Consider the following 57,671-nt stretch of genomic DNA (forward strand, 5'->3'; position numbering starts at 1 on the left):
GACACTCGGTGAAATGGGACGGAATATGGGCAATCCTCCTTTTGCGAACAGGGAAACATTGCCGAAGATTCGCAGAAAAGAACTGGAAGCTGCAGCGAAAGTGCTGGGCATCCAGGATTTAAGAATGCTTGGTTACCGTGATAAAACGGTTGAATTTGAAGATGAAGAACTGCTGGCCAACAGGCTGGGGACCACTATAGGCGAAGTGAACCCGTCGCTGATCATCACATTTTATCCGGGATATGCCGTTCACCCCGACCATGATGCAACTGGCGCAGCAGTTACCAGAGCTGTCAAAGAGCTTCCTGCAGACAAAAGACCTAAGGTACATTGCGTGGCATTCTCGAATAACTGCGAAGAGGAAATTGGCCAGGCCGATATAGTCAATGATGTCAGTACGGTCGCTGACCGGAAAATAGCTGCTATTAAGGCACATACTTCCCAGACCCAGCTAATGGCTGCCAATATGGAAGAAAGCCTTAAAAATCAAGAACCTGAGGTGATGGCAAGGATTTACAATGAACGTTTTTGGACATATAAATTCTAGCAAATATCGTTATATAAGATTGCAAAAAACAAATAGAAAAGGGGGCCTTTCAACTGAAAGTCTCCCTTTTCTATTATTTCTCCATCATTTCCTTCAAATACTGAAGCTGGCCTCCATCTTCCTGCTTCACAATATTTACGATAAAGCGCTTCGTTAATCTTGCGACTAGACCGCTTGTTTGGACATTTGCTTGCATCTCCACCTGCGTTCCCTCTTCTATTTGGTGAAAATCATATTTATATTCCGTTATCAGTCCATTGGCATTGCTGCGGGTTGTATACGTTCTATCTTTTTCAAAATCAATGATTTCAATATCAGCGTTAATTTTTTTGCCCCTAATCATCCGGGTTTCCAAAAATCTGGTCCCTTTCCCGATTTCACCTTTAGTCTGCTTCTCTACTTTTAGGACATAGGGCATGAGTTCAGGAACATTTTCCATCTTAACCATATAGTCAAATACTTCATGTACAGGTTTATTGATGATCTCACTGGAACGAAAATCAGCCATGCTTTACACCTCAGAATAATAGAGTCTATAAATTCATTATATAACAAAGACTCTGAACTGACTAACGCCCGAGTGGTCAATGTCCTGATAAATCCCCTGCTATAATCTCTGATGGAAATGAGAACAAAATCTGCACCAATCCACGATCACAATTTTTCTATTGGTGATTTCAATGATTCCTTCTTTCTTTAGCCTCGAAAAAACACGGCTTACACTTTCTCGGGATGTTCCTACTAAAGTGGAAAACTCCTGTACGGTGATTGGAAGCTCGATATGCATTCGATTACAATGATTCGCTCCGAATTTTTCAGCAAGCCGCTCCAAAGTTTTAATCGTTTTGGTATAAACATCTAAAAGAGCAATGTCTCTTAAAATCGAAGTCATATCCCTCAGGGATTCACTCATATAGCGGATAATCTGAACGGCCATCTCTGGGGAATACATTAACTCCTTTTCCAGGTCATCGGTGTTTAAGAAATAAATTTGCCCATTTTGGACCATTGTGCCTGTTGCCGGATAGGTGTGGCCCGTTTGATTAAAAAGGTTGGCTTCTGCGAAAATTTCTCCCTTTTTCTTAATGCAGACAATAATTTCATTGCCTTGTTCATCTTGCTTGGTCAGCTTTACAATGCCCGAGTGTACAAAATAAACGCCTTTGGCTACCTCATATTCAGACATGATTCGATCGCCTTTATCGTACGTCTTTTTAATGATGCGCTGATCGATTAGCTGTATCGATTCACTGGGAAGGTCCTTAAAGATTTCAATTTTGCTTAAAAACTCATCAATAAGCGGCTGCTTGGAAGGCATCCCCAGATTGTCCCTCATTTCAAAATCCATCCTCATCCCCCGCTTCCATATTGCCATACTTAAAGATTATTTTAGCGAAGCAGCCTTTGACGGAAAGTGATATATCTCACAAAAAAAGGAAAGGACACCCTCTAATTTTCCATTTTCTTCTCATAATACGTCGAGAATGTAAGTGATTACTCACTTTATAAGTGAAAGTGTATATTTCACGATTACTTGTGAGTGAATTAAGTTCAGCTAATATAGAAGATGCATCTGAGGCACTGAGGAATTTAAATGGGATATATTTTATAAAGACCTGCTGATATTACTGGGCTTTTGCATGGTCTTTCACCTAAAGACTAAAGCCTGGCATGCAGCCAGGCTTTTTAACTATCAGTTAATGAAATTTTATAAAGCTTGTCATCCTTATCCAGCGGATTTCCGCGGCCATCTGTATTATTGCTGATAAAATAAAGGTTTTCTCCTTCAATAAAGATATCCCGGATTCTGCCTAAATTCGAAACAAGCTTCCTCATTTTTTTCGCTTCCAAGTCAAACTCCAACACAGCATTTCCTCTTAAGGCAGCGGTGTATAGCTTGCCGTCATGGTAAGCCATTCCAGAAGGTGCCCAAGTTTCGTTTTCTCCTGAAATAAACAAGGGGGATTGCATGTTATCTTCCGTTTCGGTGCCCTTTATAACAGGCCAGCCATAATTCTTTCCCGCCATAATCTTATTGATTTCGTCATTTGCCGAAGGACCATGTTCACTTTCATATAAAATCCCATCATCTGACCAGGCAAGCCCCTGAGGATTGCGGTGGCCATAACTATAGACCAATGAATCAGGGAAAGGATTATCTGAAGGTATGGTCCCATCGAGATTCATTCTTAGTATTTTTCCTCCCAGGGAATGGAGGTCCTGGGCAATTTCAGGGTTCGCGGCAGCATCGCCTGTGGTGGCATAAAGCTTGCCATCCGGGCCAATTTCCAGCCTGCCACCATGATGGTATTGGCCGCTCGGAATATTATCCAGCAAGACGCTCTCTTCTCTCCATACTCGATCCTGAAGCTGGAGGATGACAATGCGGTTAAACTGGCCTGTACTGTTTTCATAGGTGTAATAAGCATATGCCTTATTTGATTTGGAAAAATCAGGTGTGAGCACAAATCCAAGCAAACCGGCTTCAGCGGCGGTTGAAAGCTTTTTTTCCAGCTTAGCCTTTTGGCGTTCCTTCTGTCCATCTTGAACCTTTACAATGCTTCCCTGTCTTTCCGCCATATAAAAGGTATCTCCCGTTTTGGCAATAGACCAGGGAATATCCAGCTCATCAGCAAGGATTTCCGGTTCTGTACCGGAAGGAAGACTTGCCTCCAGTTCCTCACCTTGCTCCTCACTACTCTTTTCCCCGGCATTTGAGCATCCGGAAATCAAAATAAAAGCAAGCAGCCATACACCCAACAGCTTTTTCATCCAGCTCTCATCCTCCTCTAGGATCTACTTCAATACTTCCCAAATCGCCTTGCCTACACCGCTTTCTTCATTTGCGGACGTTACGGCATCACATTGTGCCTTGATGATTTCATCGGCATTTCCCATGGCGACTGATCTTCCAGCCCTTTTAAACATGGACAAATCATTATAATTGTCGCCAATTGCCATTGTTTCTAGAAGTGATATTCCTTTTTCTTTTACAAAAGCCTCAAGAGCAATTCCCTTTTGGGCATTTATACTAGTCAGCTCCAGGTTCTCATCGCCTGATGAACTCACCGCCATGCCTTCGAGCTTTAGCAAGTCGTCTTTTGCGGCAGCAAGAAAGTCAGGTTCAAACGAGAAAGCCAGCAGCTTATAAATTTGGTGCTCTTCGCTGTTAAATAGCTCATCATAGCTGTTCACTTTATGGACCAGCCCTTTCTTAAAACGTTCTTCTGCGGCTTTTGTAACCTCATCAATATCTGCTTCAGGATTTCCGCTTAAAAAGATATCAACAATGATGGAGACGCCACGGTCTTCATCGACTGTATAGGTGCCCTGGTTTGTGTATACTTCAAAATAAACATTATTATCCACAAGGATTAAGGCGGCTTTTATAGCCAACTCCTTTTCGAGCGGATTCGAAGATACGACTTTGCCATCCTCAGCCCTTATCTCCGCACCATTCGCACATATGATAGGGCATGAAATGCCGGCTTCCTCCAGGACAAAACTTGCTTCAAAGTAGGAGCGTCCGGTTGCAATCACAACTTCTACCCCTTTTTCCTGCGCTGCTTTGATCGCTTTAATATTCTCAGCCGTAATTTTCTGCGTCGCTGTTAAAAGTGTTCCATCCATATCGCTGGCAATGCATCTAATCATGTTCTCTCACCTTCCGGCCCAGTATTTTTTCTGAATAATTTATTTTGCCATTTTAACATGTTCTTTGTGTTAATTTAAATATTTGCTCCCTTCCCTGATGCTTAATTTGGCGAGCGGATTAGAATTAATGAACTCCTTAACCGAATCAGGGTTCGTTTTTGGAATATTCTCTGAGAGCCCAGCCAATGGCTTTTTGAATGAAAAACTCTTTGCTTTCGTTATTTTCGAGAATGTATCGGTACAGTAAGTCTTCATCTGTTCGATCCTTATACTTTAACTGAAACAAGATTGAGGTCCGGCGGAGCCACATATCGTCACTCGTAACCCATTCATCGATTTTTTCTCCGATTATCTCTGGATGTTTTGCAGCAATCGCACCCACAGCATGGGAAGCAAGCATATCAACTGTATCCCACCATGACTTTGTAACGATCAGCTTCTTCACTAAAGGCAAATGCCCCTTGTCCAATTTCTTAACGAACTTTCCAATATAATCGAGGGCCGCATTTTGATATTCCCGCTCGTCCTTTTCCCATAATACTTCAACAAACTCTGAATTAAATTCATACTTTAACAGACCTGACCGATTAAACAATTCTTTTCATAAACTTCTCCTCTCAGGTGTCTTAATTCCAAGAAATTGGAACTTATTTTTCATGTAGTTTTGCATGGGAATAGCATTCTCTTCACTTCGATTTTCCTCAAAAAGCTTTATTAATAAACAAATATCCATATAAGCACTCCTTTTTACACTAAAACAGATTTATGTCATCCTGATAAGGGTAAGGGATTCTAGGGGTTTGTCACTTTCTCCGTTTTTGGACAGCTTTACTCTTCCAATCAAATTCCATTTTACAGAGTCAAACCCAAATACTCCAATTCCCATGAATGAATTGTCTCCTTTTCGATAGCACCACTATTTTACTCGTAAATCCCTCAAGATAAATATCATTTCAAAAAAGAAGGAATATATCGAATTTTATAGAAAATATAATAAGTTTAGGGGAGTTATTTTTTTAAGGGGGTTACACCATGAAAGTACTTGTTTCTTTCTTTAACCGCATTATGCAGCGGTATCTGCCTGATCCATTTTTATTTGTTATTATCTTAACCTTCACCGTTTTTGGATTGGGTTTAATTTTCACTGATAATGGTCCATATCAGATGGTTCAGCATTGGGGCAATGGCTTTTGGGGCCTGCTAGTCTTCTCCATGCAAATGGTGCTTGTCCTTGTAACCGGACATGTGCTGGCCAGCAGCCAAATTTTTAAGAAGGGGCTGGGAGCTCTTGCCTCAACAGCCAAGTCACCCGGGCAGGCAATCATGATTGTGACGGTTGTTTCCATGATTGCCAGCTTAATTAACTGGGGCTTTGGGCTTGTCATTGGTGCTTTGTTTGCCAAAGAGCTTGCTAAAAAGGTGAAAAATGTTGATTACCGGCTGTTAATTGCAAGCGCTTACTCAGGATTTATCGTATGGCATGGCGGAATATCCGGTTCCATTCCGCTGACAATTGCTACTCCGGGCCATTTTTCAGAAGGAATAATCGGTGTGATACCGACGGATCAAACTATTTTTGCTGGGTTCAATCTCATTATTGTTCTGGCTATCTTCTTGATTTTACCTTTTGTTAATCGCTTTATGATGCCTTCAAAAAAAGAGACAGTCGTTGTGGATCCTGCTCTTCTTCAGGATAACGTCCAGGCTGCTACTCTTGAAAGAGCAGCCATGACACCTGCAGAGCGGTTGGAAAACAGCCGCATTGTTTCCCTGCTGATTGGAATCTTCGGTCTTGTTTTCCTGTTTTACTATTTTGCCGCGAATGGCTTTAAGCTAAATCTTGATATCGTTAACTTTTTATTCCTTTTCCTCGGTATCCTTTTCCATGGAACGCCAAGACACTTCCTGGAAGCTGTCGTGAATGCCGTTAAAGGAGCTAGCGGCATTATTGTTCAATTTCCTTTTTATGCAGGAATTATGGGTATGATGACAGCCTCGGGATTAGCAGCTGTTATGTCTGAAGGGTTTGTCTCCATTTCGAATGAATTCACCTTCCACTTCTTTGCCTTCCTAAGTGCAGGGCTTGTGAACTTCTTTGTTCCTTCAGGAGGGGGACAGTGGGCAGTACAGGCACCGGTTATGCTTGAAGCTGCCAAGGCATTGGACGTTTCCATTCCTAAAACTGCAATGGCTGTTGCCTGGGGAGACGCCTGGACGAACCTAATCCAGCCGTTCTGGGCACTGCCAGCACTAGCGATTGCCGGTTTAAAAGCAAAAGACATCATGGGATACTGTGTGCTTACTCTGCTTGTGAGCGGAGCCGTTATCTCCCTTGGTTTGCTATTTTTCTAGAGGTGCATGAGGATGGCGCAATGCCATCCTTTTTAATGGATCAGTTAATTGATATTTTTATTTTTTCCTTGGTATACAGTCCTTTTTGATTCGGAAATCCCGTTGATGAAATCAGAGGCAGACCGGAAACATGAAAAAAAGAGCATGACAGCCATTGATGGCCATCATGCTTCTTTATTATGAGTTCATATAATCATTCTGAAGTTAGATAACTGTCTAGTGCAAGCTGCCTGCCGCCTCGAGGTCAAAAGCTTGTCTTGTTGCGGTTCCTAGGGACGAAAGACGTCGCCACAGGACGTGGCGCTTTTAATCTGCGTTCCTTTTGTGAGCAAGGCGCTTCCGCTTTCCTATGACATTCCATTATGATGATCATTCTTCATGTTATGCATATAGGACTCAATGTAAGCCCTCTCTGACTCAGACACATGCTTCTCATTTTCCCCAGGATCAAAATCGTCCAATCCATGCTTCTTATGCCACCAGTCTACAAACATTCCTGCTCCCAGCAATACTGCGCAAAAGCCAAGAAGATAAAGAATCAATTTGACCACCTCTATATATTATATTACTTTTCAGAAAATAACGACAAATTGAGCGAGCCTATTTTTCACGGAGGGTTTAATTTTGCTTTTAATAATTATTAAATATTTTAACATGATATGGGAGGCGGAAATATGCCCGTTAAAATAATCTCTTTTACGTTTAAAAGTAAGGAAAACGGTGGAATTTAAGAGAAAGGAGTTGGCTTTTTAGAGATTATGAATTAAAATAACTTTTGTCTTATAAATATAAAGAAAAGGTGAATTGTATTGATTGATGCATCCAGAAAGAAATACACATCTTCTGAAATCTTAAAATTTGTTATACCATCACTAATCGGAATCGGCTTCTTTATGGTTCCGCTGAAATATAACGGTGAAATTACCATTCCCATCGCCATTTTCTCAGGCTGGGTACAGGAGTGGCTTTCTGCTTATCTTCCTGAAATCATGACGATTATCATTGTGTTGACTCTTCTCGGTACGATTATTGCTAAGTTTTTCAAACCCCCTTTCATCGAAAAGAGTCCTTTCTTGAGAAACCTATTCGATGTTCCTGCTATTTGGTTTGCGTCGAGAATACTGGGAAGCATTTTTGCAGTCATAACTCTTTTCCAAATTGGGCCTGAACCAGTCTGGTCTGAAACTACAGGCGGATTGCTGCTGAATGATTTGCTGCCGATCCTGTTCTCTGTTTTTTTATTTGCTGGTCTGTTTTTGCCGTTGTTATTGAACTTTGGCCTGCTTGAGTTTTTCGGTTCTTTGTTAACAAAGATTATGCGCCCTGTTTTCAGACTTCCAGGACGGTCCTCCATTGACTGTGTCGCTTCCTGGCTCGGTGATGGAACGATTGGTGTCCTTTTAACAAGCAAGCAATACGAGGAAGGCTATTACACAAAAAGAGAAGCAGCCATCATCGGAACAACTTTCTCAGTCGTTTCCATTACCTTCAGCCTGGTTGTCATTTCTCAGGTTAATCTTGGCCATTTATTTGTGCCATTTTACTTAACAATAACTGCAGCAGGCTTTGTTGCTGCGATTATCAGCCCAAGAATCCCGCCGTTATCCAGGAAGCCTGATACGTATTATAATGGCCGGGATGGAGGCTTGGATGAAACGATTCCAAAAGGCCATACCCCGCTCAGCTGGGGAATTTTCCAAGCTGTTGAAAAAGCAAAAGGCAATCAAAGTGTGAAGACTTTCTTTGAGCAAGGCGCCAAAAATATTCTAGATATGTGGATGGGCGTTGCACCCATTGTTATGGCACTTGGTACACTCGCACTGATTCTTGCAGAATATACACCAGTATTCAAATATCTGGGCATGCCTTTTATTCCGCTGCTTGAGTTCATGCAGGTTCCTGAAGCAGCGGTTGCTTCTGAAACAATGATTGTCGGCTTTGCAGACATGTTCCTGCCGTCTGTTATTGGAGCAGGAATTGAGAGCGAGATGACCCGCTTTGTCGTAGCCGCTGTATCCGTTACGCAGCTGATTTACATGTCTGAAGTGGGCGGGCTGCTGCTCGGCTCTAAAATACCTGTATCATTAGGGGATCTGATTCTTATCTTTTTGCAAAGAACGCTTATTACCCTGCCAGTGATTGTATTGGCAGCACATATTATTTTTTAATGGAATGGATATCAACTTTTCATTACGTCAATGCTGATAAGCTGATATGACGCGAAGTGACCGATATATTGAACATCTGACCGATAAACATGTGTTACTGACCGATATATTAAAAATATGGAAAATACCATACTGCAGCATCTACTAAATCGTTGCAATTTTGATAAAAACAGCGCTGTCCCCATGTAAAAGAGGTATCCTGAAGCGGGATACCTCTTTTATTAGCTCTTTATTTTAAAAACATTGGAAAGAACGAATTCTTCTTAAGTCAGTTCCATAATAAGTCCAGCGCCAATTTCTCCAGCGCCAGCCTGCTACAGATGTCCTGCCGACAAAGGTCGGGTAGAACCAGAAGCTGTTTCCGTTTTCCAGCCATACAAACGTGTAGCGGAACAAACAGCCCCGGATGGCACCAGGATCAACCGCAAATGCTGTGGCTTGCTGCATTTGCGGAGTAAAGCTTGGAGGAGGACTTGATGGCGGTCCACCTTGCTGCTGTCCTCCGCCGCCTGGCGGTCCCGGTGGCGGCCCTGGAGGTCCAAATCCCCCACCCGGCCCTCCTGGTGGCGGTCCCGGTGGTCCGAATCCGCCGCCTGGCCCTCCCGGAGGAAATCCCGGAATGCCAAATCCGCCGCCTGATCCTCCTCCTGGAAAGATCCGATCGTCATAATAATAGTCTGCCATATAAGGGTAAAACGGATAGTTTGGATAATCCATCAATTTAAATCTCCTTTCCGATTCCTTTCGGTCTAATGTATGCCCAGAGCCCTGATATGTGATGATGGGCTAGGCCTTTTCGGAAATCAACAGTAATTCAGAGCGGATTTTATCCTTGATGCGGTTGACCACTTCAAAATTCATGGCCTCAATATAAATTTTTTCAAGAGCATCTCTTTGCGCTTTTGCTTGAGCCAGGTAAGAAATTGCTTCACTCATTTTATTTTTATAACGGGTACTGATATCTTTTATCTGTTCGGCATAAATTTCGTCTGTGCCTGAATTGATGGTGATATCATACATATCAACAATTTCATCGCCGTCTCTGTCTGGAAAGTATTCATGGGGCGCCGTGCTATCAAAAATGGCCAGTCCAAGTTCCCGTACAATAATCATATCGAGGCTATGCGGGTCAAAGCCGCAATGATAAATTTCAATATCAAACCCGCGTTTTTCAGCCTCTGCAGCCAGCTTTTTCAGCATGGTTGATTTGCCGGAACCCGGACGCCCTTTGATAAAGTAGCGCTTTTGGATATCTTCTGTTAGGTTTGGCACGAAGTCCACCGCACCTGTTGGAGTAGCTGCCCCTAAATAGCGATGCTTTACAGAAGGTGTTTTATTTAATTGCATATTTCCATAAAAAGTTTGAATCAGCTTCTTGGTTAATTCATCTGCTTTTTGGAAATTCATATTTTCGATGTAGATGTTTTCCCACTCATCATGGATTTTCAGCGCAATAGCGAAGGTTTCGTAAGCGGTTGTGAATGAGCTGCTAATCTGGTTTGCCAATGTAGTAATTTCTTCTTTTTTCCCTGCCAATTTTCTCGAATCCCAAGCTTCTCCTAGATTGATATATTCATCAACCGCACCCGGGGCCTTCGGTTCAATCACGTGGGGTGCCGTGCCATCGACTATGCCTGCTTTTAATGCCGGAATGATGACTCCGTCAATTGAATTGTTATCAGAAGAGCAGTGAATGTATTCAAGATCATAGCCTTTTTCGGATAGTTCCGCTCCAATTGCTTTCATCAGAGAAGATTTCCCCGTCCCCGGCCCGCCTTTTAAAATAAATAGGCGATCAAGCCCTTGCAGATTGGAATCAAATAAACTGTGGAAGCCGCGGGCTGTATTTCCGCCGGCAAAGTAATTTAATGTCTTCCCAGCCACTCTTACACTTCCTTTCGAAATGCATTTTCATCTTAACGTATGCAAAGGAGGGGCGATGGGTGAGTGCCCATGAAAAAAAGTGATGCGAGAGCCGAGTTTGTAAGTAGATGATATGTTGGGCGAAGCTGCAGATAAAGTTCAACTATCATGAGAAAGGGTGCTCAATCATAGCGATTCAGCACCCTTACAGTCTTTTCTTATTCATATTTCACTAAATCCTCCAGTTTTGCCCCAATAACTTGCTGCAAACCGCCAACTTTCAGTTCTATTTGCATGCCAATCTTCCCGCCGCTAACAATGATCTTCTCGAGTTCCGAAGCCTGGGCATCCACAAAGGAAGGATACTGCTTTTTCATTCCAACTGGAGAACAGCCGCCGCGTATATAGCCGGTAAGCTTCTGTATATCTTTAACCGGAATCATCTCTACCTTTTTTTCGCCAGCAGCTCTTGCAGCCTTTTTCAAATCAAGTTCACCTTCAACCGGAATGATAAACACAAATAGCTGCTTGCTGTGCCCCTGCGCAACAAGTGTTTTATAGACCTCATTAGGATCTTTTCCAATCTTCCCAGCAACTGAAACGCCATCAATCTTTCCATCCTGGCTCTCATAGGTGATCAATTCATAGTCTACCTTCTGTGCATCTAAAAGGCGCATCGCATTCGTTTTCCCTTTTGCCATAGCCAAAGCCCCCATTACCTATTTTCCCCATTTTAGCACTTCCCGCCATTTTCAAAAAGCATCGGGTGGAATAGAAGTGGTATAGGTGCCTGTTACCTTAATAAATTAAAAACAGGATTCTCATAGGAGGCTCCTGTTATCATATTACTATTTTATACGATATACGCGCGCTTCATATGGCATAAGAGTGAATGAATCAACATCTGCATGCTGTTCAACAGCGTAATTATTCAATAAAAGCTTGTCATATGATAGCTTGAATTCTGATTTGAAGTCAGCGTCCCTGGATGACAAGTTTGCAATGACCACGACCTGATCATCATCTGACATGCGGGTGTAGGCGTAAATCTGCTTATCTTCTTCAAGCATTAAATCATATTGCCCGTATGTGAAGACTTCGTTTTCTTTTTTTAGACGAATCATTTTCTTGTAGAAAGAAAGAATGGAGCTTTCATCCTGTGACTGAATTTCAACATTAATGTCCGTGTAATTTGGATTTACTTTCATCCACGGATGTGCAGTTGTAAAGCCAGCGTTTTCTTTTGTTGACCACTGCATTGGCGTTCGGCTGTTGTCACGGGAAGAAGCCCAAATGATTTCCATGATTTTCTTATGGGACATGCCTTCCTCATTTTTGATGCGGTACAGGTTTTTAACTGCCACATCATCATAATCTTCAATGGAAGGAAAATGAACATTTGTCATGCCAATTTCCTGGCCCTGATAAATAAATGGAGTTCCCTGCATCAGAAAATACATTGCACCCATTGAAGTTGCACTTTGGTGCCAATAATCCTCATCATTTCCCCATGTTGAAACAACACGCGGCTTATCATGATTCTCGATGAACAATGCATTCCATCCATCAGCTTCAAGCCCTTTTTGCCAGCGGGTCAAAACCTTTTTCAGCTCAACGATATCCAGCTCCGGGTTTGTTTCTGCATCCCATAAACCAAGGTGTTCAAATTGGAAAATCATATCCATTTTCCCTTTTTCCTCGCCAACCCAGAGATCGGCTTCATCCACTGTAACACCGTTAGCTTCACCGACTGTCATTACATCATAGTTTGCATATGTGCGTTCTTTAAATTCTTTTAAGAATTCATGAATGCCCTCCTGGTTCATATGCATGTCGAAGGAAGAAACATACTTTTTCTTCTTCGGATTTGGCATATCAGGGAAGCCTGGTCGCTTTTTGATATGGCTGATGGCATCAATTCTGAAACCATCGATTCCCTTGTCAAGCCACCAGTTAACCGTCTCATAAAGAGTATCGCGTACCTCTTTTTTCTCCCAGTTCAAATCAGGCTGTCTCCTTGAGAATACATGAAGGAAATATTGATCCGTTTTCTTATGATATTCCCATGCGGATCCGCCAAAAATACTTTCCCAGTTGTTTGGCTCCTTGCCATTCTTTCCGTCTCTCCAAATATACCAATCCCTTTTCGGGTGTTGTTTGGATGAACGGGATTCTATGAACCACGGATGCTCGTCACTTGTATGGTTTAATACCAGATCCAGTATCAGCTTCATATCACGCTTGTGGACCTCATCAAGCAGCTGGCTGAAATCCTCCATTGTACCGAAGTCTTCCATGATATCCTGATAATCTGAGATATCGTAGCCATTATCATCGTTAGGTGATTTGTACATCGGGCAAATCCAAATAACATCTATACCTAAACCTTTAATATAATCAAGTCTTTGAATAATTCCTTGTAGATCGCCAATTCCATCGCCATTTGAATCCTGGAAACTGCGCGGGTAAATTTGATATCCAACAGCTTCCTTCCACCAAATCTTTATCATCATAACACCTTCAATTTATTTAAAATTTCTATCAGCGCGCAAACGTTTGCATTCAACAGTATAAAAAAAGCTGCTTGCTTTGGGCATTTGCATACTTTTACAGTAAGTGTAGCGCTTACAATTGGTTTTTTCAATACCCTTTCCGAAACAAAATCAGGTTGAATTCCGGGGGAATTGTGCCTTTAAACAAAAAAAGCCGCTGCCGCTTCTGCACAGCGGCTTCCTCATTAGTTCTTAGGCTAGCTCCAATTGAAGCTGGTCCCAATAGGGCTTTAATGAGTGGTAAATAATCTTTTGCATAAAGTCATGATCCATTTGCGGAAGAAGCTTTTCAGCAAATGACCAAGCATTTTCTTCAATTCTGAGTGCAATTTGATACCGTTCTTGCTCTGTCTTACAGAGGTCAAGTTTTTCGGCCAAATCTACGAGTTCTCTGTCTTCAGCATGACCTAATTCATGGGCAAACACCACTGTAAAATAGTCCAAAAATCGTTCAGTCGAAGAAAATAATTGATAACATTGGTTTTTAATCTCTTCCATGTATAGTGTGATGGAATGCGATCCCATGCTGTACTTGCCGCCAGCTAAACGATTTCCCGGAAAATGACCTTCCAGTATAATATCCACAAGACTCCCTGATCTTTTTATCAGCTCCTGAACAACTAGATCCAACTTCTCTTTTTCCAACGGGTAACACCTTTCTCTATTTTGAGTATTCAAATACTTGAACAGCCCCCTAGTAGTTTATAGGCTATTATATGAGAAAAGTGATAAAAAATAAACCAAGTTAATTACCCAATGAATAAGAAAATAAAACCTTTTTGACTAGTTTTTTTCTTGCAAAAGCGACTTATGAATCCATATGGCTGCCTGTGAGCCTTCTCCCATTGCAATTGTCACTTGTTCAGAGTGGGCAGCAACATCGCCTGCTGCCCAAACGTTTTTTACATTGGTCATTTTTGTACGGGCATCCGTCACCACATGTTTATTTTCAAGACGTTCGACTCCCAGCTGTTTGGCTAGATCCGATTTTACCTCGTTGCCTCCAAAGGCAATAAAGCCTCTATCTCCAGTAATTTCTTTTCCACTTTCCAGCCTCACACCGTTAAATGCATCACCATCAGCAAGTACCTTTTGAATGGCTTCTTCGATATATTCAATATCCTTATTTTTCATTTCCTCCATTAATTTCTCATCTAATGGTGCCTTTTCATGGCTAATGAAAACTAGATCATTCGTCCAATAGGATAAAGTTAAGGCCATATTGGCACCAGCGTTTCCTGAGCCCAGCACAATCGTGCGTTTGTCCTTAATTTCATATCCGTCACAATCCGGGCAAACATAAACGGATATGCCCAGGCATGGCATTAATTCAGGGAAAGGAGGGAGGCGGTCCATTACCCCTGTCGCAAGCAATATTCGCTTGCCTTTGTACTTATTGCCTGTATCAGCTGTGACCTCAAATCCCACACTTGTTTTTTGAGCCTGCTTAACTTTCTCCACAGCAAACTTTACCCCAAGGCTCTCCGCATGCTTCTTCCCAATTTCCCGCAGTTCCTGACCGCTCACTCCATCAGGATAGCCTAAAATATTATGATAGCTTCTGCAAATGGCGGAACGGCCATCATTTGCATCAAGCACCAAAACTTTATGTTTATATCGGCCCAGCTGAATAGCAGCCTGCAGGCCAGCAATTCCGCCGCCAACAATCAAGCAGTCATATGCCAACTTGCATTCCTCCTTTTTGTGCCAAAAATAGCTTTACATGTAATCTACCCGAAAAAATTTGATCTAAATACAAAAAAGGAGAGTTTCAGCTGCTTCCGAAAAACTCTCCCTTTTCCTTTACTTATTCATCTTTGAAAGAAATCCGCCAAGAAGTGTATCCAAATCTTCTTCACTTTCCTTTTTAGGCTCATCTTCCGTCTGTTCCTGCTGTTCTTTTTTTGCCTTTTCCCAATCAAAATCAAGCAAATCATCATCTATATCCGCAAGACCTGTTTCTGAAAAAGATTCCGAATCAGAATCCGATTCTTCCAGGGCTGCAGCTGCAGAATCATACGGATCAAGAGCTGGGATGGGCTCCTCCTGCAAATACAATGCCTCATCTATATCTGAGGACCTGCTATTCAATGAAGCAAGCAAAGAGGTTGACCGGACAGGGTCCGTGATCAGCTGATAAAGGATGCTTCCCAGCAATGCCTCTGAATGCTCGTGTTTCAGCCAGTCCCTCTGAACTTTGCTCAACCCTTTGGGCAGGGGAATGGTGATGGTTTCCCGACCCTTTGATTGGGAACTGCTGACTCCCTGCATCACAAACTCTGCAATCTTGCTTGAAAAATTCCGTTTTTCGGTTTCCTTCAGCTTTTGCAGATGTTTCAATATATGGTCAGGTGTATCAGACGGCACCCGAAAGGAAATCGATTGCCCTCTCTTTATTTCAGAAGAGGAAGCTTTTTTCATGAAGTATCACCCTAGTTGGCTTTAACAGGTTTCTTTTCCTGGTCTGCCTTTTCTTTATTCGTTCTTCTTGAAAAATCAGAGATCAGCTTATAATAAGCGTTTGCCATCATCCAGATGCTTTCTTTTTCATCCTCGAAGAAGTCAATATTATAGCCATCCAGATTATTATTTAATGTCTTCAAATAATCTTTTAAAACGATTGAACCGCCACCGACAAAATAGCAGATTTCCGTTTGTGAATTCTTTTGCCACACATTGCGGAGCAGGCGATACTGCTTCTTTGCAAGGTCAAGAAGGATACGGTCCGTAATATCATGAACACTTGTCCGGCTTCCTTTAACCATGATGTGGTTGCGGTCATTCTTTTTCGTAATGATTTCAACTACATCTCTGCGGCTGTCCAATTCAACGCCATGCTTTGATCGGATTTCTTCGCGGATTGATTCAAGCGCTTCTGAAACCCCAAGGTTAAATCCTTGAGCTTTATCATCATCCACATTTCGATTTTTAATGACTGCAATATCAGTTGATAAACCGCCAATATCCTGGATTAAAATCCGTTTGTCAATTAGATCTTTATTAATGATGTTTAAGTTGTTATCCATAACCAGATTAATGTATGCAGCAAACCCTTCAGGATACACCTTTACTTCATCAAATTTGATATTGACCTTTATCCCTTGATATTTAGGTGTGACAAGGAACTCAACCTGATGGACGGATCCAAGTAATTTTGAGCGGTATCCAGCATCTTTTCCTTCCTTTACTTCACGAAGGGGCAGGCCTGTCCCAAGGGTATAGTTTGCATCAATTACATTCCCGGACTTTTTAAATCCAGTGAAACCTTCCTTTTGAACTGTATCCAACGCCAAAGCAGAGAAAAGCATAACCAATGTCTGATCTTCTTCTGATTTGCTGCTGCCTGGATCAAGTTCAGTAGCATTGTTGCTTTTTGTAGCTAAATGGCCAACACGATAAATCGAATTATTTTCCTTCAGGGCAGGGGAGTGGACTCTAATATGTATACCTTCAAGCGGATTCTTGCTATCAAGATCTTCAATCCCGATAACCGGTCTATCCTCCACCTCTCTTGCAATAACGTTTGGTATGTTTAACTCTGAATCTAATTTTCCAAAGATTGCTTTAATAGAATCGTTACCTACATCAACTGCTGCAATTCTTGAATTAGTCAAAATACTTCAATCCCTTCATTCTCTTAATAGAGGTGTTTAGTTAAGAGTAATCCAGATTAAGAGTTTTATCAATGAAAGGAGAAAAAAAGTAATCAAAGCGTAAAGACGTAAACAAAATGTAAACTTAATCCTCTCTTGTTTACATTTTCCGTATACAAGTATGCAAATCTGCACACATCCTTATACACCAATTTGTACACAGATTTGTTTACAGGTATACATTTCTGTCCACAAATGTAAACAAAAATGTACACAAGTATTCAATATTGTTTACAGAGGTTATTCTGTAAAAACCAATCAATTATTCCTATCCCAAATATGGGTTCACATTCTTTTATTAGTGTGAAATAAATAAGAAAGTTGGATTTTACAAAAAACAGACAATCTTAAAAAACATTTAAGTCTGCCTAGTATTTATATTCAGCCTGTTTGATATAAATGGGAAATGCTTATTAGTCTATTTATCCGTACTCCCTTGCAAGCCGTTCATTTCTTTCTAAATCCCAAATGCTTCAGAATAAGCTCGAAAGGGATAAATTTGAACAAAAACAAGATAATAAGCAGTGACGCACACGGCGACGGCAACACCAGCCATAAGGATCCTGTTCTTGCAGGGAGATAAGAATTCTTCAAAAGCCGCCGGTTTGGCGGTTTTTTATTTGGGCATAATAGGTTTGTTCTTAAGAATTGCTAAAACATAATTATTCTGAAAAAATAAATTTCTTACTAAATAGCTAAATATAAACATTAATCACTATGTACAGTCAATAATAATCAGTGTTACATAAAAATTTTTTTTGACAATTAGGAACTATGAAAGATATTATGGAATAGCTAAAAGGAGGATAAGACATGTCAGATTTTAACAGACAGAAAATTGTTGAAAGCGTGCCTCAAAAAGGCTTTTTTGGACATCCAAAAGGATTGTTCACACTTTTCTTCACTGAATTTTGGGAACGTTTCTCATATTACGGAATGAGAGCAATTCTTGTATTTTATATGTATTATGAGGTTTCCAAAGGCGGACTAGGCCTCGATGAAACGACTGCACTTGCTATCATGTCCATCTATGGATCATTGGTTTATATGTCCGGCATAATTGGCGGCTGGCTCGCTGATAGGATATTCGGGACTTCAAAGGCAGTCTTTTACGGCGGAGTATTAATCATGCTTGGCCATATTGCGCTTGCAATTCCCGGAAGTCTCTCCATGTTCTTCGTTTCCATGGTGCTCATCGTACTTGGTACAGGCCTACTAAAGCCGAATGTATCAAGTGTTGTCGGTGAAATTTACAGTCCTGAAGATACACGCCGTGATGCAGGGTTCAGCATTTTCTATATGGGTATTAACCTTGGCGGATTCCTTGCACCATTAATTGTCGGAACAGTTGGAATGAAATATAATTTCCATCTTGGTTTCGGTATTGCTGCAGTAGGTATGTTCTTTGGTTTATTAGTATTTATTTTTACAAAGAAGAAGAACCTGGGACTGGCAGGAACATATGTTGCCAACCCTCTAACAGGGGATGAAAAGAAAAAAGTCTTTACACGTTTCCTAATAGGTGCTGTTGTGATTGCGATCCTGGTTGCAGTAGGTATCCCAACTGGCCTATTAACAGTTGGTTCATTTATTGCACTCGTGGGTATTTTAGGTATTGCCCTTCCAATTGCTTACTTTACGGTTATGTATCGGAGCCCGAAAACAACGGATGTGGAACGTTCACGTATTATTGCATACATTCCGCTATTTATCGCATCTGTTATGTTCTGGGCGATTCAGGAACAAGGATCAACCATTTTGGCGAACTATGCAGATAAACGGACACAGCTGGACTTCATGGGACTAAATATTTCTCCTGCATGGTTCCAGTCTCTTAACCCGTTATTTATCATTTTCTTAGCCCCAGTGTTTGCATGGATGTGGGTGAAACTTGGCGAACGCCAGCCTTCCGTTCCTCAAAAGTTCTCATTGGGACTCTTATTTGCAGGTTTATCCTTTATCGTTATCCTTGTGCCAGCTTATTTGGGCGGAACGGATTCGCTTGTAAACCCATTATGGCTCGTGCTTAGCTATTTCATTGTCGTACTAGGTGAGCTAATGCTGTCACCGGTAGGACTATCAGCTACAACCAAATTAGCGCCTGCCGCCTTCTCAGCACAAACGATGAGCCTTTGGTTCTTATCAAACGCTGCGGCTCAGGCAATCAATGCGCAGATTGTTAAATTCTATTCACCAGAAACTGAAATGACTTATTTCGGAGTGATCGGTGCGGCTGCAATCGTACTTTCTATCATCTTATTCCTATTGAGTCCAAAGATACAGGTGTATATGAAGGGTGTACGTTAATAGACAAGCAAAAGCCAGAAGACTATGCTCTCTTCTGGCTTTTTTGCGCACGCACTCCCTGTCCTGTTCCCGGCTTAAAACCTGTTTGGCCGGTATTTGCTTAAATAAATCATGACCGAAATGTCCGGATCGTTAGGTATTTTTCCATCTCCTCAAGCAAAATTATCCCGACTTGACTATTACGAGATTCTCTCCTTTCTCACCAGCCTTTGCTTATGCCCCTTTGTTTAAACGTATCTCCGCCTTTGATGGTTCCGTTTTGAAATCCTTTGTAAAACCATGATTTCCGTTGTTCGGATGTTCCATGTGTAAAGCTTTCAGGCACCACATACCCCTGTGCTCTTTTTTGGAGTGTATCGTCACCAACAGCGGTTGCAGCGTTAAGGGCTTCTTCCAGGTCGCCTTCCTCCAAATAACCCATTCCCTCTGCATGATGCGCCCATACGCCAGAGTAGTAGTCAGCCTGCAATTCAAAACGCACGAGGTATTTGTTAAATTTTTCTTCACTCATCCCTTGCCGAAGCGGCATGATTTCCTCTGTTGTTCCCAAGAGAGTCTGCACATGGTGCCCTACCTCATGGGCAATGACATAAGCCATGGCAAAATCACCCGGAGCCTGAAATTTCCTGTGCAGCTCTTCATAGAAGCTTAAATCAATATAAAGTTTTTGATCTCCAGGACAATAAAATGGGCCAACTGCAGAAGTCGCTGCCCCGCAGGCGGACTCCACGCTCCCCGTATATAAAACAAGGGCGGGCTCTTCATAGGCTAAACCCTTTTTTTCGAAAATTTCCGTCCATACTTCCTCTGTGTCCGCCAGTATAACAGAGACGAAGTCAGCCAGTTCTTTTTCCTGCTCCGTCTCTTCGTAAGGAACGGACGTGCCGGATTCCGTTCCGGCCATATTGCCTAATAGCTCACCCGGATCGCCTCCGAGGAAGGTAAATATCAATAAAATGATGATCCCGCCAAGGCCTCCGCCGACAAGGGTTTTCCCCCCTCCGCCCATGCCTCTTCGGTCTTCTACATTAGAACTCGCTCTTCTTCCTTTCCACTTCATGACTCTGCCTCCTACCGGAACACCTTTAATAATTCATTTCATTAGTGTATACCCAAAATGAAGCGATTTATTAACTTGACAGAGTTCTATTTTACCTATATTCCCATAAGAATAGCGCAGGGCATCTGGAGCTAGACTGCTCTCTAAGTTCAAAGGGATAAATTCTGATATTATAAAAAAGATGCCTGCTGCGTACAGACACCCTTTATCCTTATATTTTTTTGATTGCTCCGGCCGGATCATAAAGGTTCAGATCAATTTCCACTTTTTGCCCGAGAGCAAGCTTAGCTAGCTGTGCGCCCAAAAACGGTCCTGCGGTCAGCCCTGAGGCCCCAAGCCCATTTGATAAGTAAAGTCCCTTCACCCCTGGAACTTGGCCTATAACGGGCAGGAAACCGGGTGTATAGGGACGGAATCCCACTCTTGCTTCAGCGAATATTCCCTCAGCCAAGCCCGGGGCAATGGCTAACGCTTTATCAAAGATTTCATGCAGGCCTCCTGCCGTTACCCTCAAATCGTATCCCATTTCATCTTCATGGGTAGCACCAGCCACAATGCGTCCGCCTTCAAACGCTAAAATATATTGATTATTGGGAGGCATGACAACCGGCCAATTACCCGTGTCCTCACCTTCAAACTGAAGATGAACAATTTGCGCTTTTTGCGGTTTTACATCCAAATGGATTCCGAGCGGTTCAAAAAGCTCTCCTGCCCATGCTCCTGCCGCTGCAATGACACTTTCCGCTTCATATTGCTTCCCGCCGGCTTTAACAGCAGTAACCTCTTCTCCTTGGCACACAAGTTCCGCAGAGCCACGCACCAATTCAGCACTGTGTTTTTCGGCTGCCCGCAGCAGGGCGTCCCTTAGTTCCCGACCGTTGACGCGTGCCGCACCGCTTACATGTACAGAAGCAAATTCCTTTGCTAAAGGCGGAAACAGCTCAAATGTCTGTTCCGGAGACAATTGTATAACTTCCCCCATTTCAGGTGCATCATCACGCCTTTTAATCGCTCGTTCTTCCATTTTTTCAAGCTTCACAGGATCTGTATGGAGGCTGACAGCTCCTACCTGCTGATACCCTGTCTCGGTCTCGCCGTCTTTTTTGAGCTCCTGAATGAGTGTTTGGTAATAGGCCGCTCCCCCTTTTGCCAGTGCGTACCAGGCCTTGTTCCGGCGCTGTGTCAGCCAGGGGCAGATAATCCCGGCTGCAGCGTCAGTAGCCTGCCCCTGATCTTGGCGGTCTATGACCGTGACAAGCGCACCCGCCTTTGCCAAATGATAGGCTGCAGAAGCCCCTAGGATTCCTGCACCGATTACAATATGTCTTTTCATAATGACTCCTTTTCGTTATCTTGTTTGCAATTATTTTACAGGAGTTGGGGGTATGGTTCAAAAAAGATAAATTTGCCTTATGAGGTTGGAGGTGCTGATATTCCTGCGGTATGGATGCTTGAAAGCTGATAGGACGCGGAGTGACCGATAAAATGAAAATCTGACCGATATCGATAGCAAAGTGACCGATATATTCAATTTTTGACCGATAAATAGGACAAAGTGACAGATATATTCAAATTCTGACTGATATCCTGGCAAAGAGACTGATCGATTCAATTTCTATCTGCTATCTTTGATCCAAGACCGATCGATTCAAGTTCCCGCAGAATTTCTCACAATCTAAGGGAAACAAAACTGCATGACAGGAACGAACCCATCATGCAGTTTTATTAGAATGGTTTATTCGGCTCATATGTCGGCTGCTGGTTTTGTGCCTGATACTGCTGGCTTTTGGCTGCCGCATCTTGAACGTTTTCTTCAAGAGCAAACTCTGTATCCATTGCTTTATTAAATTGCTCCGCCTGGTTTTGGGCAGCTACTACCTGCTGTTCTTCTGTTACTTTATTCGGCTGCTTTGGCATCTGTATCTCTCCTTTGTTTTTTAGAGGCTCTTTTCGTATAGATTGTTGTTTTTGGACTATAAAGCTTGCCCGTTGATTTCCGCTCCAGTCACTTGCTTTCCGCGGGGAGGAACGGAAGCCTCTTCGGCGTTTCACGCCTGTGGGTTCTCCCGCAACCTCTCTTCCCGCAGGACATTGAATAAGCTTCCTCGAATGAACACCGCACGAAGGAAATGCGGCATTTTCGAGGATCAAGTGCCTTCCGCTCCAATCAACTCAGTTAGTAAAATTAGTTTGTAAGCAACACCCTTTGCGAAAACAGCCTTTTTAGAAGTATAAATATAGATTTTCCAAAGACTCAGGCACTATTCACCTTTTTACAGATTCACCTTAGTTCCGGAAAAATGGTGACTACTTTCACAGCCGTTTTTCCGATCGGCTCCATCGCACTCGGCATATAAAGAGCAGATGCCTTTTCCCAGGAAAGTCCAGCACGGTTCTGTGCGAATTATGAATTTCCCCCTCCAGATAATGAACCAGCGCATTCTCCGTATCCTTAATGGCTGATTCCATCGTATAAATATGGATTTAATTTCTTTTTCAGATAATAAAAGCATGAAATCTGCCTTTCTTCAGTTTAAGCTTTTTGATCGGTCCCAAGGCCTGTATGGATTGAATCATCCCCTGCCAGATCCTAAGCCAGGTCCTGATTGCTTCGGTTACGGACAGATGCAATCGCAATTAAAGAAATGGCTGCGGCAAGCATGATATAAAGCGCCACAGGAACATAGGAATTGTCGCAGGCATTCAGCAAAGCCGTTGCATGTGAGAGAAGCGGTTCCTCCTGCCAATCATAGTTTATATTATTTTGATATTTCAATATATTTTAACAATTCGTTTATTAAATAGAACTTATTTCCCTGTCCCCTTCCTGAGGTGAAAGTATGGGAATGTTTTTGATATAATCATAATACTTAGATGGAATTTGACCTTAACTGGAGTGAACACGTTGAATACAAAAAAAGCACTGCCTCTTTTATTCGCAGTTATGTTTCTTGTCATGGTAGGGTTTGGAATCATTATTCCAGTCATACCCTTTTATGCGGAAGAGTTGGGGGCTTCACCAACAGAACTGGGCCTGTTAATGGCCGTTTATTCGTTAATGCAGCTGCTGTTTGCACCTATGTGGGGACGAATTTCCGATAAAATCGGACGCAAGCCGGTCATTATGATCGGGATTTTTGGCCTTGGCCTTTCTTTTTTCATGATGGCGTTATCTACTGAGCTTTGGATGCTGTTTGCCGCAAGAATCATCGGAGGCTTCCTATCCTCCGCCAATATGCCGACTGTTATGGCCTACGTAGCAGATATCACTTCTGAAGAGGACCGGGGAAAAGGAATGGGCATTATTGGTGCTGCTGTAGGTTTAGGATTTATTTTCGGCCCGGCAATCGGCGGCATCTTTTCCCGGGAAAGTTTGAATGTCCCTTTTTACGCGGCAGGAGCATCTTCGTTTATCACGTTTTTTCTTGTTATGCTTGTGCTGAAAGAATCCCTTTCACCAGAGCAGCGCAGTCAGGGAACGGCTAAGCGGCCAGGACTTTTAACAGCTTTAAGCGGGAACACTGGAATTTTGTTTATTCTTCAGCTGTTTGTTTCGCTGTCACTGGCAGGCCTTGAAGCAACTTTTGCTTATTTTGCAGCTGCCAAGGCTGGCCTTGGCACAGTGGAGCTTGGCTATATCTTTATGATAATGGGATTTGGAGGCGCCCTTGTGCAGGGCGGTCTGGTAGGACGAATGACGAAAAAGTACGGAGAAGGAGCTGTCATTCAGCTGGGGATCATCATCTCCGCCATTGGCTTTGGGCTTATTCTCCTGGTTGACAGTTTTACAACAGCAGCGATTTTCTTAACAGTTTTCGGCATAGGAAACGGGTTTATCCGTCCAAGCGTTTCTTCCCTGCTGACAAAGACATCTCAGACTGGACACGGCAGCACGACCGGCCTGCTGTCATCCTTTGATTCCCTGGGACGCATTATCGGGCCCCCGCTTGGCGGTTGGCTTTTTACCATGAGCATCGGTGCCCCGTACATCTCGGGAATCCTGCTTTCCGGAATGGCATTCGTGTTGTATCGTGTATATTCATCCAAGGTAAACAGAACCCAATCAATTACATCTTAAATAAGAAAAGGAGGCTGCTCATGCCTCCTTTTTCATTTTTGCAATATAGCCTGAATCACATGCCCCGTACCAGTATGGCCTTTTCCTTCGACTCTCTCCTGTTCGCCATAAAAGAAATGAAGGACTTTATAGCCCTGAATCCATTGAAGAATATCTGCAGGATGATAGACCATATCCACGCTTTTCGGCCCGCCTGTTCCGTAGCGGAGCTGATCCTCTGAATAGACCTCAAGCATGACAATTCCACCCGGCTTGACAACGGAAACCAGCTTATCAAATACGGTTTTTTGGTCTTTTTTCAGAAAATGGCCGAAAACCATTATGGAAGCGTCATATTCACCGGATGGCACAGAATCATGAATCAGATCCTTCTGCCCTGTTTCCACACTGACCTGATGGCGCTCAGCCAGCTGCTGTGTTTTGTTTAAGCCGCTTTGCGTATAATCCCATGCTGTTACATCATGCCCTTGTCCAGCAAGGAATACAGCATTTCGGCCCTCCCCCTCGGCAAAGGCAACAACTTTTTTGTGCCCTTCAAGCCGCCATGCCTGCTCTCTGATGAATTCATTGGGCTCTTCACCATATAAATAGCCTTCTTGAGAAAACTTTTCTTCCCATAGATTAGCCAATCTAACCACTCCTTCCTGATAAGGTATTCTAGGCGAGTTTATGGAAATCCTATTGGATAATGGAAAAAATGCCAGCAAGAGGAGGATAAAAATGATAGAGCTGACAGCAATGGAAGAGGTGCATCAATTTATTCAAAGCACTGAGCTCGGCCTTATATATGTGCTGCATGACAGCTGAAGCGTCTGTCATGGCCTGCTTCCTCAGGTTGAGGAAGTCTTGAAAGATTATCCCCGTATAGAAGCACGGCTAGTAAATGCCGGCATGGTAACCGAAATAGCCGGGTTTCTGATGGTTTTCACAGTACCTGTGATTGCCTTATATCTCGATGGAAAAGAAGTTCTGAGGGAGGCCCGCTTTATACCGGTTGAAAAGCTTCGTGAAGATTTGAAAAGGATCTATGAAGGGGTTTTTGATGAAGACAAAAAGGATTGACGATTCTTTTCCGCCAGTCTCTTTTGACTTATTAGCTGCCCCATTCCCTGGGGCATTAATTTTACAATTCTAAGCCTGTTATAAATTATTTAAAGTTATCTTGAATGAGAGACTCTCCTTTTCTGCTTACAAAAACCTATACAAGGCCCGGATCAGGCTCTTCCTCCGGCTTTACTTTTTTTGTTTTTTTCCTTGCCGCGCTTTTTGCAGGAACTTCTTTTCTAAAATCCTGTAGAATAGCAATGGACATAGCAATCAGTACGAAGGTCAGCGGGAATGCACTGACGATTATAGCTGTCTGCATGGCATTAAGTCCGCCCGATAGCATTAACACGATCGCCGAGGCGGTTAAAAATAGCCCCCAGATAACTTTTACAATATTAGGCGGATTCAAGTCACCATTTGTTGTTTGCATACCCAGAACAAAAGTTGCTGAATCAGCTGAGGTTACAAAGAAACTTGTAATGAGCAATAGTGTTACGATTACTAAAACACCTGAAAATGCCAATCGGTCATACACAAAGAATAATGCTGTCTCAAGGCTTTGGCCGGCAATATTTACCCCTTCAAAATATTCATAGTAAATAGCTGTCCCGCCAAATACACTAAACCAAAAGGCACACACCAGTGCTGGTATGACGAGTACAGCGATCATGAATTCCCGGACGGTTCTCCCTTTGGATACACGGGCAATAAAGGTTCCGACAAATGGGGCCCAGGCAATCCACCAGGCCCAATAAAAAATGGTCCTGTATCCATGTTGCCTGTTCTTCATTAAAAGGGGCAAGTCTTAACCCCATACTAGGCAGGTTTTGTATATAACTGCCCAATGTCGTTGTAAATAGATCGAGAACAAAGCCTGTTGGCGCTAACATCAGGAAAGCAAATAGAAGAATGACTGCAAGAACTAAATTGGCATTGCTTAAATATTTGATGCCTCTTTGAAGGCCCGTACTAGCTGATAGGATAAACAAGACTGTCACGATGGCAATAATAATAAGCTGGACAGTAAAGTTATTGGGCACCCCTGCCACATAATGAAGTCCCCCGTTGATCTGGGCCGCTCCCAATCCAAGAGAGGCTGCGACTCCAAAAATGGTTGCAAAGACCGCCACACTATCCACGATGATGCCAATTACCCCTTTCGCTCTGCTGCCGATAAGAGGAGTTAATGTAATACTCTTTAATCCAGGCTGCTTCTTTCGGAATTTATAATAAGCTAGGACAAGGGCTATGACAAAGTAAATCGCCCAGGCATGAAACCCCCAATGCAAATAGGTGTATCGTAAAGCCACTCTTGCAGCCTCGGGAGTTCCTCCTTCAACAATCGGCGGACTCATAAAGTGGGAAATGGGTTCAGATACCCCAAAAAATAACAATCCTATTCCCATTCCAGCACTGAAGAGCATCGCAAACCATGTACTGCGATTAAAATCCGGCTTATCTTCATCTGCCCCCAATTTAATTTTTCCATATTTGCTGAAAATTAAAAAGATAGAAAATATAAGAAAAAAAGTAGCTGAAAGCTGATAAAACCAGCCAAATGAATCGAGGAAGTACACCTTCGTTTTATCCATAACATTACCTAATTGAACGGGTGCAACCATTCCCCAGATGACGAAGATGCTTGCAATGACCAAAGAGATCCAGAATACACTTGTTACCTTTTTCAAAGCGCGGACAACTCCCTTATAGAAAAATAGGATAATGTTATGTTTCCCGAATACTGAAAAAGCATGAATGAAAGGGGACCATCATACACAAACTCAAAAAAAATGTTTGAGCAATTCATTACACGCAAGAAAGGTGGAGTCGACTGTCAAGGGACAACAATCATAAAGACAAGCCTTGTTAGAAGGCGGTTTTTCCTTCTGAAGGGCTTGTCAAGTCTTTCGTCCCTAGGACGCAACAAGACATGCTTGTGACCTCGTGGGGAGAGGAGAGGCTGCTTGCGCTAAGACGGTCATCTAAGTTCAAAGGGGTATAAATTCAAAAGGAGAGCCTGGGAGGCACTCCTTTTTCTTAACGGTTCTGTTCATTTCCTTACTCATCATCAATCTCGCCGTCACCCATTTCATCCTCTTCCTCGACATCCTCCACTTGTTCCCCTTCTTCAGGCTTTTCATCATTTCCACAGCCCGTTAATGTGAAGAAAGAAAGGGATAAGAAAAACATCAATAAGAACTTTTTCATTTCTAAACCTCCTTTTCCTTAGCTTTGCAAAAAGGCAAACGATATATGTACAGTTCTCGACAGGTGCAGCCGCTTTTCTTCCAGGCAAAAATCATTTCTTCCATCACCTTTCTGTAAATCGATCCTCCATTATGGTAAAATTATCGGCCAAAAGCAAAGGCAGGAATGGCTACAGGGAGCGCACGCAAAAGTTGCAGTGCCTTAACACCTGTAATAACAAAAAGAAAAGCGCAAGGCGCCTTGCCCACAAAGGAGAATTTAATAATTTCCAAAAAAAATAAAAAAAGAACCTTAACCCACATTCGGATCAAAGGTTCTATATTTCTAAGAATTAGCTATAGGCAAGTTCTTGCTGGTTTTCTTTTTCGCTGAGTCCGAGGACCTGTGCAGTTGAAGTATGAATTTCATGGAACAGCTCTGGGTGTTCAGATAGTGACACACCGTACGACGGAATCATTTCCTTAATTTTAAAATGCCACTCTTCCATATGCTGCGGGAAGCATTTCTTCAATACTTCAAGCATAACATTAACGGCAGTAGATGCTCCCGGCGAAGCACCGAGTAATGCAGCAACCGAGCCATCAGAGGCACTGACCACTTCTGTGCCGAATTGAAGGGTTCCTTTTCCTGCATCCGTATCTTTGATTACCTGTACACGCTGGCCTGCCACAACGACACTCCAGTCTTCACTCTGGGCATTTGGAATAAACTCGCGTAATTCTTCTACGCGCTGTTCATGGGATAGCATGACCTGCTGGATCAGGTATTTTGTCAACGCCATCTCTTTTACGCCTGCAGCCAGCATGGTGATGACATTATTGGGTTTAATGGAACTGATCAGATCCATATTGGAACCCGTTTTTAAGAACTTAGGCGAGAAGCCGGCAAACGGTCCAAACAGCAATGATTTCTTATTATCAATATATCTAGTATCAAGATGCGGCACGGACATCGGAGGAGCACCAACTTTTGCTTTTCCGTACACTTTTGCATGATGCTTCTCGACAATTTCCTGATTGTTGCAAGTCAGGAATAGCCCGCTTACCGGGAATCCGCCTATATGTTTTGATTCTGGGATGCCAGTCTTTTGCAGTAAATGCAGGCTTCCGCCACCGCCGCCGATAAAGACGAACTTTGCCTGATGGTTTTCGGTTCTGCCGCTGGCAATATCACGTACTTTTACATTCCATGATCCATCATCAGCACGCTTTAAATCCTCAACGCTATGCTGGTAGTGAACGTTAACATTTTTAGTCTTTAAGTGATCAAACATCATGCGTGTTAACGCACCAAAGTTGACATCCGTTCCAGAGTCGATTTTTGTGGCTGCAATCGGTTCATCCGATGCACGGCCTTCCATCATCAGCGGAATCCATTCCTTCAGCTTTTCAGGATCATCTGAAAACTCCATTCCCTGAAACAGCGGATTAGCTGACAGCGCTTCCAGCCGCTTTTTCAAAAACGTTACATTCTTTTCCCCTTGTACAAAACTCATATGAGGGATTGGCATAATAAAGTCATGCGGATTACGAATCAGCTTGTTTTCTACAAGATAAGCCCAAAATTGTCTCGAAAGCTGGAATTGTTCATTCACATTTATTGCTTTGCCAATATCTATTGATCCATCTGATTTTTCGGATGTATAGTTAAGCTCGCACAATGCAGCATGGCCCGTCCCTGCATTATTCCATTCGTTAGAGCTTTCTTCTCCTGCGCTTGCGAGCTTCTCAAACACTTTGATTTCCCATTCAGGTGCTAACTCTTTCAGTAAAGACCCCAAAGTTGCGCTCATGATTCCGGCACCAATTAAGATAACGTCTGTTTTGTTCTGTACGCTGCTCATTTTAAACCTTCCTTATCTCAGATATTTGCCAAAAACTGCAGGCATTCTGCTCAGATGTCACCACTAGAAAGGCATCACCCAAGGACAAACCTTTTCCGTCTCACAAACAACATATTCTATTCCATAATAATAATTTATAGGGTAAGTTATCTAGTTTTATCTGATAATTATATACTATTTTAGACGAATTTAAAAGTGGCACGTAATTTTATAATTGCAAGCCTGTTAGACAATTTCTGGTTAAATTCCATTTTTTTCTATCTTTTTCATTTAAAAAGTCAGCCATACATTGAAAAGAAATAGTAGAAAAATAGCCGCAGCTTGCTGATCCAATGCAAAAAAGTGAAGATAAATTTCTCCACTTCCCCACTATAAAATCATTTATTCTTCAACACATCAGCAAGCCGGTGCAGTGCGTCATTCTGCCGAATGCTGTAATGACGCTCTTCCTTCTCCAAGTACCCCTTCTCACAAAATTGCACAAGAACATGCAGTAAGTGGCGATAGGATACACCTAAAAAATCACAGACGGTTACATGTTTCTCCTTATAAATTTCCCCATCAGCGGTTTGCAGGATAAAATCGGCCAGCCGGTTTTCAAGCGGAAAAGAAAGACTCTGGGAATACTTCTCAGCCATTTTCGTTGCTTTCATACTTAAAAACTTAGTGAGTTCTCGGAGAAAGGTCGTATCTTCAAGCAGTCTTTTACGGCAGTGATGTAAGGGAATCGCAAAACAGATTAACTTCGAAGTGGCTTGGATCCCCTTTGTATAATACACTTCATGTAAAAGTTCCATTTCCCCTATATAATCATGGGCATTAATGAAGTTGATCAAGGAAACCTTCCCATTTTGATACGTTAAGTAGATTTTGGCTTTTCCCTCAATGACATAATACAAATAATCCGGCCTCATGCCTTCGCGAATAATCCATTCATCCCGCTTATATTCGTGTACTTCCATAAATTCCTCAATCGGAAAAGAAAATAAATGCGATATGGAGTGTTCTTCCAGGCAATACTGTTTTTTTTCCTGTTTGTAAATTTCCATTTCCCACCCCGAAATAGGAGATATCTCATATTATTATACGCATCTTCCTGGTATCATGCAAATATCGGAGGGATCCTGAATGAATACACAAAGATGGATGAGCAGACAGTTTTTCAGTTTTTTTATGACTTGGGGTGTTTTTCTGCCCTATTGGACTGGGTGGATGATCCATATAAAAGGCATGACGGTGTCACAGGCGAGTTTAATCATGAGCTTAGGTTTGGCAATACGGGGACTTGCCACACTCGTTGCCTTTCCTTATTTATCAGGAAAATTCAGCAGTAGAACCCTGCTAAACGGGATGGCAATTGGCACACTGATCGCCATTTTATGCTATATCCCGGCCAATTCATTTACAAGCCTGCTAGTGGTAACGCTGCTTTTACATTTCTTTTATCCGGCGCTGATGCCCGCATTAGATAGTGCTGCCGGTATTCTTGTACAAAGTAAACAATTAAGAGATTACGGAAAAAGCCGTTCCTGGGGATCGATCGGATTCGTCGTATCTGGCATGGTTTTGACTTTCTTCACCGGGGCACTTGGGGACGAAGCCATACTCTGGGCGCTTGTGCTCGGCATGATCGTATTCCTGAGTCTCGGTTTTATGGGTATACCTGTAGTTTTATCTGCAAAACCAAAAACCGGCCAGACAAAGGGGGCCATAAAGAAGTTATTCAGCATCCATCACTTTGGCCTGGTGCTCATCATTGTGATCTTGCTGCAGGCAGCCCATGCTTCTTATTACAACTATGGATATATCTATTTACAGGAAATCCAGGCACCAAAATACTTAATCGGCGTGATCATTAATATTGCCGTGATTGCAGAAATCCTATTCTTTTTCATTGCCGACCGGACTTTCCGCAAATTTTCAATCGGCTCATTACTGGCCCTGGCTGCACTGGGCTCAACCGCACGCTGGATACTTGTATATGCCTTTCCGCATGTGATTGTATTTGCGATTGTCCAAACTATGCATGCCTTCTCATTTGCAATGGCACACTATGCCTTTATGAAATACTTAATCAAGCATGTCCCGCATGAACAGGTACCGATTACACAAGGGATATACTCTGCCCTGGCACTTAGCTGGAGCACAGCAGTCTTCACTATCTTCGGCGGGTATTTATATGAAATGGAACCAAGATATGCTTTTATCGGAATGGTGGTTTGCACAATACCAGCGGCGCTGCTTGCTTTTGTTTACCGGAGATTGGAAGGGAAGAAAAAAAGTACGCAAACCAGACAGCAGGTGATTTAATTAAAATTACGCCTGGCCCCAAGCATTTTAAAGCGGCAATGTATTTAGGGTTAAGCACCAGTCATTCATGATTTTATATGCCGGCATATTTTCCTCCCAATACAGTTTTAGGCATAAAGCAATAATAGTAGATAAAAACCTTTGAATCTCATATCTATTAGTTTTTGGGTTTTATGCTTTTATACTATTAATTTTCAACACAAGAAGCATCTCTAGGAATTGACGAATAATTAATTTCATGGTTAAATATTATTGCCGTCATAAAAATTCTAAAAACCCGGGTTTAGAGTATTTTCCACTATTTCGACGGAAGTTAACTTCATAATTCTCCGTACTGATCCAATCATTTCTTGAGGGAACTCCGCAATGATTTTATCATTACTTGAGCATTTTTATTGAATATTAAAAATAAATTGCTGAGGTGATGTTCTTGTTAAAATATGCGATTCTTTCAGTTTCACTTATTACCGTTATGGCTGGGGCTATCATTGCGCCCGCTGTTGGCTCAATTGCAGTTGCGTTCCCAAATGCATCTGGCTTTGAAATAAACTTATTAACTAGTTTACACGCAGCCTTTATGATCCCATTTGCTTTTGTATCAGGCTTTTTATGCCGTTATTTCTCAAAAAAGACTGTATTAATCATTGGTCTAGTTCTCTATTTAGTGGCTGGTCTCGGTGGTGGATTCGCCACAAACATGACATTCTTATTATTTACCCGCGCTCTTTTAGGGGTTTCTGTTGGTCTACTAATGCCGTTATCTACCACTCTCGTATCTGATTACTATGATGGAGAAAAACGCACAAGTATGATGGGACTTGTCAGTGCAGCTACCAATCTCGGAGCAATTATTGCCATTATGATATCCGGTATTCTAGCAATGCAAGGCTGGAGAGCAGCATTTTATGTCTATGGTATTGCTGCAATTGTCATGATCTTTGTAGTTGCTTTTCTTCCAAGAAAGACTCCTGACCCCGTAAAAGAAAATAAAACAGCAAAAACTTCTTTACCAAAATCTCAAATAGCGAAATATTCTATATTAATATTTCTAGTATTTGTTGTATTTTATTCAATTCCTTCAAATATGGCACTATTCCTTAGAGAAAATGGAGTTACTAATACTGGGATATCAGGTGTCATAATAGCAGCATGTTCACTTGGTGGATTTTTGGGTGGACTTACATTATCAGGGTTGAAGAAAAAAATTAAAAGTTTGTATGTTCCAGTCCAGGTAATGCTCTTGGGTATTGGTTTTGGATTGGTTGTATTTACTCAGCCATTAGTCACACTTGGAATTGGGGTATTAATCCTCGGTTTTGGATATGGAAGCCTCGTACCTGTAATCTTTGATGGTGTTTCAAAAGCGGCTACTGGTGCACAGGCAATGATTGCAATGGCAATTGTTCAAAGTTTTATCTATTTAGGTCAATTCAGTTCTCCGCACATTCATAGAATAGTGAGTACTTCTTTTGGAGACGATAGTGTCAATTACTCCTATACAGTGATGGCAATCGTATTACTGATTGTTGGATCTTTGCTCATTCTTAAATCACTGTATCAGCTGAAATTTGCCAAAGGTACTGAAATGCCAGTACCACAAAAGAAATCAATATAAAATTTAGATTTTCTAGGATAAAGGGTAACGAGAACATTTCAAGCCTTCTCGGCCCTTTTTTTTTTACTTAAAAGGATAGTAAATCGACTGTGACCACCAAAAATGGTGCTTCTATGTTTAATCCTATACCTTTCCTGATTTAGGCGAATGACTTCCTTCCTATGAAAAAGCCGATCTAATATGGCCGTGCTGATACCTTGGTCTCCATCCATTCTCCTCTTGCTCTGTTCCTTTTAGGGAAGTCAGTATGATTGAGCTTTGTTCATAAAGGCTGTAGATCAGATGAAAAAACAGGTTTGCTCCTTTGGTCCATAGCCATATCCATTAGATCGTCAGTAATGACATAATCTGCTTTCCAGATCCTTTTGAAGTGGGTTTGGGATTTGGACGGGTATTCCTTGGTCCCTGAGCACATGGACCAATTTCCCCATCGTTGAAAAGGTTATCTTGAACCCCTTCTGAATGGCTTCAGGGCCGAGTCCAATCACAATATGGATCTTATCCCACTCCTTGCGGTCATTGGTGAAAAAGTGTTCATTTCGATTTAGCAATAACTTTTGATATAAGTATAGCAGTTACACTACCTGATTGTAAACGTTTACATTTTACTAAGTTTAAAATTCCGGGGGACTGCTGCTACAATGTAATTGGAATCTACATCAAATACTCAAAAGCACTTCTAATAACATCCCCTCTGCTGATAATGCCAACCAAAACTCCATCATGTACAACAGGCAATTTCTTAATTTGCTTTTTTCCCAAAATGTATGCAATTCTCTCCATATCTTCATCCCAATTTACAGTATATACTGTTTTTTTGGCAACCTCCATCACATTATAATCAAGAATCTTCCTAGCTCTTTCTTCAAATTCGTCATCATCTCCTTGCAACACATTCACAAAGTAAAAGGCATTCAAAATATTTTCTTTGTGCTTTCCAATAAAGCGCATAATATCTCCATCACTTATATAACCAACTATTTCATTTCTATCGTTAACCACTGGAACTCCGCTAATTCCGTTTTCTATAAATTGTTGAATGACGGAACGTACCGTAGTATCTTCTTTTACTTTAATTACCCGTTTTTTCATAATTTCATTTGCTTTCATCTAATATCCCCCTTGGTGCCTGACCCCCGGCACTTTAAAGCGGTAGAAGAATGAGAGTCAGGCACTGTAATATACAACTATTCAAATCCTATTTACTCTTATTATAACAAACTTTTTAGAAAATTATAAAAAATATTACTTGTGACCAGGTTCCTGACCACAGGTACTTGAAAGCGGCAGAATCGTGGGGGGGGCAGAAACCTGAAAAAGGGGGAGCGAACTCACCGTAATAGATGAATCCCCTCCCCCTTTAAAGGTGAAGTGTTTAGCAGCTTCTTAATTGAGTTGTATTTGTATCATATCAATCTTTCTGTCCTCACTGATGGTAATTTGACAGATAAGCAGGAGGATCAGTCTTTACTTTTGATCTCTAGCCAGTGACTCTTGATAGATTTTTTTGAATGCCAGCACCGCATTGTGACCTCCAAAACCAAAACCATTTGAAATGGCAATATTCATCTTACTGCTAACGGCATGGTTCGGTACATAATTAAGATCACATTCAGGATCTGGATTTTGTAGATTAATGGTAGGAGGGGCAACCTCCTCTTCTATGCTTTTAAGCGTAATGATTGCTTCTACAGCACCTGCAGCACCAAACAAATGACCAGTCATTGATTTAGTGGAACTTACCTTTAAATCATATGCATGATTTCCGAATACCTCTTTGATTGCCTTGGTTTCTGATTTGTCTCCTTCAGGCGTACTTGTTCCATGAGCATTAATGTAATCCACTTCTTGAGGATCAAGATTAGCCATATCTAAAGCACGTTTCATTGCATTTGCAGCCCCATTGAAATCAGGAGAAGTGATATGATAAGCATCTGTTGAGGAACCATATCCAATTATTTCACCTAGAATATTTGCTCCACGTTTTATAGCATGTTCATACTCTTCTAGCAGTATGACCCCTGCCCCCTCTGACATAACAAATCCATCCCTCATTGCGTCAAATGGTTTACTCGCTTGTTCGGGAGTCTCATTTTGAGTTGACATGGCTCTCATTTTTGAGAACCCGCCGAAAGCGATCGGTGTTATGACTGCCTCGGATCCTCCTGCCAAGATTGCATCCGTATATCCATGAACGATGTTTAAATATGCTTCACCGATAGCTTGATTTCCAGTTGCACAAGCTGAAACCGGAGAATAGCTGGGACCTCTGAAACCTGTTTTAATTGCTATAATGCCAGGTGCGATATTACTGATCATCATTGGAATCATGAAAGGGGAAATTCGCTTCGGGCCCTTTTCTATCATTATCTTATGGTTGTTTAATAAAGTATTCAGTCCGCCAATCCCCGAGCCAATAAAAATCCCCATTCTATCTTTGTTAACATTCTCTAAATCGAGCTTAGATTGTTCTAAGGCTTGCATTGCAGCTGCATAAGCATATTGGACAAATAAATCATATTTGCCTAATTCTTTTCTTTCAAAATATTCCTCTCCGTTAAAATCGTCAACCACCCCGGCAATTCTGGTATTAATATCCTTGTATGCTTCATCTTCCAGCTTCTTTATTCCTGATTTTCCTTGTTTGATGTTGCCCCATAATGTTTCTACATCATTTCCTAAAGGGGAAACAACGCCGCTTCCTGTTACCACTACTCTTCGCTTCATTATATAACCTCCCATACTCAGTAGATTTCTACCTTACTGCCTTTCATCTTTCAAGAGTGAAACCTCCCCACTATTCAAATCTCCCATGAATAACGATGGAGGCTCTCCTCTGCATAGTTCTATTTAATAGAATGATTCTCAAGTAACTACTATATCAAATAGTCCTTTATTAATCACCGTCTTTCAAATAAACCTTGCTTTTGATCTTTAACCGCTAATTCCCGCACCTTGAAATGTTTCTTTTTCCCTGTTGCGGTATATGGCAATTCATCAATAAACCGGTAAAATCTTGGTTTTTTAAAATCAGCTAACATCAGATGGTCTGTACAATATTTATGCAAGTCATTTGCAGTTAAAGAGGGGTCTTCCCTTACAACATAAGCGACAACAGCTTCTCCTCTTAGATCATCCGGAACTCCCACTACCACTGATTCTTTAATCCCGGGATGTTGATTGAGAATTTCTTCAATCTGGACTGGGTGAATATTTTCACCTGATGATACAATCATATCATTCTTTCTGCCGACGATTGTCACGTACTCATCTTCATCCCAAGTACCCATATCCCCGATATAAATCCAACCCTTATAAAAGACTTTCTTGCTTGCCTCTTCTTTATTGATATAAGAATATGTCGTTTTCCCAGGAGCTTTGACTATTACTTCTCCAACCTCTTTATTATCTTTAGCGACCACATCATCTGGCTCTGCTTTGCGGTCAGGATACGTTTTCACAACTGCTACATCATCATCTGTACAGGCACGGCCCGCTGATCCGGACATACCAGGTAAGTCATACGGGCGGAGAAACGTGTTCCAAAAGGCTTCGGAAGTACCATATCCGTTAAAAATATTCGGCGTTAACGATTTTTGATACTTAATGCAGTCTTCTTTTTCCAAAGGGGCACCCATAGTCACAATCCCTTTTAATTCCGTTAAATCAGCCTTTTTCTTTCGTTGTACATTTTCAAGCATTTTGAGCATTGGCGGAGCACCAATTAAAAAAGAGATGCCGTATTTTTCTACATATTCTAAACATACCTTTGGATTGAAATACCTGAGGATGACAATTTCCCCTCCAATATATAAGGTTGGCGTAGGTCCTCCAGAGTGCAATCCTCCGCGATGAAACCATGGACTCATATTCATTGTTTTATCGACTGGACTTAGCGGAAAATGCATCGCAACATCATGAGCTGAGAGCACATCGTTAATATTATTTAAAGGTACACCTTTTGGACTTCCAGTCGTACCGGAAGTATAAATTCTTGTCGTTTCATCATATATGTGTGTTGGGCGATCATGTTTGGGGTTATCCATTGATTTCCCCTCAACATATTTAGAATAGTCTACATGGCCTTCAGGAACTGTAACTTCGCAAGTCATATCTACCAGTACGATTCTACGAGGCTTATGTTTAGACATCTCTAACGCCTTTTCCGCAGTTTCCTTGATCTCAGCATCATAGACAAACACTTCTGGTTTACTGTCATCAATGATTGAGGCTGTTTCTCCCGGCGAGAGACGGAAATTTATTGTACAATTGATTGCACCAATTTTCTGCGGTGCCAAATAACAGAAAACAAATTCGGCTGAATTCAGCAGTTGATACATGACTACATCATTCTTTCCTATTCCATCCTCTAATAAAGCATGAGCTAATTGATTTACCTCTTGATTCAATTCAGCATAGGTCCATGTACGATTACGTAATGGACAAGTCACAGCTGGCCGTGCTGAAAATCTATGAACATTACGTAAAAAACCCTTCATATAGGTAAACTCATATTCAAATGTATCTTTAAACATCGTGATATCGTATGTATATTGCCCCTTTTTTTCCATCCTTTAATTCTCCTTTTTCGGTATTAAATTTTTCAAAAAGCCTTTTAGTTAATTCTCATTATATTTACCAACTAGTAATACAGCGTTTTGCCCTCCGAATCCAAACGAATTTGACATCGCCACATTGACCTTACTTTTTCTAGCTTGGTTTGGAACAAAATCAAGATCACACTGAGGATCTGCTTGCACAAAATTTAACGTCGGCGGGATAATTCCTTCTTGAATAGCTTTGATACATGTGATGAGTTCGGTTACTCCACCAGCCCCCATTAAATGGCCAGTAGCCCCTTTTGTCGAACTAACTGGAATATGTTTAGCTGATTCACCAAACACCGATTTAATTGCCATTGTTTCAATTTGGTCGCCCAACGGTGTTGATGTTCCATGCGCATTGATATAATCCACCTCAGAAGGCTTTAAATCTGCCTGATCTAATGCCTTTTGCATACAGAAGATGGCTCCTCGGCCATTTGGTTCGGGGGAGGTAATATGGTGAGCATCCGTACTATTTCCATAGCCTAATAATTCCGCTTTAATGTCGGCGTCCCTTCCTTCTGCGAACTCTAATAATTCAAGGACCACCGCTCCTCCTCCTTCACCCATCACAAAACCATCCCGATTTATGTCAAAGGGGCGGCTTGCCTTTTCCGGATGGTCATTTTGGGTTGATAATGCACGCGCAGAGGCAAGCCCGGCATCCATCAAACTGCATAGAATCGATTCAGCACCTACAGCAACTACAACATCAACTTGTCCTGATTTCAAAAGCATTGAAGCCATTCCAATAGCATCTGCTCCAGACGAACAGGCAGTATTCACAGTATAACTCGGCCCTGTAAAATTAAAATAAATACCAATTTGAGCTGCTGCGATATTCCCCAATATTTTAGGTACAAAAAATGGACTAACTCTATAATTACCACTCTGAGTAATCTGTTCCTGTGTTTCAGTAAGGGTAGAAATACCTGCTAAAGATGTGCCTACAACTATTCCAACCCGCTCCGGATCAGCTTTCAAATTACTATCAGCTATAGCCTCTTTTGCTGCTATTAAAGCAAATTGCATAAATATATCTGTTTGCCGCACTAACTTTTTCGGTAAATAATCCGTTGCAATATAATTCTTTACTTCCGCTGCAATCTTGACCGGCACATTCTTAGTATCAAAACGACTGATAAAGGATATGCCGCTTTTGCCTAACTTAAGGTTTTTCCAAAAGGAAGAAACATCATTTCCTAAAGGGGTAATTGCACCCATACCTGTCACTACTATGCGCTCTTTGGACATTCCTATATTGCCTCCTTGGCTTATAAATTCACTTATCACTTAAACTTGCCACTTATCAACCATTAACTCCCAAAGTTCAGGATGGCTCTTTTTAAGATTCATCGGAAGTCCTTTTTGATTAGCATATGCATGTGACGTCATTCCATACGCAGCTAACTCTCCATCTTGTTTAATCAATTGATATTCAAATGTCAGCCTCGTACGAGTTAAAGATGCCAATGACGTACGTATGGAAATGCGTTCTAAAGGCCGCAACATCTTTTTGTATTGACAATCTGCCTTTAAGCAAACTAGTGAAATTCCCCTAGCATGGAAGGTTTCCATGTATGGAAAGCCATGAAAAGCAAGCAGATGCATATACGAGTTGGTGAACCACTCAAAATTCTTCGCATAATATGAGATCCCCGCTGCATCACAATCTCCCCAATGAACAATCATTTCATTTTCGCAGCTAACCTGTAAACTTGTCATTTGTCAACCCCCTTTTCTACTATTCATTTCTGGATGAAGAATAGTATAGAATATCTTGATCAGTGGAAATCACCGAGGTTGCAAATACTTATATTCCTTAGTTTATTCCCTAGTTTAATTAATTCGCTAATATACTAGCATATATTCAAATTTAGTTGAAACTGCATGTAAACGTAAACACCTCAGAAAATCTTGACTCTGATTCAGATTTTGCCACTTTTCTCTCAAACAATATAGAAATACCCATTCCATAAATTAAAGATTAGCTAAAACACGAAAGTGCTGCCGCAAAGCAATTCTAATTGTGCCGGACGTTAAACTGTGAATCTAATGTAAAATACTATTCATTACATTTAATATAACTTTCCAGTAAATTGACTGTATTAATTTTTGGGTATACTAATAAAGCCTATTCAAGAGCTAAACGAACTCTGAATAGGCTTTTTTAAATTCTACTTCAAAACCTTGTTTATTTATGATACGGTTGATAGTAACTCCCTCTAAGGAGAAAAGGCTCCTCTAAATACCTGCCTTCTCGAATATACTCAAAGTGAACCAGAGGAACCGTCCCCGAGGCTTACCAATGCAATTAGCGGATGGCCCGGTTCAAGTCCGCCCACTTCTATTAGGGTTGCTTCAATCCCTTGCTTTCGGATCATTTCCTGTAGCTTGACCGCTTCTTCATCACCTTGGTAATCGTACTGCAAGGCCGCGGCGATTGCTTTTGCGAGATGGATCGGCTGTCCACCTAGAAGTTCAACGTATTGTCTGGCTGGGCTAATCAGTCGGTCATTCGGACCAAGCTTTCGAAGGGGGCCTCTTGCTACTCGAGTGATTTCGTCCGAAATATGAATGTTTTGGAAACGAGACAATATTTGTGCAATATAGGCACTATGTTCATTTTCATCAAAGCCATATTTCTCCACTAACACTGCACCGGATTCCTTTAAGGCATTTTCTACGTTGGTATAGATTTCGTTATTTTCCATTGCTTCCATGATGGTATTTAATCCATGCTTATAACCAAGATAGGCCGCTACCGCGTGACCCGTATTCACAGTAAATAGCTTTCTTTCAATATAAGCACTTAGATTATCTACGTAATGAATTCCCTCTACCGCTGGATTGCCACCAACCGTTTTTGTTTGATCGACTACCCATTCATAAAAAGGTTCGACGGCAACCTTAAGCTTATCTTCATTGGTTTGATTTGGGACAATACGGTCAACTGCCGCATCTGGAAAGCCAAAGTATTCATCAAATAACTCTACGTCAGATGCATCAATCTTTTGATAAACTTGCTCTTTTAAAAAGGAGCTGGCTCCAATCATATTTTCACAAGCTATAATATTTAAAGGCTGTTTCAATCCCTGGATGCGCTTCATTAAACCACTGGCAATCACCTCTGCAATCAATGGTAAAATCGTTGGACCAACCGCAGTTGTCACAAGATCTGCTTTTGCAATATGATCAATGACATCTTCCTTATGAGTCATACTATTAATCGCAAAAACCTGATCTACCTCCATTTCTTCTGAATTTTCATCTGCTAAAACAACCCGGTACTTTTTTCTTTCATTTAAAAGGTCGACAACTTCCTTATTTACATCTACAAAACAAACCTTATATCCTGACTTGTTCAGCAAGCTTCCGATAAAACCTCTGCCAATATTTCCCGCTCCAAAATGTACAGCTAGCATCTAGTTCACCTCATTAAAAAGACTTAAAATCTCTTCTGCTGATTTAGCATGAATCATATCCGTAACATTTTCTTCCTCCGAGCAAACAATCGCAATTTGAGAAAGTATTTCTAAATGCTCATTATTCTTACCTGCAATCCCAATCAATACCTTAGCAATGTTCCCATTTCCAAAGTCCACTCCATCTGGAGCTAAAACAATTGATATGCCAGGTGAACGAACGGCCGACTTGGCGTCTTCCGTCCCGTGTGGAATAGCAACAAAATTCCCCATGTACGTGGAAGTCAGTTCTTCGCGTTCCAACATTTTTTCTATATATTCTTGTTCAACATAACCGTTATTTACTAAAATTTGCCCGGTATATCGAATGGCCTCTTCTTTATTTTTCAGCTTTGCATTTAATACAATATTTTCTTCAGATAAGACTGGTATCATTTCGATCGACTCCTAATTTCCTTCAATTTTATGTCAAAATAGCTGTTTAGTTCATGAGTAAGATAAGAAACGATATCTTCTTTACTCTCTTCTTCCATTTGTTGAATGGACTCTTTATCGCGAATAATCAACGCACTAATCTGGCTCAGAATCTCTAACGCTTGATCATTGATATTCTGGGGGGCAAGCATAACCAATATCGTTTTTACTAGAATCTTTGTTTTATCCATCGTCTCAATGATGATTGGTTCTTGTAAACGATAGAGAGTAAAAGAAGGATTTGTCACAAACCTACTTCTTGTGTGAAACAACGCTAACCTAGTACCTGGAATACCTAAACCACCGGAACGTTCACGCTCCATCAGCTCTTTTACAACCATTTCCGGGTTTTCAATAATATTCTTATCCCTTTCCCTTTTACACGCTAGTTCAAGAACAGCTTTTTTCGTGAGGTTTTCCCTAATCTCCACTAAGTCGATGCCTTCCAAAAGGGTCAAAATCGCAGCGGAATAATTTTGGATCAGTCGCAGTTCCTCTACCACTTTACGGTTGTGCACGCTTTCTTCCGATTGCTGATCATTGACAATGTCTGTATTCTTTATTACCAATGAATGTGTTTTTAAATACGACCGGATTTTCTCTGTCTCAGCTTCCGATAACATCGGGCTAACAAGAATATAATTCCCTTCAAAGTTTTTTAAAGGTATGGTGGAAATAATGACATCATATTTACTTAATTCATCCCCCTTTAAATCAAAGAGGGAAATGTTTTGGATCTGCTTCAGGCCAGGAATTTCCTGGCGTAGTTTAGTGGCTAATATTTTTGACGTACCAATTCCGCTTGAACAAACTACTAAGGCACGTACATCCTCATTTTCATCTTTCCCAATCAGAGCAGAAGCAAAATGCATTACTAAAAATCCAATTTCCTCCTTAGGTACGATCAGCTGAGGAAAAACCTTTTGAACCCCTTGTTCAATTATGCAAAAAAGCTCATGATAATCTGTTTCTATTTTTTCAAGCAGGGGGTTAGTTATCCCCATATTTTGTCGAATCCGATAAATAGCTGGTCTAAGATGAACAACTAATCCTTGAAATAAGGAAAGATTCTTCGTCAATTCAAGGTGTAATTCCTCGCCAACGAATTGAATCAATTGTTGCGTTTTTATCCCTATTTGAAAGCTTGACTCCTCTAACGAATACTCTTGATGATTCCGAAGCTTGGCTCCCATTAGGTGCATCGTGATGTAGCCTATTTCACTTTCAGGGATGGTAATTTGAAATATTCCTTCCAACCCTACAGTGATTTCCCGTGCCGCTTGAAATTCTTTTGTTTGAATTAATTCGTCTAAATATTCTTGATCAAAGTGAATATTTTCCCCTTGCTGAATTCGCTCAATCGCTAATGTTAAATGAACAACAAGACCAATATATGCACTATCTGCAATGGGATATGGCAAGCAATTTCTAATCTTCTCGACTTGCTTTTCAATAATAAGAAGCTTTTTCTTGTCAACAAGACCGAGCAATCGATCTGTTAATGTATTCACGGTTTGTAATGACCTTTTTTGAATGTTTTGTTTAATAAGTGAAAGGAACTCCACTTCATCCAAATGATTTAACACTAGGCTACTCATCGCCCGTCTTTTCCCAGCCTCCGAGCCCTCTATTTCAACCCCGTATCCTCTTTTTCGAATGACAGAGAGGCCATATGAGGTAAGGCGTTCCTCGACTTTCGTTAAATCATTGCTGATGGTGGCAATCGTTACATGTAAATCATAGGCTAATGCCATTAGCTTTAAAGGCTCCTTTGCTTCAAGAAGCGCAGATAGAATAATGGTCTGGCGATCTTCCGGGGTATATTCATTATGGTCGAGATTAAATAGATGAAGCTGTAATTTCGTTTTCATCTCTTCGCTACCGACCAACTGAATTCCTATTCCAGATGTTTTTTTCAGAGTGAGATTATAGTCTTTTAGGATATACTCGATTCCTTTTAAATCCCGATGAATCGTACGAGGACTCACATCCAACTCATTCGCCAAATCAGCGATCGTCACTTCTGCCTCTTGTAAAAGGAGAATATCAAGGATTTTCTTTTCGCGAGCTGCAATATATATCGCCTTCACCCCTTTCACTCATTGTCACTACTTACCATTAGTTGTTGACAAGACTTTATATATATAACCTTCACTTATATAGTAATGTGTCCAAACCCCATTCTCAACAAAAGTAAAATTCATTTTCGTCAAAACGGCTGTTGTCATGATTTAAAAAGAATTGAAAATAACCAATAAAAAAAAGGCAGTTATCCCAAATGGGCCTGACCTCCTAAACCAATCAATAGGATCAATTGGATCTGGGATCTGACCCCCTAATTTCGGGACAACCTCTCCTAGACTTTTTAGCTATGTTTCTTTAAATCTTCTATTAATTCATCGTATTTCGGACTGTTCAAGAAATTCTCGACTGAAATATGATTTGCATTTGGAACCTTTGCTTTCGCACGATCCGTTAAATCCTTGTGTGTGATCACGATGTCAGCATCCTCTGGAAGATTATTAATGGATTTATTCGATACATCGATATCCAACTCTGCCTTCTTCACCTTATTTCGAAGAATAGATGCTCCCATTGCACTTGAACCCATACCTGCGTCACATGCAAAAATGATTTTTTGCACATTCTTGTAATTAGTATTTGCTCCTAAGGAATCCACTACGTCACTTTTTTTTCCTTTTAATTGTTGCACTTTTGCTGTTGCATCCGTTAATTCTCCGCCGTCTTCCTTATTTTTGCTAGTTTTTAAGATAAGCGAAGCAATAATGAAAGATACTGCCGCTGCAACAAAAACGCCAAGTAATACTGCGAGGTGGTCGCCTCTTGGTGTCATTGCCATATAAGCAAATATACTTCCCGGAGATGGCGGTGCCACTAAACCTGCATTGAAAATGGAGAATGTTGCTACCCCGCTTATTCCACCAGCAATGGCCGCTAAAATTAAGATTGGTTTCATTAAAATATAAGGGAAATAAATTTCATGAATTCCACCTAAGAAATGGATAACCACTGCTCCTGGTGCTGATTGTTTCGCTACTCCCTTACCAAATAACCAAATGGCTAATAAAATACCAAGTCCCGGACCCGGATTCGTTTCAAGCATGAATAGTATCGATTTTCCTGTTTCAGATGCTTGCTCCACACCTAATGGGCTAAGAATCCCATGGTTAATCGCATTATTTAAGAACAGAACCTTTGCTGGTTCAATGAAAATGTTTGCTAATGGAAGTAATCCGGCATTTACAATTAGTTCTACCCCTGCTGCTAATGCCTTATTTAATCCCAAAACAACTGGGCCAATTGCTTTAAAAGCAAGTAATGTTAAAATACCTGCCAAAATACCTGCAGAGAAGTTATTAACGAGCATTTCAAACCCTTGACGAACTTTTCCTTGAATCAATTGGTCAAACCTTTTGATCACCCAGCCACCTAATGGCCCCATGATCATGGCACCTAGGAACATCGGAATATCCGCACCGACAATAACCCCCATCGTTGCAGTAGCACCCACCACTCCACCACGTTCTCCATAAATCATTTTACCGCCCGTATAACCAATTAATAATGGTAGCAAGTAAGTAATCATTGGCCCCACAAGCTGAGCTAACGATTCATTTGGCAACCAGCCTGTCGGAATGAAAAGCGCAGTAATGATCCCCCATGCAATAAACGCACCAATATTCGGCATAATCATGCCACTTAAATAACTACCAAATCTTTGAATCTTCACACGAAAATCTTTATTTGATTCTTCCGTTTTATTAGACATTATTTCTACCCCCTTAGTATTTTTTTACTATTTATAATTACACTTTTAATACTAAAGCGCTTTCACTTAAGGGGCAATTGAAAGAAATGTCTATTTTGTCATACACAAAGTTGTCAAATTCAAATAAGGGACATAGATGATAGACTCTCCTCACTGAGTCTATGAAGAGAGTAAATCAGAGGTTATTGGACAAGGGCTATACACTGCTCATATGGAGCAATCGATGGTTATTGATGCACCTATACTCTTAACATTTTGTGCTGACTTTAATTTCTTCTTAAGTTCTTTGTCCTTTGAGACGATAATCGAATACGTTTGCATATTACCACTTGAGGAGGCACGAATTCCCGCCTCTAAAATTTGATCCAGTAGATTCTGACTTATTTCCCTATCTTCATATTCTCGAATGGATCTGTGCCCCTGTATAACTTCATTCAATTCCACAATAATCCTCCTAAATATCTGTTTTAGACAAAGGGACGATTCCGCTGTCTCACCAAATTACATATTTTAATAATTTTTGAGCCACTGGAACTCTTTCCGCGTTTCGAAAGGTACGTCCCCATATGGCATGAAATCCGCCCTGGCGGTCCTACAGGAAGATCTCTTCGCCTTCATTCAATTCCTTCACTTTTTCAAACACACCTTTCGCTACAGCCAAGTCAAAATGAGCTGCTCCGACTGATTTAAAAATAGTGATATCCTCAAATCTACGTTCGACCTGATTCGCGTGAAGTTCAGCTAATGTTCCGGAGAGCTGATCGAATGACCATTTCCCTCGTTGCACTGCATCAATAAATTCTCCGCCCTCCGTTGTAATCCCTTCATAATCATCTGCATAAATCAATGCTGCTCTTTCAATCGCACCTAACGGGATTTCACGCATTTCGGGTAAGTAACTACCTACGCCGATGATATGGGTCCCTGCTTTTACATAATCAGCATTAAATACTTCTTCAGTTGACCGGGTCGCGCAGCAAATGACATCAGACTGAACTACTGCTTCGTTCCGGTCGACACCGGTATGAATCGTGGCGGTCACGCCGGCTTCTTTGAGCTTTTCGCTGAATGTGAATGTCTTTTCAATGGAACGATTGATTAAGTAGATGTCTTGAATCGGCAACACGTTTACTAGTCCTAGTACCTGCTCAAACGCCATTCCGCCTGTTCCGATGACGGTCAACACTTGGCTGTCAGGCCTGGCGAGATGGCGGGCTGAAATGGCACTTAATGCGCCTGTTCTCAATCTTGTCAGGTAAGATGCGGATAGTAAGCTTATATGTCTTCCTGTTTCGAGTTCTGTGAGTAAAATGGCTCCCTGTGTGGTCGGAAGATTAGCTGAGCTGTTATCAGGAAAAATCGAGACAATTTTGGTCGCTGCCATGGACGTTCCATCCGAACTTGGCATATAGAGAACTGAACCGTTGCTTTCAGGGACATTCAGTACCGTCCGCTGTGGATTATCAACGTGCCCTTGATGAATGGCCACTAACATGGCTTCGACATCTCGAATGGCATCTTCGATTTTATAGATGGATTGGATCAGTTGTTCGTTCAGTATAAGCATATAGAATCCCTCCTTTTATGGAAAAACTCGGCCAAATTATTTGGCCGAGCTAATTTTACCTGTCATCACAGTTTGTTCAACGCGGCTTTTCACTGCCCAAATGGCAATCAATGACACCAGAGCAGTAAACATGATGTAGAGTGCAACCGGTACGTAGGAATTATCGAATGATGCGAGCAGCGCAGTGGCAACGAGTGGCGCTGTACCACCAGCAACTGCGGCACCAATTTGATAACCTAGTGAAACACCAGTATAACGAACTTTTGCATCAAAGATTTCGGAGAACATCGTTCCAAGTACAGCCGTAATTGGAGCCCAAATAATACCCAAGCCGATAATCGTCGCTACAACCAACATTAGTACACTGCCTTGATGAATCATCCAAAAGTATGGGAAAGCAAAAGCCATCATCGCTAATGTACCGACGATATACATTTTCTTACGGCCAACGCGGTCTGATAGACTTCCCATGATTGGAATGAGGATCGTAGTAATAACAGTTGAAACCATAACAGCACCTAACACAGCGGAGCGGCTGAATCCAAGAGTGCTTGTACCATATGAAACAATGAACGTACTGAAAATATAGAATGGAGCTGTCTCAACCACTTTCGCACCGATTGTGATCAGCACTTCTTTCCAGTAATAACGAAGTGTATCGGCGATTGGCAACTTTGGAATCTCGCCTTTTTCTTTCACTTTCTTGAATTCAGGTGTCTCATCGATTCCTTTTCGAATCCATAATCCAAAGATGACGAGTAATGCACTTAAGATGAATGGCACGCGCCAGCCCCAAGTCATAAATTGTTGCTCTGGTAATAAGCTCATGATCCAAAGGGCGAGTGTACCTATCACCATTCCGATCGTAACACCCATTTGTGGAATAGAGCCGAAGAATCCTCTGCGTTCTGGTGGAGCATACTCAGTTGCAAGCAACAGAGCTCCTCCCCATTCTCCGCCGATTCCAAGTCCTTGGATTAGACGAAGCGTAATCAAAATGATCGGTGCAGCTACACCAATAGCTTGATATGTAGGCAGAATCCCCATCGCAATAGTCGCAGCACCCATTAAGCTCAATGTTAAAACGAGTGTTTTCTTTCGGCCGATTCGATCCCCGATATGACTAAAAATAATTCCTCCAAATGGCCTGATAAAAAACGAAAGTGCAAACGATGCATACGCAAGTAACAATCCTACTGTTGGATCCTCATTTACAAAGAATAATTGGTTAAATACAAGTGCAGCCATTGTTCCATATAGAAAATAGTCAAACCATTCAATGGAACTGCCTACAAGGCTGGCAATCAATACACGCCAAGTCGTTTTTTTATCTAATTGTTGCATTTACTCTTCCTCCCCTTTTAAAATTGAAGTGACACTTCAATTAAATATTAGATAGTAGTTAATTTTCTGTCAACTATGTTCAATTTGACACAATCTTTATCTAAGGGAAAGAAATGAATAGGAAGGTGGGGGCGTTCTATGAATGGTGCACGACTGAAAGAAATTCGCAAAGAGAAAAAATTGACCTTGAGAGAACTTGCAGAAGGGGCTGGTGTATCCATTAGTTTTCTGTCACAAGTCGAACGCGGAAAATCCAGTGTCACACTAGAGTCACTGCGAAAAATTTCTGAAGTTCTCGGTGTCAACCCAAGTATCTTTTTCTCAAGCAACAATGAGCGTATAAGTGAACCTTCATTTCATTATCAGGATCTGACTCAACAAGTCCCAAACCCAGATTTCCATCCCATACTTGTCACTCTCCCAGCAAACCAAAGTGAAGGACAACCCTTTGCACACAGCGGACACGAATTTGTCTATGTTATAGAAGGAACTTTGACCCTGCAAATAGGTATAAAAATGATCGAACTGCAACAAGGAGAATCCTGGTTCTTTTCAGCCAGCGAAACACACTATTGGTACAATCATACAGTTCAGACGATCCGGTTCTTGGTTGTCTCCTCCAGGTAAGGGAGACACAGCATACACGATTCTCTTATTTCAAAACATCTTTTCAATGGATCATAAATGGTAATTTTCACAAAGTCCTCTGTTATTTCATTAAAATCAGAAATTTGTCTTACCTGGGCATATGACCTTTTGAGGGCTGTTACCATTTCAGCAGATACGGTGTCTTTTAATACCGCACCACTTCTGGTGCAAGCAATAACGCTATGTTCAAGACTAATTTCTTCAAGTAATTGAATAATTCCCAACCCTAATTTGTTACTAAGCAACGATTCATACACGAATTCACCATTAAATCACCTCTAACCTTAATAAGCAAATTGCCGTCGTCACATCTGTCTAATTGTAAATAAATTTCCAAATGTATGGAGCCACCTTTAACTGGGTATTTACTTTTTTGGCTCTAAATAAGAAAGATGATTAAACTGAAAATTACGATACTATTTACGCAACACTAGTGAAATAATATATAATTTAAAAATATTAATTACATCATCAACCTTTTCAGCCACTCTTTATCAAGAATAACTTCAACTCTCTGCTTCATCACTATTTATGATACGGTTCACCGTAACGTTGGATAGGGTAAAATGATAAATGGAGAGGAATAGTCCTCTCCAGAATTTTCAGTAATTTGTCAGTTTTAATACGTTCTACTATATTTTAACCCTTACCTTTTTAACTCTTACTCTTTCTCTTAATGAAATACTCTCTTGTACTCTCTGAGAAATTTCTGTATATAAATCCACTTCCTCTTTAGTATGTTCAAGTGTTACAACTAATGCATATTTTTGAGGACTGACTTCTTCTGTAGCCCATTTACTTTCACATCTTACTACCAAATAATAAGTATCTCCATAATCTAATGGGTTTGAAGCTGTAAAGGTAGATTTTTGGACAGTGCATTTTTCTCTTACTGTAGGTGTTGGAATTAACTTGCAATTATTAGCACTAGGTACCCTCTCATCTAAATCTGTATCAACTTGATTTTTAGGTTTAAAAAAGTTTACCACTTCATCAATGCCTTTTCCTCGAATTAATCTATACGACATAGTGATACCCAAATAATCTAATCGTGTATGTCTAGTAGGTGGGTCAAATGCTAATGTTGCACATATAAATCTCTTACCTCTAACTTCATTAAAATCCTTTGGTATAGGAACTTCGAATATATGAAATTTATCTAATTCAATTGTTGTTTCAGCAAAAAGAGTAACTCTTTGATTATTGGATGTTAAAAACCTTTCTACCTGAGCAACACCATAACCATACATTTTAAGAAGTTCATCTTCAGTAAATGTATCATCTATACCTTTAGGATATTCAGCAGAATGTACTAAAATTGCTCTTACTAGATTAGCAGAAGCTCCTTTAAAAACATTTAATATTCTTGAAGCTTTATAAGTTGAAACAGGAGCCGCAAAGCTTGTGCCGATATCTGTGGTAAATAATTCATTGGGCAGTTCTTTAGAAGTGCTTACAACAGAAAGTGCCCTATCTACATTTATTCTGCCTATTAGACCATCAAAAATGAGATTTCCACCATATTCACATAATTCAGGTTTAATGGACCCTTGTACTCCTGGTCCTGTACGAGTAAATGGTGATGGATGATTTTCTTTCCCTATTACTCTTGCATCTACCCTGGTCTCTTTACGAAACAAATTTACAGTTGGACCACTTTCAAAAGCACAGTAGGAACCGACTGTTATTGCTAGAGCTGCACTTGCAGGGTCAATAATCCTTGCTTTTTCATCGAAAAGATAAGTTGGATACTCAGACAGCACATTCTCTTCTATCTCCCCATCATAAAAGTAGTTACCTGCTGAAACTATTACTACTATGTCTAGTTCTCTTATTAACTCATCTAAAGTAGCTGCCCAATATGTTTGTTTTCCTTCTACATAAGGTTTTTCACTATCCCCTAAAGAAATATTAAAGATTCTACATCCATACTCATGATAAAAATAATTTATAGCATCTCTCATTTGAGTCGTGATTAATTTTTCATCATCAAAAGAATTATATTCATTTGTAACCCTTGCACTGAACAGCCTTGCTTGAGGTTTAAAAACACCATCATTAATACATTTTAAAACGTCACCATATAAAGCTAAGCCACTAACTTTAGTCCCATGTCCCTCTTTATCCGTAGGTTCACCAATCTCAGTAGGAAATGAGACTGAGTCTCCAAGTGCTGGACCAATCATAGGATGCCCTTCCATTACTCCACTATCAATTACACAAACTCCTGTACTTTCTGGGTCGGGTGGGATAACTTCTGGAAATGAGTCAATCGTTAAATTGCTTATTTCTCTAGGATTAAAGTATGGTTTAGGCGGAATATCGATTAAACGAACAATACTATCCTCTAATAAAATTTTAACAAGTTCACCAGTTAAGTTTGCACGTAAAACGACTATGGATTTCCCGATATAATTATCTGTTACACGGCCTTGGTTTGTTAGTATTATTTTTCTAACTTCCTCTATTTTTTCATTACACAGCTGTCTTGAACCCAAGTGCCAAAGCTCAATATCAACCCAATATGTATCATTATTCTTTATTTCAATTTTACTTAATTTAGGACCAATCCTGTCTTGTGGGGTTAATGTCGAAACTGTTTCAATATTAGCAAAGACTTGATTATATGATGGGTGTTTATTTCCTTCCTTCGGTCCATTTTGATATTGTGCCAATCTAGCTCTAAATTCAGTTAACTCTTTATCAGAAGCAAAAAGAATAAGTGCATTATTGGAGTCTTCACCAATTACTTCCAAATCGCATTTCCTTAATTCATCTGCTTGAATTTTATTAGCATAACTTATTTTAAGAATTAGTTCTGGATTTAATCCTTTTGTTTCATTTTTCTTTGTTTCATTGAGCAGCTCCACAACATCATTATTTATTTTTGTGGCATGCGTATTATAATTTCTAGATGAAGCATTACCAAATCCATGTTTTCGTCTGTCATATTCAACATCAATTCTTACCAATGGAAGATTATTAAACTCCGTCAAATCCTACTCCCCTCCTTTGTATATTCTAATCCTTTGCTTTTGCCTCTTTATTGAATCCATAATCACAGATGTGTTTAATGACTGAATATCATGTAATAAGCAATATTTTATGGCATCATGACAGGCACGTTCTATCTCGGCATGACTAAAACCATCCATTTCATCAACAATTTTTTTTGTGTCTAGGTTCCCTAAAGAAAAACTAGCAGTTTTCTTTCTAATTAATTTAGAAATGTCTTCTTTATTAGGTTTACCGAAATAGATAACTTCATCAAATCGACGCCAAATCGCTTTATCTAGAACATCTTCATGATTTGTACAAGCTATTATAAGGCTATTTCCATCGTAGTTATCAATTATTTGAAGAAAGCTATTTACTACCCTTTTTAATTCACCATGTTCATTTGAGTCATTTCGACTTTTACCAATAGCATCAAATTCATCAAATAACATGACCCAAGTATCTTTTGCTACAAAATCGAATACCTTTCTTAAGTTGGTAGAAGTATCACCCAAGTAAGAAGAAATAATTGAATCAAACCTGTTATAAATCAGGTTTAAACCTAATTCTCCCGCCAAAGCTTCTGCACAAAGACTTTTTCCACACCCTGGTGGACCACAAAATAATATCTTTGTTTTAGGTTTTAAATTATATGATTTAAGAAGTTCAGACCTCCAAAATTCTTCAATTATCTCGTTAATCATTTCTTCATTTTGTTGTGATAAAATAATATCGTCTAAATATTTTTGAGGTTTTCGAATATCAATTAATGGTATTTCATTATCATCTTTAGGCAAAGATACCATATCTGAAAATTTTCTAAATGTTCTAGAGATATTCATTTCTGCTTCAATTATTTTTTGTAATTGGTCTGCTAATACATTATGGTTTTTTTTACGTTCATCCCTTATAATTTCTAAGGATATTTCTTTAAACTTTTTATCCTCTCCACGTTGGTATGCTAAGAGTAGCTTTTTTAGCAAATCACCTCTCGCCATTGGTTACACCTCCTCCCTAACCTTTAAAAAAGCAAACAAGAATATTTTTCATAATAGCATTGGTTTATGTAAATTATATCAGTTGTAAATAAGCTTATTAGCAGTATAAACAAGTATTTTTCATAGAAAACACAGTTTATAAAATAAGGATTTACTTTAGATTTAAATTTACTATCTACCTTTCAGTTCTATTTTACTAGATTAGGAATAATATTAAATATTAAATCTAGTAATTGGGGTGAAGGTCATGAGCAAATTCAAAACAGGACAAGCCGTTAAAATTAAGCACAATGGAAAGTTCGGACAAATTGTTTCTGGAATTAAAGAACGTAATAACAAGTATTCCGTGGTCATACGGAATAAAAACAGAGAAGTAGAAATTAACTTTTACCACAATGATGATTTAGAACATTATGAGAACAATTGTTGGAACTGTAATGCACTTGTTAATAGTTCCCAAGATGAAACTTGTGTAACCTGCGGTTTGGTAATATGTTCAATTTGTCACCGGTGTCGAAAAGGTGGCTGTATACCAAATGGTATTACAATAAACCAAAATAAACGGCCAATAAAGGCAAAGATTAAAAGAAAAACTGATAACAAGCAATTACCAGATTCAGACGGCTTGGGTTCTAGTTTGGGCAAAGAGTTTTGGGAAAGTATAGATAATATGTTAGAAAAGTAATATGTGTCTTTAGGAATGAGTCACGGTTGACCCATTCCTTATTATTTTATATCTTATGCTACAAATTTTTAACATAAGAGGAGATTGCTTTATAAAATTTATTCATGCAATCAATCATCTCTTCTTGAATTTGCGACCACGATTCTTCATTCGCTTTTAATCCACCCATATTAATTGTATACTTTATTCTAGACGCCCTTTTCTCATCAAGTCTTTCCCATTCTAATTTCTTTTGGAATGCATTTTCAATCGCTTCTTTGTTTTTGTAAAGCTCATCAAACATTTGCTTGTTCCGTTCCGTTCCTCGTCCCCTGTATCAATATAAAGCTCAACACCTTTTTTTTCATCAATCCAGATTAGAAATTATAACTTAGTCCTGCTTTACCCGCTCCAGTCCCTAACCACATATTCTTGGTTGGGTTCTTATTAATATGTAGATTTACTCACTTTATTTTGGCCATTGTTAATAACTGTTCCCAAAATCTAAGACGGAGAACATGCCTCTCAGCTAAGTCTTTCGTTTGTCGGCCAAAGTCTTTCGTTTCTTCATTAGGACCAGCAATCATCGTAAATAGTGGAGCTGGTTTTGAATCACCTATTCTATAAGCTGCAAGTTTAATTAAATAGAAGGAAACATCAACAGGTGTAGCCTCGTTTAACCATGTAATTGCATTAATATGTTCAGGTCTTGGCTCACTTACTATCCAGATTGCTGTCTTTGCATCCAAGTTACTCAAATATGTTAATATCTTTCCAAGATGGTCATGGTTTGTTGGTTCTAATTGGTTCTCAATAACTACTATATTACCGTCTGAATCCTCAGCAACAATGTCAACCTGAAAGGAAACAACCCTTCTCTCTCTTTAACAACCGTTAATTCCAAATTAATTAAATTTGAAATTAAATCAATATTATCCTCTAGCCAACTTGAGAAATCAAACTCCTCATGTTTCCAGATGGCCCTTAGTGTTACTGGTTCTAGCTTTCCAATCCCCATGAAATTTAATTCCTCCCAGTTTATTATGTTTCTTTTACTGTTACTCTAGTGTTTTTTGCAAAATAAAAATACACAATGTTGCAGATAGTTTGGCTTAGCCCAACTTTACATGGAGAGGCGGGTATGATAGCCCTGATTTGCTAAGCCAGCCCTTGTTACAGCTGGCTTTTTGGCTTAGTAGTCATGTCTGCAGAGGCTCCATGTCAAGTTGCAATTCTCTGCATTCCCCGCTGCACAACTCTGCATTTTTGAATTGCACAAAACAACTCTAGTAATATAAGTGTGAAATGTTCTCATTAATTTGTCGTTTTACTGACTGAAGTATTGATATCTGATTCTCTACCCACTCTATCCATTCGCTTCCTTGAAATGCTGGTTTACTTCGAAAATGGCCGCCTTCATCAATTAGAATTGAATAAGCGATGTAAGCATCAGCTTCAAGAACATATCTTTGAATCCTATCTATATCCTTCCCGATTTCACTCCATGAGGCTACTGGAAACTTCGTTGGAACTATATCTGTTCTCCTGTGAGATGGTTCATACTTAAATTCAACCGCTAATTCAATTTGCATGTCTTCACCTAAGACTACTAAATCAGCTCTTTGCTTAGGTAAAATGGAAAAATCATTGTGAACCTGTAATGGACAGTTGTATTGGTCTATAAGTTTGTTCATCATGGTTTGAACAGTCAGAACAATATCTCTTTCCACATAAAACTTGTAATTGTTATAATCTTTTCTTAATCTATTAATAGCCTCAAGAAATAGTTCTTCTGCTTTCATCTAGATTCCTTCCATATTTTTATGCCTCAATACTTTAGCAAATGTATTTTTTTTCATTTCCCTGTAGTTGTTCATATATTGGAAATACATTGCTACTTCTATGACATATCGATTCTCTCATTTATCGTTTCTAACCAAGTCTTAAACTAAATCATTTATATGCACCTTTAGTAAACCCTTAAGCTCCTGAATCGTTAATACATTATTCTTTCTACGATGTATCATTCTATGGCAGTTCGAACAAACAGGTACTAAATCTGTTTCTGGATTAATTTCAGTTTCTTCACCAATGGTATGAAGAGGCTTAACATGATGTACTTCTATAAAGTCTTTACCCCGTTCCCCATATACATTTTCAAAATTGAATCCACATGCTTTACAAGTTACGCCATGAATTTCAATTGCTTTCGCCCTATTTACTGGATTTCGCTCATAACGTGTTCCAAAATATTCTATGGTTTTCCCATCTTTATAATAGGATTCCTCTTGTGCACTCTCTGAATCAATATCATTATCCACTATATGTTTGAAAAACAATGACCTTTCTTCAAAGAAAAGTGGTTCTAAACTATTTTTTTTTTCTTTTTCCCATAATTCTTCACCAGGTCTGTCTGGCTTATAATGCATCATGGTAATATCGTCATTTTTAATAGTTGAAGCATAATTAAATAATAGCTGAAGCCCTATCCGCTTGGCAGGAGTTAATAACTGCTTTTTAGTGAGGTCTTCTATTGTACTTTTATTCACTAGCTTATCTTGGTCTAATACAAGGACATGGTACTGAAATGGCCCATGCTGTTGAGTATCAAAAAATGCCTTCACAGTTAGTATGTAATACTTTGTTCTTTTACCCTTAAGATATTTTTTGGCTGTTAAAATATCATTCAAGTTAATTTTGTTTGAGTTTGTTCCGATATTATTTTGCAATGTAAATGCCTTGTCTAAAAAGGCCGCCCAATCATCACAACTGAATACACTTTCTTTTTGTTCTGTAAAAAACTCATCCCACTTTGATGGAGGTAAGGTAGGATACCCCATTTTTGCTGCTACCCAAGTGAAAAAACCTTCTCCTGGGAGCCTAGTATCATGGTTCACCACAATTGCTGAAAGAGGAGGATATCCATGTTTGATACAACGCAAAGAAATTTCACCCAAAGGTTCATTAAGACGAATCGGTGTTATTACCCCACCTAATTTTTTACTGACTTGGTTGTACTCAATCACATCTTGATTTTTTGCATACTCAATTATTAATTCGCTTATCTTTTTAAGAATTGTTTCGTTCACAGTTAGACCTCCTTCTATAAAGGAAAAGTAGGAGTCAAATAAACTCCTACCTGTAATGTCATGATGTAATAGTGTTTTCATTTAATATGCTCTTAATCATCTTATCAATGTAAGTTTCTCTGTCGTCATTTTGGAAAAGAATGTGCTGTTCTTCCATCTGCTCCTTAGATAATTTGAGCCCTGTGGTTATTAAATCACTGTAATAGGTGTTAGCGATGGTAAATGCATTAAGAATAACATCTTTATCATTTAAGCGATGTTCCATTTCCTTAATATGGCGATAGAATTGAAGCTTTGCATCAGTTATTGAAAGGTTTCGGATACCTTTTGGGTCAGCAAATGTAATGTACTGCTTTTCTCCATGTATAATCCAGATAATGAAGTCTGGATAAAATCCACCCGCTTCGAAAAATCCAATTCCTCTACCTCGGCTTTGGTTTCGGAGCAGATATAGCTCTTTATCTTTAAAGAAATCCTTATTACGTTCATAGTGGGTCTTTAAATCTTGCACAAAACGGTATTCTCCTTCATTAAGCGGAACAGGTGATACCTTTATAGCTGCACCTTCTAGGGTAATCAATGGTTGATATAGGTGCTGTGAAAATGAAAAGGAGGTTAAGCCGCCAAATTCGATATCGCTTAACATGCTTTTCTTCAACGCATCCTTTAATTGCTTTAATTTAGTTATCATACTCGTATCACTAGTATCAACAGACACTTTATATTCGTCAAAGAAGTTGCTATCTGATTCAGTTAACTCATAATACTCCAAATGTGGTGCTTCCCACTCCTTCTTGGCATATAGATATTGTTT

The 57,671-nt window shown here is 40.3% G+C and carries 50 protein-coding genes and 5 pseudogenes (2 of these 55 cut by a window edge); 11 read left to right on the forward strand and 44 right to left on the reverse strand.

The window, feature by feature from the left end:
* On the forward strand, window positions 1-547 hold the 3' portion of the coding sequence (bshB2, locus tag NCCP133_RS06555) for a bacillithiol biosynthesis deacetylase BshB2 (protein WP_264804132.1). 119 nt of this gene lie to the left of the window's left edge; only the last 547 of its 666 coding nucleotides appear in the window; its start codon lies off the left edge, out of view; it ends in the stop codon at window positions 545-547.
* A 73-nt stretch (window positions 548-620) separates the two neighbouring features.
* On the opposite strand, the gene NCCP133_RS06560 is transcribed toward bshB2, so the two are convergent.
* The 5 genes and pseudogenes from NCCP133_RS06560 to NCCP133_RS06580 form a co-directional block, all read right to left on the reverse strand.
* Window positions 621-1,055 (reverse strand): SRPBCC family protein, encoded by a 435-nt coding sequence (locus NCCP133_RS06560; protein WP_264804133.1) that lies wholly within the window; start codon window positions 1,053-1,055, stop codon window positions 621-623.
* 99 nt (window positions 1,056-1,154) lie between these two features.
* Window positions 1,155-1,895, reverse strand: coding sequence for a Crp/Fnr family transcriptional regulator (locus NCCP133_RS06565; protein ID WP_264804134.1), 741 nt, complete (start codon window positions 1,893-1,895; stop codon window positions 1,155-1,157).
* Between the two features lie 338 nt (window positions 1,896-2,233).
* Complete coding sequence (locus NCCP133_RS06570) at window positions 2,234-3,319, reverse strand: PQQ-dependent sugar dehydrogenase (RefSeq protein ID WP_264804135.1); 1,086 nt, start codon at window positions 3,317-3,319, stop codon at window positions 2,234-2,236.
* Between the two features lie 24 nt (window positions 3,320-3,343).
* Window positions 3,344-4,201 carry an HAD family hydrolase gene (locus NCCP133_RS06575; RefSeq protein ID WP_264804136.1) on the reverse strand — a complete coding sequence of 286 codons (858 nt, stop codon included), beginning with the start codon at window positions 4,199-4,201 and terminating at the stop codon, window positions 3,344-3,346.
* Window positions 4,202-4,270: 69 nt separating this feature from the next.
* Window positions 4,271-4,934 (reverse strand): annotated as a pseudogene (locus tag NCCP133_RS06580) (DNA alkylation repair protein).
* A gap of 299 nt (window positions 4,935-5,233) precedes the next feature.
* Between NCCP133_RS06580 and NCCP133_RS06585 the strand changes: the two are divergent.
* Complete coding sequence (locus NCCP133_RS06585; protein WP_264804137.1) at window positions 5,234-6,553, forward strand: short-chain fatty acid transporter; 1,320 nt, start codon at window positions 5,234-5,236, stop codon at window positions 6,551-6,553.
* A 347-nt stretch (window positions 6,554-6,900) separates the two neighbouring features.
* Here NCCP133_RS06585 and NCCP133_RS06590 read toward each other — a convergent pair whose 3' ends face one another.
* Complete coding sequence (locus tag NCCP133_RS06590; protein ID WP_264804138.1) at window positions 6,901-7,095, reverse strand: hypothetical protein; 195 nt, start codon at window positions 7,093-7,095, stop codon at window positions 6,901-6,903.
* A 270-nt stretch (window positions 7,096-7,365) separates the two neighbouring features.
* Here NCCP133_RS06590 and NCCP133_RS06595 point away from each other — a divergent pair, with 270 nt between their 5' ends.
* The gene (locus NCCP133_RS06595) at window positions 7,366-8,721 is read left to right on the forward strand and encodes a YjiH family protein (protein WP_442874244.1); all 1,356 of its coding nucleotides are present in this window, start codon (window positions 7,366-7,368) and stop codon (window positions 8,719-8,721) included.
* Window positions 8,722-8,955: 234 nt separating this feature from the next.
* Here the strand turns inward: NCCP133_RS06595 and NCCP133_RS06600 are convergent, their stop codons facing one another.
* From NCCP133_RS06600 to NCCP133_RS06635, 8 genes are all read right to left on the reverse strand, one after another.
* Window positions 8,956-9,438 carry a hypothetical protein gene (locus NCCP133_RS06600; RefSeq protein WP_264804139.1) on the reverse strand — a complete coding sequence of 161 codons (483 nt, stop codon included), beginning with the start codon at window positions 9,436-9,438 and terminating at the stop codon, window positions 8,956-8,958.
* 69 nt (window positions 9,439-9,507) lie between these two features.
* Window positions 9,508-10,605 (reverse strand): PRK06851 family protein, encoded by a 1,098-nt coding sequence (locus NCCP133_RS06605; protein ID WP_264804140.1) that lies wholly within the window; start codon window positions 10,603-10,605, stop codon window positions 9,508-9,510.
* Between the two features lie 197 nt (window positions 10,606-10,802).
* On the reverse strand, window positions 10,803-11,285 hold the full coding sequence (gene ybaK, locus NCCP133_RS06610) for a Cys-tRNA(Pro) deacylase (RefSeq protein ID WP_264804141.1): 483 nt from the start codon (window positions 11,283-11,285) through the stop codon (window positions 10,803-10,805).
* A 147-nt stretch (window positions 11,286-11,432) separates the two neighbouring features.
* Window positions 11,433-13,094 carry a glycoside hydrolase family 13 protein gene (locus tag NCCP133_RS06615; RefSeq protein ID WP_264804229.1) on the reverse strand — a complete coding sequence of 554 codons (1,662 nt, stop codon included), beginning with the start codon at window positions 13,092-13,094 and terminating at the stop codon, window positions 11,433-11,435.
* A 234-nt stretch (window positions 13,095-13,328) separates the two neighbouring features.
* A complete protein-coding gene (locus NCCP133_RS06620) occupies window positions 13,329-13,781 on the reverse strand; it encodes a hypothetical protein (RefSeq protein ID WP_264804142.1) in 453 nt (150 codons plus the stop codon).
* A 138-nt stretch (window positions 13,782-13,919) separates the two neighbouring features.
* A complete protein-coding gene (locus tag NCCP133_RS06625; protein ID WP_264804143.1) occupies window positions 13,920-14,822 on the reverse strand; it encodes an NAD(P)/FAD-dependent oxidoreductase in 903 nt (300 codons plus the stop codon).
* Window positions 14,823-14,939: 117 nt separating this feature from the next.
* Window positions 14,940-15,557 carry a hypothetical protein gene (locus NCCP133_RS06630; protein WP_264804144.1) on the reverse strand — a complete coding sequence of 206 codons (618 nt, stop codon included), beginning with the start codon at window positions 15,555-15,557 and terminating at the stop codon, window positions 14,940-14,942.
* 11 nt (window positions 15,558-15,568) lie between these two features.
* On the reverse strand, window positions 15,569-16,750 hold the full coding sequence (locus NCCP133_RS06635) for a ParM/StbA family protein (protein ID WP_264804145.1): 1,182 nt from the start codon (window positions 16,748-16,750) through the stop codon (window positions 15,569-15,571).
* A gap of 852 nt (window positions 16,751-17,602) precedes the next feature.
* Here NCCP133_RS06635 and NCCP133_RS06640 point away from each other — a divergent pair.
* Window positions 17,603-19,096 carry a peptide MFS transporter gene (locus NCCP133_RS06640; protein WP_264804146.1) on the forward strand — a complete coding sequence of 498 codons (1,494 nt, stop codon included), beginning with the start codon at window positions 17,603-17,605 and terminating at the stop codon, window positions 19,094-19,096.
* Window positions 19,097-19,295: 199 nt separating this feature from the next.
* Here the strand turns inward: NCCP133_RS06640 and ypfJ are convergent, their stop codons facing one another.
* The 4 genes and pseudogenes from ypfJ to NCCP133_RS06660 form a co-directional block, all read right to left on the reverse strand.
* Window positions 19,296-20,156 carry a KPN_02809 family neutral zinc metallopeptidase gene (gene ypfJ, locus NCCP133_RS06645; protein ID WP_264804147.1) on the reverse strand — a complete coding sequence of 287 codons (861 nt, stop codon included), beginning with the start codon at window positions 20,154-20,156 and terminating at the stop codon, window positions 19,296-19,298.
* Window positions 20,157-20,367: 211 nt separating this feature from the next.
* Window positions 20,368-21,489: an NAD(P)/FAD-dependent oxidoreductase gene (locus NCCP133_RS06650; RefSeq protein WP_264804148.1), complete on the reverse strand. Its 1,122-nt coding sequence runs from the start codon at window positions 21,487-21,489 to the stop codon at window positions 20,368-20,370.
* 392 nt (window positions 21,490-21,881) lie between these two features.
* Window positions 21,882-22,073 carry a hypothetical protein gene (locus NCCP133_RS06655; RefSeq protein WP_264804149.1) on the reverse strand — a complete coding sequence of 64 codons (192 nt, stop codon included), beginning with the start codon at window positions 22,071-22,073 and terminating at the stop codon, window positions 21,882-21,884.
* A gap of 673 nt (window positions 22,074-22,746) precedes the next feature.
* Window positions 22,747-22,903: pseudogene (locus NCCP133_RS06660) on the reverse strand (MFS transporter); the annotation flags it as partial.
* A 158-nt stretch (window positions 22,904-23,061) separates the two neighbouring features.
* Between NCCP133_RS06660 and NCCP133_RS06665 the strand changes: the two are divergent.
* A complete protein-coding gene (locus tag NCCP133_RS06665; protein WP_264804151.1) occupies window positions 23,062-24,234 on the forward strand; it encodes an MFS transporter in 1,173 nt (390 codons plus the stop codon).
* A gap of 32 nt (window positions 24,235-24,266) precedes the next feature.
* Here the strand turns inward: NCCP133_RS06665 and NCCP133_RS06670 are convergent, their stop codons facing one another.
* Window positions 24,267-24,863: a class I SAM-dependent methyltransferase gene (locus NCCP133_RS06670; protein WP_264804152.1), complete on the reverse strand. Its 597-nt coding sequence runs from the start codon at window positions 24,861-24,863 to the stop codon at window positions 24,267-24,269.
* A 40-nt stretch (window positions 24,864-24,903) separates the two neighbouring features.
* On the opposite strand from NCCP133_RS06670, the gene NCCP133_RS06675 reads away from it, so the two are divergent.
* Both NCCP133_RS06675 and NCCP133_RS06680 read left to right on the forward strand, forming a co-directional pair.
* Window positions 24,904-25,041: a hypothetical protein gene (locus NCCP133_RS06675; protein WP_264804153.1), complete on the forward strand. Its 138-nt coding sequence runs from the start codon at window positions 24,904-24,906 to the stop codon at window positions 25,039-25,041.
* A gap of 39 nt (window positions 25,042-25,080) precedes the next feature.
* On the forward strand, window positions 25,081-25,296 hold the full coding sequence (locus NCCP133_RS06680) for a thioredoxin (RefSeq protein ID WP_264804154.1): 216 nt from the start codon (window positions 25,081-25,083) through the stop codon (window positions 25,294-25,296).
* Between the two features lie 136 nt (window positions 25,297-25,432).
* Here NCCP133_RS06680 and NCCP133_RS06685 read toward each other — a convergent pair.
* From NCCP133_RS06685 to yeiL, 4 genes and pseudogenes are all read right to left on the reverse strand, one after another.
* Window positions 25,433-26,969, reverse strand: a pseudogene (locus NCCP133_RS06685) (BCCT family transporter).
* A gap of 370 nt (window positions 26,970-27,339) precedes the next feature.
* Window positions 27,340-27,489, reverse strand: coding sequence for a YgdI/YgdR family lipoprotein (locus tag NCCP133_RS06690; RefSeq protein ID WP_264804155.1), 150 nt, complete (start codon window positions 27,487-27,489; stop codon window positions 27,340-27,342).
* Window positions 27,490-27,820: 331 nt separating this feature from the next.
* On the reverse strand, window positions 27,821-29,332 hold the full coding sequence (locus tag NCCP133_RS06695) for a malate:quinone oxidoreductase (protein WP_264804156.1): 1,512 nt from the start codon (window positions 29,330-29,332) through the stop codon (window positions 27,821-27,823).
* A 377-nt stretch (window positions 29,333-29,709) separates the two neighbouring features.
* Window positions 29,710-30,381, reverse strand: coding sequence for a transcriptional regulator YeiL (yeiL, locus tag NCCP133_RS06700; protein WP_264804157.1), 672 nt, complete (start codon window positions 30,379-30,381; stop codon window positions 29,710-29,712).
* 79 nt (window positions 30,382-30,460) lie between these two features.
* On the opposite strand from yeiL, the gene NCCP133_RS06705 reads away from it, so the two are divergent.
* Window positions 30,461-31,642: an MFS transporter gene (locus tag NCCP133_RS06705; RefSeq protein ID WP_264804158.1), complete on the forward strand. Its 1,182-nt coding sequence runs from the start codon at window positions 30,461-30,463 to the stop codon at window positions 31,640-31,642.
* A gap of 430 nt (window positions 31,643-32,072) precedes the next feature.
* On the forward strand, window positions 32,073-33,257 hold the full coding sequence (locus NCCP133_RS06710; protein ID WP_264804159.1) for an MFS transporter: 1,185 nt from the start codon (window positions 32,073-32,075) through the stop codon (window positions 33,255-33,257).
* A 38-nt stretch (window positions 33,258-33,295) separates the two neighbouring features.
* Here the strand turns inward: NCCP133_RS06710 and NCCP133_RS21955 are convergent.
* From NCCP133_RS21955 to NCCP133_RS06775, 13 genes and pseudogenes are all read right to left on the reverse strand, one after another.
* Window positions 33,296-33,757, reverse strand: a pseudogene (locus NCCP133_RS21955) (ATP-binding protein); the annotation flags it as partial.
* A gap of 154 nt (window positions 33,758-33,911) precedes the next feature.
* Window positions 33,912-34,367 (reverse strand): CBS domain-containing protein, encoded by a 456-nt coding sequence (locus NCCP133_RS06720; protein WP_264804160.1) that lies wholly within the window; start codon window positions 34,365-34,367, stop codon window positions 33,912-33,914.
* Window positions 34,368-34,724: 357 nt separating this feature from the next.
* Window positions 34,725-35,984 carry a beta-ketoacyl-ACP synthase II gene (fabF, locus tag NCCP133_RS06725; RefSeq protein WP_264804161.1) on the reverse strand — a complete coding sequence of 420 codons (1,260 nt, stop codon included), beginning with the start codon at window positions 35,982-35,984 and terminating at the stop codon, window positions 34,725-34,727.
* A gap of 173 nt (window positions 35,985-36,157) precedes the next feature.
* Entirely contained in the window at window positions 36,158-37,828 is a 1,671-nt protein-coding gene (locus tag NCCP133_RS06730) for a class I adenylate-forming enzyme family protein (protein ID WP_264804162.1), read from the reverse strand.
* Window positions 37,829-37,876: 48 nt separating this feature from the next.
* Window positions 37,877-39,115, reverse strand: coding sequence for a beta-ketoacyl-ACP synthase II (gene fabF, locus NCCP133_RS06735; protein WP_264804163.1), 1,239 nt, complete (start codon window positions 39,113-39,115; stop codon window positions 37,877-37,879).
* 39 nt (window positions 39,116-39,154) lie between these two features.
* Entirely contained in the window at window positions 39,155-39,586 is a 432-nt protein-coding gene (locus NCCP133_RS06740) for an acyl-CoA thioesterase (RefSeq protein ID WP_264804164.1), read from the reverse strand.
* A 545-nt stretch (window positions 39,587-40,131) separates the two neighbouring features.
* Entirely contained in the window at window positions 40,132-41,286 is a 1,155-nt protein-coding gene (locus NCCP133_RS06745) for a mannitol-1-phosphate 5-dehydrogenase (RefSeq protein WP_264804165.1), read from the reverse strand.
* Window positions 41,287-41,721: a PTS sugar transporter subunit IIA gene (locus tag NCCP133_RS06750; protein ID WP_264804166.1), complete on the reverse strand. Its 435-nt coding sequence runs from the start codon at window positions 41,719-41,721 to the stop codon at window positions 41,287-41,289.
* Entirely contained in the window at window positions 41,718-43,850 is a 2,133-nt protein-coding gene (locus NCCP133_RS06755; protein ID WP_309298041.1) for a BglG family transcription antiterminator, read from the reverse strand. The genes NCCP133_RS06750 and NCCP133_RS06755 overlap by 4 nt, the downstream gene beginning before the upstream one ends.
* A gap of 275 nt (window positions 43,851-44,125) precedes the next feature.
* Window positions 44,126-45,550, reverse strand: a complete 1,425-nt coding sequence (locus NCCP133_RS06760; RefSeq protein ID WP_264804167.1) for a PTS mannitol transporter subunit IICB — start codon at window positions 45,548-45,550, stop codon at window positions 44,126-44,128.
* Window positions 45,551-45,757: 207 nt separating this feature from the next.
* Window positions 45,758-45,994 (reverse strand): nitroreductase family protein, encoded by a 237-nt coding sequence (locus NCCP133_RS06765; RefSeq protein ID WP_264804168.1) that lies wholly within the window; start codon window positions 45,992-45,994, stop codon window positions 45,758-45,760.
* A gap of 148 nt (window positions 45,995-46,142) precedes the next feature.
* Window positions 46,143-47,117 (reverse strand): ornithine cyclodeaminase family protein, encoded by a 975-nt coding sequence (locus NCCP133_RS06770; protein ID WP_264804169.1) that lies wholly within the window; start codon window positions 47,115-47,117, stop codon window positions 46,143-46,145.
* Window positions 47,118-47,153: 36 nt separating this feature from the next.
* Window positions 47,154-48,461, reverse strand: coding sequence for an MFS transporter (locus tag NCCP133_RS06775; RefSeq protein WP_264804170.1), 1,308 nt, complete (start codon window positions 48,459-48,461; stop codon window positions 47,154-47,156).
* Window positions 48,462-48,599: 138 nt separating this feature from the next.
* Between NCCP133_RS06775 and NCCP133_RS06780 the strand changes: the two genes are divergently transcribed.
* Complete coding sequence (locus tag NCCP133_RS06780) at window positions 48,600-49,088, forward strand: helix-turn-helix domain-containing protein (protein ID WP_264804171.1); 489 nt, start codon at window positions 48,600-48,602, stop codon at window positions 49,086-49,088.
* 653 nt (window positions 49,089-49,741) lie between these two features.
* Here NCCP133_RS06780 and NCCP133_RS06785 read toward each other — a convergent pair.
* Together NCCP133_RS06785 and NCCP133_RS06790 are read right to left on the reverse strand one after the other, a co-directional pair.
* Complete coding sequence (locus NCCP133_RS06785) at window positions 49,742-52,105, reverse strand: S8 family peptidase (RefSeq protein WP_264804172.1); 2,364 nt, start codon at window positions 52,103-52,105, stop codon at window positions 49,742-49,744.
* Window positions 52,106-52,108: 3 nt separating this feature from the next.
* Window positions 52,109-53,104, reverse strand: coding sequence for an AAA family ATPase (locus NCCP133_RS06790; RefSeq protein WP_264804173.1), 996 nt, complete (start codon window positions 53,102-53,104; stop codon window positions 52,109-52,111).
* Window positions 53,105-53,351: 247 nt separating this feature from the next.
* On the opposite strand from NCCP133_RS06790, the gene NCCP133_RS06795 reads away from it, so the two are divergent.
* Window positions 53,352-53,789, forward strand: coding sequence for a hypothetical protein (locus NCCP133_RS06795; protein ID WP_264804174.1), 438 nt, complete (start codon window positions 53,352-53,354; stop codon window positions 53,787-53,789).
* A 58-nt stretch (window positions 53,790-53,847) separates the two neighbouring features.
* Here the strand turns inward: NCCP133_RS06795 and NCCP133_RS06800 are convergent.
* The 6 genes and pseudogenes from NCCP133_RS06800 to NCCP133_RS06825 all read right to left on the reverse strand — a co-directional run.
* Window positions 53,848-54,078: pseudogene (locus tag NCCP133_RS06800) on the reverse strand (DUF4268 domain-containing protein); the annotation flags it as partial.
* A gap of 154 nt (window positions 54,079-54,232) precedes the next feature.
* Window positions 54,233-54,526 carry a hypothetical protein gene (locus NCCP133_RS06805; protein ID WP_264804175.1) on the reverse strand — a complete coding sequence of 98 codons (294 nt, stop codon included), beginning with the start codon at window positions 54,524-54,526 and terminating at the stop codon, window positions 54,233-54,235.
* A gap of 62 nt (window positions 54,527-54,588) precedes the next feature.
* Window positions 54,589-54,786, reverse strand: coding sequence for a hypothetical protein (locus tag NCCP133_RS06810; RefSeq protein WP_264804176.1), 198 nt, complete (start codon window positions 54,784-54,786; stop codon window positions 54,589-54,591).
* A gap of 268 nt (window positions 54,787-55,054) precedes the next feature.
* Window positions 55,055-55,570 (reverse strand): hypothetical protein, encoded by a 516-nt coding sequence (locus NCCP133_RS06815; protein ID WP_264804177.1) that lies wholly within the window; start codon window positions 55,568-55,570, stop codon window positions 55,055-55,057.
* 141 nt (window positions 55,571-55,711) lie between these two features.
* The gene (locus tag NCCP133_RS06820; RefSeq protein ID WP_264804178.1) at window positions 55,712-56,857 is read right to left on the reverse strand and encodes an HNH endonuclease; all 1,146 of its coding nucleotides are present in this window, start codon (window positions 56,855-56,857) and stop codon (window positions 55,712-55,714) included.
* A gap of 58 nt (window positions 56,858-56,915) precedes the next feature.
* On the reverse strand, window positions 56,916-57,671 hold the 3' end of the coding sequence (locus tag NCCP133_RS06825; RefSeq protein ID WP_264804179.1) for a DEAD/DEAH box helicase family protein. The gene runs 2,409 nt beyond the window's last position; only the last 756 of its 3,165 coding nucleotides appear in the window; its start codon lies beyond the right edge, outside the window; its stop codon occupies window positions 56,916-56,918.

Source organism: Cytobacillus sp. NCCP-133 (genome assembly GCF_026011715.1).
GTDB lineage: Bacteria > Bacillota > Bacilli > Bacillales > Cytobacillaceae > Cytobacillus.

Bases quoted from the DNA above. Each gene is read 5' to 3' on its own strand.
- NCCP133_RS06560 (WP_264804133.1), bottom strand. From the start codon at position 1,055: ATGGCTGATTTTCGTTCCAGTGAGATCATCAATAAACCTGTACATGAA.
- NCCP133_RS06565 (WP_264804134.1), bottom strand. From the start codon at position 1,895: ATGGATTTTGAAATGAGGGACAATCTGGGGATGCCTTCCAAGCAGCCG.
- NCCP133_RS06570 (WP_264804135.1), bottom strand. From the start codon at position 3,319: ATGAAAAAGCTGTTGGGTGTATGGCTGCTTGCTTTTATTTTGATTTCC.
- NCCP133_RS06575 (WP_264804136.1), bottom strand. From the start codon at position 4,201: ATGATTAGATGCATTGCCAGCGATATGGATGGAACACTTTTAACAGCG.
- NCCP133_RS06585 (WP_264804137.1), top strand. From the start codon at position 5,234: ATGAAAGTACTTGTTTCTTTCTTTAACCGCATTATGCAGCGGTATCTG.
- NCCP133_RS06600 (WP_264804139.1), bottom strand. From the start codon at position 9,438: ATGGATTATCCAAACTATCCGTTTTACCCTTATATGGCAGACTATTAT.
- ybaK (WP_264804141.1), bottom strand. From the start codon at position 11,285: ATGGCAAAAGGGAAAACGAATGCGATGCGCCTTTTAGATGCACAGAAG.
- NCCP133_RS06615 (WP_264804229.1), bottom strand. From the start codon at position 13,094: ATGATAAAGATTTGGTGGAAGGAAGCTGTTGGATATCAAATTTACCCG.
- NCCP133_RS06630 (WP_264804144.1), bottom strand. From the start codon at position 15,557: ATGAAAAAAGCTTCCTCTTCTGAAATAAAGAGAGGGCAATCGATTTCC.
- NCCP133_RS06640 (WP_264804146.1), top strand. From the start codon at position 17,603: ATGTCAGATTTTAACAGACAGAAAATTGTTGAAAGCGTGCCTCAAAAA.
- ypfJ (WP_264804147.1), bottom strand. From the start codon at position 20,156: ATGAAGTGGAAAGGAAGAAGAGCGAGTTCTAATGTAGAAGACCGAAGA.
- NCCP133_RS06650 (WP_264804148.1), bottom strand. From the start codon at position 21,489: ATGAAAAGACATATTGTAATCGGTGCAGGAATCCTAGGGGCTTCTGCA.
- NCCP133_RS06655 (WP_264804149.1), bottom strand. From the start codon at position 22,073: ATGCCAAAGCAGCCGAATAAAGTAACAGAAGAACAGCAGGTAGTAGCT.
- NCCP133_RS06675 (WP_264804153.1), top strand. From the start codon at position 24,904: ATGGAAATCCTATTGGATAATGGAAAAAATGCCAGCAAGAGGAGGATA.
- NCCP133_RS06690 (WP_264804155.1), bottom strand. From the start codon at position 27,489: ATGAAAAAGTTCTTATTGATGTTTTTCTTATCCCTTTCTTTCTTCACA.
- NCCP133_RS06695 (WP_264804156.1), bottom strand. From the start codon at position 29,332: ATGAGCAGCGTACAGAACAAAACAGACGTTATCTTAATTGGTGCCGGA.
- yeiL (WP_264804157.1), bottom strand. From the start codon at position 30,381: ATGGAAATTTACAAACAGGAAAAAAAACAGTATTGCCTGGAAGAACAC.
- NCCP133_RS06705 (WP_264804158.1), top strand. From the start codon at position 30,461: ATGAATACACAAAGATGGATGAGCAGACAGTTTTTCAGTTTTTTTATG.
- NCCP133_RS06720 (WP_264804160.1), bottom strand. From the start codon at position 34,367: ATGAAAGCAAATGAAATTATGAAAAAACGGGTAATTAAAGTAAAAGAA.
- fabF (WP_264804161.1), bottom strand. From the start codon at position 35,984: ATGAAGCGAAGAGTAGTGGTAACAGGAAGCGGCGTTGTTTCCCCTTTA.
- NCCP133_RS06730 (WP_264804162.1), bottom strand. From the start codon at position 37,828: ATGGAAAAAAAGGGGCAATATACATACGATATCACGATGTTTAAAGAT.
- fabF (WP_264804163.1), bottom strand. From the start codon at position 39,115: ATGTCCAAAGAGCGCATAGTAGTGACAGGTATGGGTGCAATTACCCCT.
- NCCP133_RS06740 (WP_264804164.1), bottom strand. From the start codon at position 39,586: ATGACAAGTTTACAGGTTAGCTGCGAAAATGAAATGATTGTTCATTGG.
- NCCP133_RS06745 (WP_264804165.1), bottom strand. From the start codon at position 41,286: ATGCTAGCTGTACATTTTGGAGCGGGAAATATTGGCAGAGGTTTTATC.
- NCCP133_RS06750 (WP_264804166.1), bottom strand. From the start codon at position 41,721: ATGATACCAGTCTTATCTGAAGAAAATATTGTATTAAATGCAAAGCTG.
- NCCP133_RS06760 (WP_264804167.1), bottom strand. From the start codon at position 45,550: ATGTCTAATAAAACGGAAGAATCAAATAAAGATTTTCGTGTGAAGATT.
- NCCP133_RS06770 (WP_264804169.1), bottom strand. From the start codon at position 47,117: ATGCTTATACTGAACGAACAACTGATCCAATCCATCTATAAAATCGAA.
- NCCP133_RS06775 (WP_264804170.1), bottom strand. From the start codon at position 48,461: ATGCAACAATTAGATAAAAAAACGACTTGGCGTGTATTGATTGCCAGC.
- NCCP133_RS06780 (WP_264804171.1), top strand. From the start codon at position 48,600: ATGAATGGTGCACGACTGAAAGAAATTCGCAAAGAGAAAAAATTGACC.
- NCCP133_RS06790 (WP_264804173.1), bottom strand. From the start codon at position 53,104: ATGGCGAGAGGTGATTTGCTAAAAAAGCTACTCTTAGCATACCAACGT.
- NCCP133_RS06795 (WP_264804174.1), top strand. From the start codon at position 53,352: ATGAGCAAATTCAAAACAGGACAAGCCGTTAAAATTAAGCACAATGGA.
- NCCP133_RS06810 (WP_264804176.1), bottom strand. From the start codon at position 54,786: ATGGGGATTGGAAAGCTAGAACCAGTAACACTAAGGGCCATCTGGAAA.
- NCCP133_RS06815 (WP_264804177.1), bottom strand. From the start codon at position 55,570: ATGAAAGCAGAAGAACTATTTCTTGAGGCTATTAATAGATTAAGAAAA.